A 57103-nucleotide genomic window follows, 5' to 3' on the forward strand; every position below is an offset into this window, starting at 1 on the left:
CGTCGGGGACGTTGTCGCCGGCGCGTTCGATTGACTGCTGCAGGTCCAGTCCGAACACGGTGGCTCCGGCGCCGGCGAGACGCTTGGCGGTGGCGGCACCGAGGCCCGAGGCCGCTCCGGTGACCAGTGCGGCGGTTCCCTGAATTTCCACAGTTCGCATCCTTCGTTTCCGGCGACCTCCGTTGGCCGACCCTGGTGACCTGCACCATAACGGTCGCTCGGCGTGACGGCAGCGCTGAGGGAAGCATTACAGGCGGGAGAGCGGGTAGTTTCTCTCGCGGGTGGAGCGACGACCGTAGGGGGACGGATGATCGAGGATCGGCTCGAAGTGGATCGGGACGCGTTGGTGCGGTGCATCGCCGCGTGCGACACGTTGGCGGCGGACATGCGGGACCTGCGGGGGCGGGCGCATCGCGAACTCGCGCCGGAGAACTTCGGTCTCGGTGAAACCCATCTGCGGTCGGCGGCGGAACTGGCCGCGCGGTTCCGGGCGACGGCGATCGGCGGCCCGGGCGTCGCCGAAGAGAATTCGGCGGTCGGGACGTTCGCCGCGCACGAGCGTTACGCCCTCGACCTGAAGGCGAAATTCGAAGCGGCGCTGGCCCGGTACGACGAGCAGGACGCGGCGACGGCGCACCGTTTCGCGCAACTCTGACCGTGCTCGGCGCACATCTCCAAGGGAAACGTCGAGGGTCAGTGGATGTACGCCTGCCAGTCCGGCGGAACGCGCGAGCCGGGACCGGGGACCGTCTGGTCGATCGGATGATGTTGCGGCGGAGCAAGTTCAGGTCCCTCGAAGGCCGTCTCGGTGGCGTAGTTCCAGAACCACGACTCGCCCGGTTCGAAGCTCCGCACGACGGGGTGGCCGGTGGCCGCGGCGTGCTTGGTGGCGTGTTGTTCCGGTGACGAGTCGCAGCAACCGATGTGCCCGCACTGCGCGCAGCGGCGCAGGTGCACCCACCACCCGCCGGCGCTGTCGCATTCGACGCAGCCGTCTCCGCTCGGCTGCACGCTCGGGTCGATTCCGTCCAGCTCACCCATCGGTAACTCCTTCTGCTGCTGCAACTTCGGGTTCGATCGGAATGCGGACCTGGAATCGGGTGTCGCCCGGTTCGGACTCCACGCGCAGGTCGCCGCGGTGCTTCTTCACGACGATGCGCCAGGAGATGTCGAGACCGAGCCCAGTTCCCTCGCCCACGGGTTTCGTGGTGAAGAACGGTTCGAAGATGCGGGACCGGATCTCTTCGGGCACACCCGGTCCGGTGTCGCCGATCTCGATGAGGGCCATGTCGCCGTCGCGCCGGGTGCGGACGGTGAGGGTGCCGTGGCCGTTCATGGCAGCGACGGCGTTGTCGATGAGGTTCGTCCACACCTGATTGAGTTCGGCGGCGTACGCGGGGATCAGCGGCAGCGCCGGGTCGTACTCCTTCACCACCGTCACCGAATCGCCGATCTTGCGGCCGAGCATCACCAGCGAGCTGTCGAGCAGTTCCCGCAGGTCGACGCGCTGGTAGGGGGCGCGGTCCATCTGCGAGTACTGCTTCGCGGCGTTCACCAGCGTGGACACCCGGGCCGTGGAGTCGGCGATCTCGTTCATCAGCAGTTCGGTCTCGATGGTGTAGTTGAGCCAGCGGATCGCGCTCTCGACCATCGATTCGTCGTCGACGCTCGCGACGATCCGCTCGAGCCACGGCACGTCGAGCCCGGCCTGCACGAATGTGGGCGCCAGGTCCCAGCCGCCGGAGACGCCGTGGTCGTCGAACCAGTCGCCGAGTTCGTCCTCGCGGTCGGACGCTTCGAGCGGGGTCAGCGTCGGCGCCTTCGCCACCAGTTCCGCGGCCTCTTCCTGCAACCGGATCAACGTGGCCAGCGCCTGCCTGTCGTACACACCCGAGGCGATCACGCCCAGCTTCTGCCGCATGTGCGACACCCGGTCGCGCAGCGACGCCGTCGCCCGGACCGCGGCGGCCGCCGGATTGTTCAGTTCGTGCGTCAACCCCGCCGACAGCGAACCCAGCGCGAGGAGACGTTCCCGCTGGTCGACGACCTGCTTCGCGTTCTGGTTGCCGAAGAACAGCCCCTCCAGCAGATGCACGGCCATCGGGAACCATTCACGCATCAGCTGCCCGAACCGGTCGGCGTCGAGGACGAAGAACTTCGACGGGGCGGTGACGCGCATCGACGCGGTGTACGTCTGGGGTGCGCGGTCGCCGAGATACGACTGCCACGCCCCGGCGTACACGCCGCGCTGGGTCGTCCGGTTGAACTCGATGTCTTCGCCGCCCGACAGTTTGCTCAGCACGAGTTCGCCTTCGATCAACACGTAGAAGCACGTCGCGACCTCACCCTCCTCGAACACCGGCCCGGGTTCGATCAGCTCGACGTGCCCCTTCTCGCAGAGCTGCTCGAGCTGGTGGTCGGTGAGCTTCTCGAAGAGGAACAGCGTCCTCAACACGGGGGGATCGCACGGAAGTCGGCTCATGGTCTGCCCCTGGTCACGGTTGGCCGATGTAGCGGTGGACGAGCATCACGGCCATGGCGCCTTCCCCGACCGCCGACGCCACCCGCTTCGCCGACTCGGAGCGCACGTCCCCGGCGGCGAAGATGCCGGGAACGCTCGTCTCGAGGTGGTGCGGGAGGCGGTCGAGGGGCCAGCCGCGCGGCGGCTTGCCGTCGACGACGAGGTCGGGACCGGACACGACGAACCCGTTCTCGTCCCGCGCGACGACGCCGTCGAGCCAGTCGGTCCGCGGGGCGGCGCCGATGAACAGGAACAGGAATCCGGCGTCGACGGTCTGCTCGTCGCCGGTCGCGTTGTTGCGCAGCCGGATCTTCTCGAGGTGCGCGTCGCCTTCGACGCCGATCACCTCGGTGCACGGCCGCACGCGGATGCGCGGGTTCCGTTCGATCTGCTGGACGAGGTAGTACGACATCGAATCCTCGAGCGACTGCGCCCGCACGACGATGGTGACCGTCCGGGCGCCGCGCGAGAGGTAGACGGCGGCCTGACCGGCGGAGTTGGCGCCACCGACGATGTACACGTCCTGGTCGGTGCAGCGGGCCGCCTCGGTGACGGCGGAACCGTAGTAGACGCCGCGGCCGGTGAGGTCGTCGACGCCGGGCGCGGGATGACGCCGGTAGGAGACGCCGGTCGCCAGGATGACCGTGTGCGCGTCGACGGTGTCGCCGTCCGCGAACCGGACCGTCCGCGCCGAGCCGTTGACCTCGAGCGCCACGACGTCGCGGGTGGTGATCAGTTCGGCCCCGAACCGGGTGGCCTGCCGGCGGGCCCGCTCGGCGAGTTGCGCGCCGGACACGCCGTCGGGGAACCCGAGGTAGTTCTCGATGCGCGAACTCTGACCCGCCTGCCCACCGGTCGCCGTCCGCTCGATCAGCGCGGTGCGCAGCCCCTCCGACGCGCCGTACACGGCGGCACCGAGACCGGCCGGGCCGCCGCCGACGACGACGAGGTCGTAGAAGTTCTCCGACGGGTCGGTCCGCAGTCCGAGATGACGGCCCAGTTCGGTGTCCGACGGTTCCACCAGGCATTCGCCGTCGGCGCAGATCACCACCGGCAGGCGACCGCCGTCCTCGCCGGCCGCGCTGAGCAACCGCCCGCCCTCCGGCTCGTCCGACATGTACCAGCGGTACGACAGCTGGTTGCGGGCCAGGAACTCGCGCACTTCGGAAGACCGCGGCGCCCAGCGATGCCCCACGACCTTCGTCTCCTCGGCGGGGTGGTGATTTGACGACGCCCACGCCTCGAGCAGCGCGTCGACCACCGGGTACAGCTTCTCTTCGGGCGGATCCCACGGTTTGAGCAGGTAGTGGTCGAGGTCGATGACGTTGATCGCCTCGATGGCCGCGTCCGTGTCGGCGTACGCGGTGAGCAGCACCCTGCGCGCGACCGGGTACAGATCCATGGCCTTCTCGAGGAACTCGATCCCGCTCATCGCCGGCATGCGATAGTCCGCGAGGATCGCCGCGACGGGATCGCCGCGCAGCTTCATCTGCTTCATCGCGTCGAGCGCGGACTCGCCGGATTCGGCGCGGATGATCCGGTACTTCTCACCGTATCGGCGCCGCAGGTCGCGGGCGACGGCGCGCGACACCCCGGGATCGTCGTCGACGGTGAGAATCGCGGGCTTGCCGCTCGCTACGGGATGGTTCACACACGCCCTCTCGTCCGTGAGAACTGCGAGGTACCTCGAGGCTTCCGAGTATTGCCCGAGGGGGCGTCTTTGTCGACCGGGTTCAGTCCTGGCGCTGCATCTGTTCCTGCTCGGCCACGGCCCCTCGGCGGCGCCGCGACCACACGGCGCGTCCGGCGGCACCGACCAGCGCCAGAACGACGACGGCGGCCCCGGCGATCGGACCGGCGATGTTGCCGGGGAACAGGCCCTCGAGCAGCAACCAGACGCCGAACGCGAAGAACAGCACGGCCGCGCCGATGCGGATGACGCTCTCGGGCAGATGCTTGCCCAGCACGGCGCCGACGACGATGGCCATGGCGTCGGCCGCCACCATGCCGACGGTCGAGCCGATCCACACGCCGATCGTGTCGTGGTCGGTGGCGAGGGTGATGGTGGCGAGCATGGTCTTGTCACCGAGTTCGGCGAGGAAGAACGCGGAGGTGACGGCCAGGAACGCGGAGCGGGTGGCGCGGCGGGCCTTGAGTTGCTCGTCTTCGCTGAGGTCGTCGCCGCGCAGCGTCCACGCGCCGAAGATCAGGAAGGCGACACCGCCGACGACGCTGATCGCCGCGGTCGGCAGCGCGACACCGAGGTAGTGGCCGACGGCCACCGACACCAGGTGGACCACGGTGGTCGCGACGGTGATGCCGGCGATGACGACCCACCAGCGGTAGCGCAGGGCGAACGTCATCGCCATCAGCTGGGATTTGTCGCCCAGTTCGGCGACGAAGATCACGCCGAAACTCAGCAGCGCGGCGGTCAGCACGACAAATCCTCCTCCAGTAGTGGGTCGGAGGATGGAATGGATTCCTCCGGCCTGGCAGACGCGGCGGTGCGTCTGTCGGCCGAAGGTCTCGCCCACCGGTGTCGGAACCGGTCCGCCAGGCCGGGCCCGGAACCTCGCAGTGCGAGATTGCCGCGCCAGTATGTCGACACAGGCGATTGGGGGCTACTCCCCTTCGTTGCGACCCACGTTAGCGAGGGTCGAACGAAAAGGCAAAAGCGACAAGAAGTTTGGGCTCCCGGGAGCTCAAACTTCGGGTACCCTCACGAGGCCAGCAGCATGGCCAAAACGGCGGTGTCGGGATCGCTGATCGGGTCGATGCCGACCCGGCTGACCATGGACGTCACGGTCCCGTCCGCCTCTGCCTCCACCCACGCCGCCCGGTGTTCGAGCCCGAGGTGGGGGAGACCCGGGAGCAGGACGCAGCCCGAGGCCGCGCCCGCGCACTCGGGAAGCGACGGGGTGGTCTCCGACGGCGGGTGCAGCATCATCAGCGCCGGCGGCAGATGATCCGCGAACCGGCCGGGAGCGAGCGCGAACTCCCCGAGGACGGTGCCCTCGGCCACCACGAGGCCGACCGTCTCGGGCTCGGGTTCCTCCGGCAGATCCTCGTGCGCGCCGAAGACCGTGGTGGTGTGGAGCAACCCCGGAACGCACGCCACGCGCACGGCGAGCGCCAGGAGCTGAGCCCATTCCTTGGTGGTATCGGGCCAGCGCCCGGAAATGACAAATCCCCGCAAAGTACCCGCGGCCTGGAAGGGCGAGATGCCGATGTAGCCGTCCCTGTTCATCTCTGCCTCCTCGGTGTGATGACACGCTGCGAACACGACTGGTTCTGCACACCTCGTTGGGTACTTGAAGGATGCGCCCGACAATGCCTGGCACACAAGAGCATGTGAGTGCTAATCGTCCCTTGGGAACGCAAATCCACTCACGGGTGAACGGCATCTGACGGTCCGGCGTGCAGAAAACTGCCAGCTTTACTGCAGGTTTACCGCGAGGCGTGGCGGTTGAGGTGGGAGAGCCCACCGACGAAAGACCGAAAAGTATGGGATCGTCCGCGTCCGAACCGGAAGCGTCCGGATACCTGAAGACCCAGAATCTGCGCTTCTACCGGGAGAAGATCGAGGGCCTGGAGTTCCGCCGCAAACTGCGAGTCCGGCTGTGCAACACCCGCAGGCCGATCGACCACGACGCCCTCGAGACCAAGGCCAACGAGCGGATGCCCTACGGGGTCACCGCTTCCACCCGCGACTGGACATGTCGGTGGTCCGGGTGTCGAAGTACTGCCCTCGCGAAAACGGGGACCCCGTCGTGAATTTCGCTTTCCAGGATCTCAAAGGAACGTTCTCGGCGTTCGACATCGTCGTCTCGCTCGCGTTGTCGTTCTAGTTGTCGCCGCGGGGTAGACATCTCAGCGGGGCAAGAATATCTCAGAGAATCCTCAGAGTCGTCACAATCTGCCGCTACGAAAGCCACCTATCCTCACCGGAATGACCTCTGAGCGCACACGGAATTCCGCGAATCACGCCAAAACCGAGTCGACGCGAAAGGTCCTCACACCGCGGCGGGTCGCCGCGGCCGCCATGGCCGGTCTGGTCCTGGCATCCGCAGGCGGGCTCGGATACGTGTTTCTCGGCGGCGGCGCGGTCGACAGCCGGACGGTGGCGATCGTCAACACCGACGCCGGTGCGACCGTGGACGGAAAACCGGTGCGGGCGAGCGACACCCTGATCGAGAAGCTCGAGGCGAACGAGGCGTTCGACTGGCAGGTGGTCGACGCGGGCGCGGCGGCGGGCGGCGACTGGTTCGCCACGGTGACCGTGCCCGAGGACTTCAGCGAGGCCGTCTCCTCGGTGTGGGGTGCGAAGCCGCGGCAGGCGACCCTCGACGTCGACGTCGCGGGTTCCGACTCTGCCGCGTCCGAGGAACTGTCCGGGGTGGTGTCCTCCCAGATCGGCGCGGACGGCATCACGGATCTGCTGGCGGACATGTCCTCGTCGCGGACGCGGTTCCAGCAGGCGGGAATGACGGCCGGGTTCCTCGCGGCCGGGACCGCCGCGGCAGACGATGCGGCGCAACAACTCACCGAGGGCGCCGACACCCTGCTCCCGTATCTCGAGACGGCCCGAGCCGGCTCGGTGCAACTGCTGGGTGTGGCGGATCAGGTGGCGGGCGTGGTCGGCGAGACGTCGGGGACGGCCAACAATCTCGCGGACCGGTTGAGCGCGCTGGGGCTGACCCTGGGCGAGGCGAACGACAGCGCCACCCAGATGCGCACCAGGATCGACGACGCGATCCGCGTCCTCGACGGCACTCCCGCTGCACCGGACGTGGTCCCGTCGCTCCGGCAGGTCGGTGCCGACCTCGACCTGCTCTCCTCACAACTCGGTTCGGTGCCCGGTCTGCTCGGCGGGCAGGTCGGCCCCGACACCGACCTCGGCGAACTCGTCCGCGTGGCGATGGGTCAACTCACCGACGCCAGCGATCAGCTGAGCAGCGGGGCGCGGCAACTGAACGACGGCATCGTCCCGATCGCCGATCAGGCGCCTGCGATGCTCGAGGGCGCCACCTCGCAGATCGTCGACGGGTTCGCGAAGCTGAAGACGCTGTCCGGGCAACTGTCCACGGACCTCAACAACGGGGTCGCGGCGATGCCGGTGCGGACGGCGGCCCAGCAGAATCAGTTGGCGACGGTGCTCGCCGAACCGGTCGCGGTGACGCGCACCCTGTCCGCACCGGCGCCGATTCTCACCGCCGAGCACCTCGCCGTCGGCTTCGTGATCACCACCGTGCTGCTCGCAGGCGCCGTGGTGTGGATGGGCGTGCGGCGCAGGGCCTGACCGTCAGCCGGCGTCCTGGATCCGACGCCACGGCGCGGCCTGCTCGAGTTCGAACGCCAACTCGAGCAGGGTCCGCTCGTCGCCGTGATCGGCGGAGAAGTGCGACGCCAGCGGAAGACCGCGGGACGTCTCGTGCATCGGCAGCGAGATGGCGGGCCCGCCCGACGCGTTGTTCAACGGCGTGAACGCCGTGTAGGCGATCAGCTTGTCGAACAGTTCCTCGAAACTCTGCGTCGGCGAGAGGTATCCGAGCTCCGGAGTGGTGTGCGCCAGGGTCGGGGACAGGATCACGTCGTACTTCTGGAAGATCTGCGCGTACTCGCGGTACGTGCGCCGCAACCGGTACAGCACCCGCGGCGTCTTCGCGATGTTCTTGCGGTACATCGCGGCGAGTCCACGCGTCAGGTTGTCGGTGGCGTCGCGGTCGAAGTCCGGTCCGAGCATCCGCTTGCCGTTGCTGGAGATGACGAACGACAGGAACCCCCAGTAGATGCAGAAGTCCTCGACGAACGACGTGCCCACCGGCATCGGGCACTCCTCGACGTGGTGGCCGAGATCCGCGAGCAGGTCGGCGGTCGCGTGGACCGATTTGCGGGTCTCGTCGTCCGTGCGGGACACGGTGACCGAATCGACCACCACCCCGACCTTCAGGCGGGTGCTGCTCGGCCCCTCCACCAACCGGATGGGCGGCAGCGAGGGATTGCGGTAGTAGCGTTCCGCGGCCGCCATCCACCGTGCGGTGTCGCGCACCGAGCGGGTGACGGCGCCCTGCGCGATGATCCGGATCGGCAGCGTCTTGTCCATGGCGTCGGGGACGGTCCGCCCGCGGGACGGCTTCAGGCCGACGAGCCCGCAGGCGGCGGCGGGGATGCGGATGGATCCGCCGCCGTCGTTGGCGTGTGCGATGGGTACCACACCCGAGGCGACGAGCGCCGCCGAACCACCCGAGGACGCACCCGGCGAGAACGCGGGATTCCACGGGTTGTGCACGGCCTCGGCGTCCATGAACTCGGTGGACGCACTGAACCCGAACTCGGGCAGCCTGCTCTTGCCCAGCGAGAGCACACCCGTGGACAGGTACTGCGTGACGAAGTCGCTGTCCACCAGCGCGGGTTTCGCGGCGAACGCGACGCTGCCGTGCTGGGTGGGCACTCCGGCGACGTCCACGTTGTCCTTGACGACGGTCGGCACTCCCGCGAAGACGCCCTCGTGCGGTCGGTCCGCCTCCGTCAGCGCACGGTCGAAATCGGCGAACGCCAGGGCGTTCAGGGCCGGCCCGACCGACTCGGCGCGCGCGATCGCCGCCTCCGTCACCTCACGGACCGACACTTCGCCGGCGGCGATCCGGGCCGCGAGACCGGTGGCGTCGAGGTCGCCGAGCGCGTCGTCGCGGAAGGCGTGGACGACGGCGTCGTCCCTGGCGGGGGTACTGAACTCGGTCACTTGTGAAGCCTATTGGACGCTCGGCCTGCTCGGACAGGTTTCGCACCCGAAACGAGCACGGGCGCCCGGAGCACCGAGACGGTGTTCCGGGCGCCCGTGGCCGCGAAAAGCGAGGACTAGACGATCAGACCCGCGGTCTGGGTGCGTGCCTTCTCGAAGCGAGCGGAGACGTCCGCCCAGTTCACGATGTTCCAGAATGCCTTGACGTAGTCGCCCTTGACGTTCTGGTAGTCGAGGTAGAAGGCGTGCTCCCACATGTCGAGGAGCAGCAGCGGCGTGAGGCCGATCGGGATGTTGCCCTGCTGGTCGTACAGCTGGACGATGAGCAGACGCTGGCCGATGGAATCCCAGGCCAGGATGGACCAGCCGGAGCCCTGGATGGCGTTGGCGTTGGCCGAGAAGTGGTTGCGGAACGCGTCGAAGCCGCCGAACTGGTCGTCGATCGCGGCCGCGAGCTCACCGGTCGGCTTGTCGCCGCCGTCCGGGGAGAGGTTGTTCCAGAAGACAGTGTGGTTCGTGTGGCCGCCCAGGTGGAAGGCGAGGTTCTTCTCGTGCAGGTTGACCACGGCGGGCAGGGTGTCGGACTCGCGGAGCTCGGCCAGCTTGTCGAGCGCCGTGTTGGCACCGGTCACGTACGCGGCGTGATGCTTGTCGTGGTGCAGTTCCATGATCTTGCCGGAGATGTGCGGCTCGAGAGCTGCATAGTCGTACGGGAGTTCCGGCAGCGTGTAAACAGACACGAGGGTCCCTTCATCAACGGGCTGTGAGCCCTGGTGTGTTCCGGGTGTCGACGACACGTGGACACGCGTCTGACACCCGCCTTTGGCGAATCGTTCTCGGGTATATACCCAATCTCATTGGTACACCCTGCGCAACAGTTGGGGTCACGGAGCGATTCCCGGAACAGAAAGTTCGGGCACCCGAAAAAAGGCTGGCGCGGCGACACTGAATGTCGTGAGAATTCGTCCGAGCGGTGAACGGAACCTTAAGCTGACGCGATGCCTTCGCTGATACCCGTTGCAGATTCGCAGGCGGCCGCGCCGCGTGTGGAGCTCACGGGCGCGAATCTGCTCCGCTTTTTCGCAGTACTGGCCGTGATTTACTCGCACATCTCGTTCTATCTGATCGACGACCTCGGAACCGGATGGTGGTTCATCGACGTCGTCTATCAGATCTTCATCGAGCGGGGCGGACTCAACCAGCATTTGTCGTTTCTCGGGGTCGCCGTCTTCATGATGCTGACCGGGTTGTTGATCACCCGTTCGGCCATTCGCCACGAACCCGGGCACTTTCTGTTCAATCGGCTCGGCCGCATCCTTCCCGCCTTCTGGGTGGCCGTCCTCGCTGCGATCGTGCTGGTCCGCCTCGGCATCAACGGCATGTTCAGCGGGCAGGACGGTGTGTCGAACATCGACGCCGCGCTGAGTTTCGTGCTCGGCGGGTTCTTCCTCAAACCGGAGGTCGCGGTGCTGGGGGTCACGTGGACCCTCGCCGTGCAGATCCTGTTCTACTTCGCCTGCGTCGCCGCGCGTCCCGTGCTGCGCACCCTGCCCATCGCGATGCCGATGGCCGGCGCCTCGATCTGCGCCCTGATCCTGCTCTACAACCTGTACGCGCCGCAGCCGTACACGGTCCCGATGCTGTCGAAGATCGCCGCGACGCTGCCCGCCGTGTTCCTCGGGCAGATCATCTACCTCGGCTGGGCGCGGCTCGCGGACTGCCGGTGGATCGTCGTCGCCGGGCTGGCGCAGGTCGAGGTGATCCGCCTCGCCACCGACTTCCGGGTGTACTGGGCGGGCGATCACTACCTCTGGACGTTCGCCGTCGTCACCGCGTGCGTCGTGCTGGTGGGCCGGTACGACGGGCCCGCCGCGCACTGGGCCGTCGTGCGGTGGACGGCGACGCGCAGTTACGCGATCTACCTCGTCCACACGCTGATCCTCTACCGCGTGTACGAGCACACGGTCGGCTCGTTCGGCGAGACCGGTGCCGTGGTCGCGTTTCTGGTGGTGACAGCGCTGGTGTCGGAGGCGCTCTACCGGTGGGTGGAGGTGCCCGCGACGGGCTGGGTCACCGCCCGCGCCGAGCGGATGCGCATGCAGTCGGCGCTCGCCCGGAAGACCACTCCGGCACCGCGCGTAGCATCGAACCATGTCTTGGTACGACGAGCTTCTGGGTCGAGCAGCCGCTAAGTCCGTGATGGTCACCGCCGAGGACGCACTCCCCGGACGAAGTCAGCCGATCCCGGTTCCGGCGACGCATTACGTCAACGGTCACCCCCTGAAACCCCCGTTCCCCGAGGGCATGCAGACCGCGGTGCTGGGCATGGGATGTTTCTGGGGCGCCGAGAAGGAGTTCTGGCAACTCGACGGCGTCTACACCACCGCGGTGGGGTACGCCGGCGGCTACACGCCGAACCCCACCTACGAGGAGACCTGCTCGGGACGCACCGGGCACACCGAGGTGGTGCTCGTGGTCTTCGATCCGAAGGTGATCTCGTACGCCGAGATCCTCAAGGAGTTCTGGGAGAACCACGATCCCACGCAGGGCATGCGGCAGGGCAACGACCAGGGAACGCAGTACCGTTCGGCCATCTACACCATCGACGAACAGCAGGTGGAGATCGCCGAGGCCACCGGTGAGGCCTTCGAGAAGCGGCTCGCCGAGGCCGGGTACGGCGCGATCACCACGGAGATCGCCCCGCTCACGCACTTCTACTACGCCGAGGACTACCACCAGCAGTACCTCGCGAAGAACCCCGGCGGATACTGCCCCGTGCACGCCACCGGCGTCAGCTGCCCCGTCGGCCTGCTGAAGCAGGACGAAGTCCCCGCGCAGACCGACATCCTGCCGCCCTCGTAAGTCCCGGACTATCGACCACGGGTCGCGGACCACGTGAGCACGGCGGACGCCGCGATGGCGCTGACGGTGCGCACGTGGTTCCACCCCGTCCAGCCGGACACGTAGTCGCGCCAGTAGTCCGCCGAGCCCGCCGCAGTGGGGTCGATCGCGTCCAGCGCGTTGTTGTGCGGCACGTGGTAGACGATGGTCAGGACGATGCCCACGAGATACAGCGCGCACGCGATCACCGCGTACACCGCCGAACCGTCGTGCCGCACCACACTGACGATCGCGAGCGCGATCGATGTCAGCGCGGTGCCGAACAGCGCCGTCATGAACCAGAAATTCGGCGCCTCGCGGTTGATCGCCTGCATCGCCGAGATGCCCTGCGCCGGGTCCAGGCGACCGAGCCCGGTCATGATGAACGTGGAGAACGCGAACATCACACCGCCCACCACACCGGCACCGACCGCCGTGACGATCGTCAGATAGCGCTCCATGATCAAACCCTCCAGACCCCGGCCGCTGCCGCGGCACGGACGTAGTCGGTGAAGTCGCGGGGCGCGCGCCCCAGTGCGCGTTCCACCCCGTCGGTGAGTGAGGCGTTACGTCCGTCCAGCACCTCGTCGAACAGGTAGGTGAGCAGGCCGATCGCGTCGGACGGTACCCCCTGTCCTGCCAAAGCCGTCGAATACTCCTTCGAAGTGACTGGCGTGTACCGGATTTCGCGGCCTGTTGCCTCCGCGATCTCGGCGACGGCATCGCCGAACGACAGCAACCGCGGCCCGGTCAGCTCGTAGAGTTCGCCGGCGAGCGGCGAGTCGAGCATGAAACTCTCGCCGAAATTCTGGCCGAACCAACTCGAGCGCAGGATCGTCCACTCGGCGCCCGCCTTACGGATCGCGAGTTCGCCACGCTCCGCCTCGGTTTCGCCGCGACCGGAAAGCAGGACGAGACGACGCGCCCCGTTCGCGACGGCCAGGCCGGCGAACTCCTCGACGACCTCCGCTGCTCCCGGCGCCGCGAGGTCCGGGTAGTAGGCGATGTAGACCGACGTGATGCCGTCCAGCGCCGGGCGCCAGGTGTCCCGGTTGTCCCAGTCGAACGGGGGAGTGCCGGATCGGGAGCCGCCGCGGGCGGGCACACCGGCGGCGGTGAGCCCGGCGAGGACGCGGCTGCCGACCTTGCCGGTGGCGGTGAGGACGAGGGTGTGCGGAGTGGTTGTCATGTGTTCAGTCAAGACGGGGGCAGCGAGACTTTCCATGGTTGAAAAGCGCTGTTCCATACGCGAGCGTCTACGCTGGAGGCGTGGATCCCCTCGCCGGTCTCATCAGTGGTCCCCGCGCCGCCGGAGCGTTCGTGCTCCGATCGATCATGGAACCGCCGTGGTCGCTGCAGATCGACGATCACGCGCCGCTCAGCCTCGTCGCGATGGGCCGCGGCGAAGCCTGGATCCTCCCGCACACCGGCGAACCGGTGCAGCTCACCGAAGGCGACGTCGCGATCATCCGCGGACCCGAGCGGTACGTCGTCGCCGACCACCCGGACACCCCGCCGCACGTGATCATCAACCCCGACCAGAGCTGCACGACGCTCCGCGGCGAACCGCTCGCCGAGGCCATGGACCTCGGCGTGCGCACCTGGGGCAACAGCGCGAACGGCCGCACCGTGATGCTGACGGGCACCTATCAGACCCCCGGCGAGATCAGCCGGCGGCTGCTGTCCGCGCTCCCCGAACTCGTCGTGCAGCGCCGCGCCGACTGGGACTCCCGGCTCGTCACCCTCATGCACGACGAAGTGGTGCGCGACGAACCCGGGCAGGAAGCAGTCCTCGACCGCCTGCTCGACCTGCTGCTGATCGCCGTGCTGCGCGCCTGGTTCGCGAGGCCGGCGGCCGAAGCGCCGTCCTGGGTGCGGGCGCAGGGCGACCCGGTGGTCGGCAAGGCGATGCGCATCCTGCAGAACAACCCCTCACACCAGTGGACGGTCGAGTCGCTCGCCGCGGAAACCGGACTGTCGCGGGCAGCCCTCGCGCGCCGGTTCACGGAACTCGTCGGCGAACCGCCCATGACCTTCCTCGCAAACTGGCGGCTGTCACTCGCCGCGGATCTGCTCCGCGAACCCGACGCGACAGTCGCATCGGTGGCGCAGCGGGTGGGGTACGGAAGTGCATTCGCGCTGAGTGCGGCGTTCAAACGCGTGCGCGGCATGAGCCCGAAGGAGCATCGTGAGATGGCGGGCAGCAGATGAGTGTATTACGGCACAGTGCCCAATAACACACCGGATCGACTTGATCTTGTTTGCCTTGCGTACGACTCTGGATGGTAGGGAATTGTCGGCGAGAGGACCGGATCCGGAATGTGGAACAACTCTCAAGCACGGGGGCTGCGTAAGCGGTCGGCCCGTCAGCGGCACAACCCGCTGATCCGGCGCTCGGACCGGATCGAGAACATGCTCACCCTCGCCGTCGTGGTGCTCGCCTTCGCGATGCTGCCCCTCGCCATCCTCGTGGGCGCCCGGACCATCGACAGTCAGCTGACGCTGGCGGAGAAGCAGGTCGCGGACTACCGCACCGTCACCGCCACCACGCTCGCCGACTCCACCGGCGTGTCCGTCACCTCCGACGTCGCACCGTCGGGCGTCGACACCGCCCCCGCCAAGTGGACCTGGGGTAACGAAACCCGGCACGCCGACATCACCGTCGACCCCGCCACGCCTTCGGGAACGAAGCACGACATCTGGGTCAACGCCGACGGAAACCTCACCACCGAACCGATGTCGTCGTCCGCCGCCCGCGTGGCCGGCGTGATCGCCGGATTGTTCACCTGGTTCGCGGTGATGATGATCGCGCTGTCCGGCTTCCTCATCTGCCGCGCCTCCCTGAACCGCTCCCGCGACGCGCAGTGGGACCGCGACCTCCGCCAGTTCCTGGATTCGACCACCCGGCACTGAGCCGGGATCAGGGCTCGACGACCCGGCACTGAGCGGGAGTCGATCAGCTGATCGAACCTCGGAATTCGACCGCGTGCTGCGCGGCCTGCGTGGTGACGGCGATGTCGGCGACCGGGTAGACGTGGAAGTCGAAGAAGGGCCCGAACTTCGTCGGACCGTCCAGGATGTCGTTCGGGTCGTCGGCCTCGACGAAGGCGAATCCCCCGGTGCCGTCCAGGCGGCCGAGGAACTGATGGAAATTGGCCCCTTCGGCCGGCGTCCATCTCGCGAACACTTCGAGGCTCCGCCGTGCGGCCTCCTCGTTCTCGGCGGCGGAACCGCCCTCACGCACCGTCCACGTAATCACGTACTTCATCGCACCTGTTCATCTCCTCGTGGAGTCGACGCACGGTCGTTCCGGACGTACCCCGAGCATTCCACCGCCGGAGAGGGAACGGAACGTTGCTGAGCCCGCCGAACGAACCTGCCGGTCTCGAACGGGCGGTTCCGCCTCCACCTAGTTCAGCTGCGGGACGACCTCACTGGCGACCAGTTCCAGGTGGTCGAGGTCGCCGAGGTCGAGGGTCTGCAGGTAGAGCCGCTGCGACCCGGCCTCCGCGTAACGGCCGATCTTGTCGACGAGTTCGGCGGGCGACCCGGCGAGTCCGTTCTCCCGCAGTTCGCTGACCTCGCGTCCGATGTTGAGGGCGCGCTTCGCGATCTCCTCCTCCGTCCGCCCGCAGCACAGGACGAGCGCGTTGGAGTACACCAACTCCTCGGGGTCCCGGTCGATCGTCTTGCACGCGAGCCGGACCCGTTCGAACACGTCCCGCGTCTCGTCGATCGACTGGAACGGGACGTTGAACTCGTTCGCGTACTTCGCGGCCAGCGCCGGGGTCTTCTTCTTACCGGTGCCGCCGATCAGGACGGGCGGACCCTGCGGCTGCCGCGGCTTCGGGAGTGCCGGCGAATTCTTGACCGTCAGGTGCGTCCCGTCGTAGGAGAACGTCTCCCCGAGCGGGGTGCGCCACAGTCCGGTGATTACGGCGAGGGACTCCTCGAGCCGCTCGAACCGCTCCTTCAGCGGCGGGAACGGGATGCCGTACGCCTGGTGCTCCTCCTCGTACCAGCCGGCGCCGATGCCGAGGTCGACGCGACCGCCGCTCATCTGATCCACCTGCGCCACCGAGATCGCCAGCGGCCCCGGGTACCGGAACGTCGCGGACGTGACCAGGGTGCCGAGACGGATCGTGGACGTCTCGCGGGCGATGCCCGCCAGCGTGATCCACGCATCCGTCGGCCCGGGCAGGCCCTCGGTGTTCATCGCGAGGTAGTGGTCCGAGCGGAAGAACGCGCCGTATCCGAATCGTTCGGCGGCCTGCGCCACCGCCAGAAGATCGTCGTAGGTGGCACCCTGCTGGGGTTCGGTAAAGATTCGCAACTCCATGTGAACCACTCTGCCCGATCCGTGATCGGTACGCTGATTTCATGGCGAAGATCCCACTGAACCTGCCGAAACCGCTGGCCGACAAGCTGCCCGACGCGTTCGGCGGCTCCGGCGCCGGGGTGGTCCCGGTGGTGCGGCTGCAGGGGATGATCGCGTCCGGCGGAGCGGGTTTCGGGCGCGTGCTGAGCGCGGAATCCGTCGAGGAACCGTTGCGGCGCGCGTTCACCGCACACGGCGCGAAGGCGGTGGCGCTGCTGATCAACAGTCCCGGCGGATCTCCGACACAGAGCGAATACATCGCCGCCCGCATCCGTCAGCTCGCCACCGAACACGAACTGCCGGTGCTCGCGTTCTGCGAGGACGTCGTCGCGTCCGGCGGCTACTGGCTTGCCTGCGCGGCCGACGAGATCTACGCGACCGCGACTTCGGTGGTCGGCTCCGTCGGTGTCATCTCGGCGGGCTTCGGGTTCTCCGAACTGATCGACCGCCTCGGCATCGAACGCCGGCTGCATTCGGCAGGCGAGGCGAAGGCCCGCCTCGACCCGTTCTTCGCGGAGAAATCCGAGGACGTGCAGTGGCTGAACACGATCCAGGAAGGCATCCACGACGAGTTCCGCGACTGGGTGGTCGGCCGCCGCGGGGACAAGCTGAAGGCGGCCGAGGCGGAACTGTTCGACGGCGACGTCTGGCTGGGGCGCCGAGCCGTCGAACTCGGCATCGTCGACGGGATCGGCACCCTGCGCGAGGTGGTGGAGAAGCGGTTCCCCGACGCCACGATCGAGATGACCGGGCCGCGCCGCTCCCTCTTCGCGAAACTCGGGCTGCCCGCCGCGAGCTGGGACGACGTGGCCGCCGCGGTCGTCGGTGCAGCGAACGCCCGCGTCGCCTGGTCGCGGTACGGGCGGTAACTACTTCGGCACGACCACCCCGACCGGGCCCACCCCGATGCACACGGACAGGTCCGGGGTCAGGGTGCTCACGCGCAGGCTCTGACCGCCGCCGGTGAGCCGCACGAACACCGAGTTCGGGCCGCGGTGCACCGGCACCCGCACCGGGCTGCCGTCCTCCATCGCCACGGCGATCTCACCGTCCGCCGTAGCCAGGTAGTTGAGCTGCGCCGTCCACTCCCAGCCGGTCAGCGGCCCGTCGAGGGGAATCGGTTCGAAACCGCGCCGGTCCACCAGGTGCCCGCAGTCCGGGACGGGACCCGGCTCGATCGCGCGCACCCATGTCACCTGGGCGTCGACCACCGCACCGGCGTCGTCGATCATCCGGAGGTCGGGGGTGCTGTCGGAGAACGCGGGGCGGTCGCGGAGCGGGGCGAAGACCCGGCTCACCAGGTTGTTCGGGTACGCCACCGGCAACAGCACCCAGATGGACGTGGGCTGCTGGAGGATCGGCGCGTCCTTACGGTCGGCGAGCGACGCACGCGCGGTCGCGAGGTAGTCGGTGGTCGGGTTCTCCTCCCAGCTGCGGGTGAACGTGTACGTCGACCACAGACTGCTCGCGACGAACGCGCCCACGGCACAGGCCGCCACCAGCGGTCGCACCCGGACCGGCTCGGCTCGGCGACGGGGTGCACGGGCGATCACGGCGACGGCGATCGCGAGGATCACCGCGGTGTCGGTGAAGTAGCGCAGCGTCTGCGCGAGTTCGTACGTGGTGTCCGCGCCCCACCGGGTGACGACCATCGCCGTCACCGACAGCAGGAAGTACGCGGCCGTGAGCACCCACACCCAGCCGATCCGGCGCTTCAGCCGGACCGTCGCGACGACCGCCACGACCAGGGCGACCCAGCCGACCACCTCCAGCGCCGCCGACGGGGACGCCCACGGGGGGCTCGGAATCCACCGCTCCCACGTCCACGGCCCACCCACGAACGTGGGCAGCAGCCCGAGCGACGTGCCGTGGTGGAGCAACTCCAACGCGCGCGACGCCCCCGCCCATTCCCACTGCGACGCGACGGTGGAGAAGTAGAACCCGGCCCACACCGCGAGCACCCCCGCCGACGGGATCCAGAGGGCCGCGCCCCGCCGCAACGTCGACCGCACCGGCCGCTCCATCTCGCCGACGTGCGCGAGCAGGGCGACGGTCGCGAACGCGGCGAACGGCACGACGACGGACTTCTCGAAGAACAGCAGCGACGCGATCAGCACGACCGTGCCCGACACGGCGTACCGCCGCCGTCCGGTGCGGCACAATTCGAGGGCGTCGCCTGCCACCCACGCCAGCGCGATCTGCAGAGGCAGCGCGTTGAGCGCCGCCGCCCACCACGCGAACGCCGGCACGGTCAGCGGAGAGAACAGATAGATCGCCAGCGGAACCAGCAGTACGGGCCGCGGCCCGAGGATCTTGCGAAGCAACCGGAAGACCGCGTACGACGCCACCGCCTGCAGCGCGACCATCGTCAGCATCGGCAGGATCCACTGATACGGCGCGATCCGCGTCGCGATACCCGCCACCAGGAATGCTCCCGGCATGAGGTGGCCGTCGTGGTCGTAGAGCAGGAGGTCGCCGGAGAACAGGGGCAGGCTGCCGCCGCGCCCGGCGAGGATCAGATCGTCCCAGTAGAAGTCGCTGTTGGCGGCCACCCACGTCCGCACGAGAAGTTGCGCCGCGATCAGGGCGGCGGCCACCCGGAGGACACGGGCGGGCCCGAGGTCCCACCGCGAACCGGCGTCTTCCGTCATCGGTTTCCGAGATTACAGATTGGGTGGAACCAAACCGCGCCGGGCTGCGTCAGATCAAGTGTCGGGACATTTTCGCCCGGCACAGGTGGGGGAGACGACGGCCGGTCCGGAGTTCTCGGGTCGCTTCGCGGGCGATCCGAACTGGAGGGGTAATTCCGGGCCGAGCCGTCGGTCACCCGATACCGATTGTTTACCGAGCCGCGATGTCAAGTTCATCCACCGCTGTGGACCGTTCACTCGAAGCTGTCAACAATCACGGATTCACATGCGCTCTGACCTGTGTATAAGCACTACCCACACTGTCCATAACTGTGTATGAACCTGTGGAAACTGTGGATAACTCGGCATTTCCGGTGGTGCAGCTCACACATTCTCCCCAAAAAGGACGATTCGGTCGTGGGCTGCCCGTATTCGCGGGCCGTGACAGAATCGGCAATGTGAAGTGGGTGCGGAGGGCATGAGCGTCGTCGTTCAGGTGTGCGCGCGGTGCGCGGCCCGGTGGCCGGTCCTCGGCGCCCCGGCGCAGTGGTGCCCGCGCTGCCACGGTGTGCTGCTCGCCCCCGTCCGGAGCGACCACAACCAGCCGCCCGCGAGCCGGGGATTCCGCTGGATCGCGCGACCTCCGCTGCAGCGCAGCGGTCTCGCCGACGAGCCGTCGACACCCAGCCCCACCCCGCACTACACCGAGATCCCCCGCTGGGGACTCCACGATCACGTCGACGCCCCCTCCACGCGCCGCGACTGGCCGGAACTGCTCGCCGACAAGGCCGCGCGCTTCCTCATAATCACCACGGGCCTGTACGCGTTCGGGGTGCTCGCCGAACTCGGCCGGTACGCCGTCCTCCTCCGCAACCGGACCCGGCTGATCGACCCCACCGTGCTCGCCGTGTCCGACATCGCTGTTTTCCTCGGCCAGGCAGGCGGGATGCTCTTCGCGCTGCTGTCGGGAATCGCCGGAGTGTGCTGGCTGCTGCGCATGCGTCGCCGCACGTTCGCCAGGGCGAAGAAGTCCGACCCCCGCACGCCCACCGACATAGTCGTCGGGTGTGCGGTCCCGGGCCTGAACCTGGTGATGCCGGGTGTGTTCCTGCTCGAGGTGATCCGCCGCGACCCCCGCGCGGTCCTGCTGGTCCGCGCCTGGTGGAGTCTGTGGGTCTTCGGCGCCGTGCTCGTCGTCTTCAACTGGTTCTGGCGGTCCAGGCCGGGGCTGCAGGCCATGGCGGACGGCGTCCTGCTGGCCGCGTTCACGGCGCTGGTCGCCTCCGTGACCGCCCTCCTCGCGCTGATGGTGCTCCGGCGGCTCGAGGGCCGGACGCTGAAGGGCGCGAAGGAACCCGTCACCCGCTGGGTGATCGCCACCGATCCGCTGCCGCCGACCGATGCGGACAAGCCCGCCGGGAAGTCGGCGGAGAAGACGTCCGGGAACGCCGACCGGGAAGCCGTCGCGTCGTGAGCCCCGACCGGCGCGGGCCCCTGGTGGTGGCCCACCGAGGCGCATCCGCGGCCATGCCGGAACACACGCTCGCCGCCTACGAACTGGCCTTGGAGGAAGGTGCGGACGGACTCGAATGCGACGTGCGGCTCACCCGGGACGGCCACCTCGTGTGCGTCCACGACCGCACCGTCGACCGGACGTCCACCGGCACCGGCGTCGTCAGCGAGATGTCCCTCGAGGAGCTGACGGAGTTCAACTACGGGACCGAGGAGGAGCCCGCCGAACTCCTCGAGTTGAGCGCGCTGATCGCGCTCACCCTCGACTGGACGGCGCGCCCGGTGAAACTCTTCATCGAAACCAAGCACCCCGTGCGGTTCGGCGGCCTGGTCGAAAGCAAGGTCCTCGCCGAACTGCAACGCTTCGGCATCGCCGCACCCCCGTCCGCCGACCACTCCCGTGCCGTCGTGATGTCGTTCTCCGCCGGAGCGGTGTGGCGGATCCGGCGGTCGGCGCCGATGCTCCCGACCGTGCTGCTCGGCGAATCCGCCCGGTACCTCGGCGGGGGAGCCGCGACCACCGTCGGCGCCACCGCGGTCGGCCCGTCGGTGAAAACGCTGCACGAACACCCGGACATCGTCGACAAGGCCGCCGCCGCGGGACGGGCCACGTACTGCTGGACCGTCGACAACCGCAGCGACGTCGAACTGTGCCGCGAACTCGGGGTCAGCTGGGTGGCCACCAACCACCCCGGGCGCACCAAGAAGTGGCTGGCCTCCTGACCTGACCGGCGTCGGCGTGTAGGTTTTGGCGTCGTGGCAAAGAAGAGCAAGAGAAACAGTGGTCCGAAGCCCGACAGTGCCCGCGCCGAGAAGCTCGCGCAGCGGCAGGCGGAACGGGAGAGCGCCGCGGCGGCCGTGACCCGGCCGTTCGAGGGCCTCGCCGCCGAATGCGATCTGGTGGCGCTGCGCGAGTTCGTCCCGTCGGCGACCGCCCCGCTTCCCGTGAAGGATTCGTCCCGTCCGGTGACGCTCGCGACTGTGCTGCCCGGAGCCGTCGCGGCGCTGGTCCGCGACGAGGGGGACAGTGCCACCGGATTCGTCGGTGTGCAGGTCCAGGCGCATTCCGCCGACCTCGGCGCCGACCTGGCCGCGTCCGTCGCCTGGGTCCGTGACGCCGCCGGCGGCGAATCGCTGGCCTCCGCCAACCCGGGATCCGAGACCCCGGCGCTGGCCGACGTGATCGACGCGGACGCACCGCTCGACATCACCGTGCACCAGGATTTCAACTGGTGGATCCCGGAAGGTGTGGAGCCGGCCCCCGAGGTCGCGGCCACCGTGCAGCACGCGAATGCGGCGATCATGCCGTCCGCGCGGGTCGAGGCCGAGGGTGTCGTCGCCGCGTGGTGGGTCGACGCGGGCGAGAAGGCGCACATCCGCTGGGTGCGCCCGGAGAACGAGGACGATCTGATGCTGGCCCTGGCGCGCGTGCACGCGACCGGCGGCCTGCACCTCGGTGAGGGTTCGCGCTACGCCGGGTCGTTCCGGACCCACGGACTGCTGGTCCCGGTGTTCGACCTGGACCGCGAGAAGCATGCGAACGAATGGGCCGCCGCCACCGTCGAACTCGGTCAGCGACTGGCCGAGGCCCTGGCCGTCGACGCGCCCCTCACCACCGAGGAACGACGCGCCCGCGACGGACTGCGGGGCCGGCAGGTCACCCTGCGGTAGGCGCTTCGCGCTCGTGCGCCTTTCTGGTAGCTACAGCAACCAGAAAGGCGCACGAGCGGCGGAGCCGCCTAGATGGAACCGCCCGCTGCGTGCGGTGCGCCGGACGTGTCTGCGACGCCGCTCATCTCACGTGCGACGAACTCCTCGAGGTCGAACAGGTTGCTGCCCGCGCGGTCGGCGATGGTCAGCAGCGTCGTCATGCTGGCGACCTCCTCGACCTGCTCCTTGAGGAACCACTGCATGAACTGCTCGCCGAGGTAGTCGCCTTCCTCGCGGGCGGTGCTCGCCAGCTGCACGATCTGCTCGGTGACCGTCTTCTCCTGGGTCAGAGCGAGTGCGATCGGCTCGCGTGCGTTCTCGAAATGGCCCTTCGCCGCGTCGACACCCGACAGTTCCACTGAAATGTCGCGGTCGAGGAAGTACTGGACGATCATCATGGCGTGATTGCGCTCTTCGACGGCCTGCTTGTAGAAGTGCTTGGCCAGCTGCGGCAGGTCGGAGTTGTCGAAATAAACGGCCGTCGCGATGTACTGATGTGACGCGTTGAATTCGTTGCGAATCTGGTCGTGAAGCAGAGCGTGGAATTTCGTCTTGTGCGCGTCGGTCGAAGTCATGAAATGGATAATATCGCTGGTCAGAGCACGTGTCATCCAAGTTCGACCTTATTTTGGCAAGCGTTCCCAAACTAAAGTCAACCTAATTTCGGGACCATTCTGATGTCGTTTTCCTAACGTGAACTGGCGACGAACGGTGGGATGGAACGGGGCAATCCGCGTCGCCGGGCACCGGCCCCTGTATAAGATTCACATCGTTCTGACGGCGCGGCCCGGAGGGGCAGGCAATTGTTGAGACGATCCAGTGCGTGGATAGCGTTGATTCTGGGTGCCCTATTTCTGGGCGCGACGATTCCGGTTCCCGCGCAGGCCGACCCGTTGTATCCCTGGCCGGACCCCGACCCCTTCTATTCGGCCCCCGCCGACCTCGGGGTCCTGAATCCCGGCGACGTCGTGCGGACGCGCCGGATCGACACCTGGATGTTTGCGAATTCAGACGGGTGGCAGATCGCGTTCCGGTCGACGAACTCTGCGGGACATCCGATCCTGGCCGTCACCACCGTGCTGCTTCCCCGTGGCGTCGCGAACCCTCCGCTCGTGTCGTATCAGGCGATCGTGAATTCGCTGGGCACCAAATGCGCCCCGTCGCACTCGTTGTTCAATCTGGAACTGCAGGAGTCACCGGGCCTGTATCTGGGTCTGCAGCGCGGCTGGGCCGTGTCGGTGCCCGATCATCTCGGCCCGACGGGCGCATACGGTGCAGCAAAGCTCGGCGGCATGATCACCCTCGACAGCGTGCGGGCGGTGCAGCGGGTGGCCGAACTGGGGCTGACGCACAGCCCGGTGGCGCTGGCCGGCTATTCCGGGGGCGGCATGGCCAGCGCGTGGGCGGCGGCGCTGGCCCCGGCCTACGCGCCGGAGCTGAAACTCGACGCGGTGGTGGCGGGCGGGATTCCCGCGGACCTCGAGCAGATGGCCCTGGGTCTGGGGTTCAATCCGCATCCGGGGTTCGGGCTCGCGTTCGCCGCCGCGATCGGTTTGGAACGCGAATACCCGGAGCAGCTGCCGATCTCGTCGCAGCTCAACGAGACCGGGCTGTGGCTGCGCGAGTGGATGTCGAACGAATGCCGCCGGTTCCTGCTGTTCCACGGTGCCTTCCGCAGCGCCGGACAGCTGGCCGCGTCCACCAGCCTCATGGCGAGTTCGGGTGCGCACCAGGTGTTGCGCGAGAACAGCCTGCGCTACTTCGAGGGTGTTCCGACCGCGCCCCTCTACCTGTGGCACGGGACCCTCGACGGGCTGACGCCGTTCGATTCGGTCGCGGAGACCGCGCACCGCTATTGCGCTGCCGGCGCCAGACTCACGTTCGTGCCGTACGAGATATCCGAGCACATGACGACGGCAGTGGTGGGCTTTCCGGACGCGTACGAATACGTGGCCGCACGATTCCGCGGCGAACCGGCGCCCACCCGCTGCTGACCTGTCAGGTCAGACGCCGCCGCCCGCTCTCTTCGGCGCACCCGGCCGGACGGGCGTGTTCCCGCTCATCTCGCGGGCGATGAAATCCTCGATGTCGAACAGGTTGTCGCCGGCACGCTCGACGATCGTCAGGAGCGTGTGCATGTCCGAGACCTCCTCGACCTGTTCCTCGAGGAACCACTGGATGAACCGCTCGCCGAGGTAGTCGCCGCTCTCGCGGGCCGTGCGGGCGAGCTTGGTGATCTGTTCCGTGACGGCGCGTTCGCGCTCCACCGCGAGTGCGACGGGGGCGCGCACCGAGTCGAAATCGGTGACCACGTCGTCGATGCCGGTGACTTTCACCTCGAGGTTGTTGTCGATCAGGTACTGGATCATCATCATCGCGTGGCCGCGCTCCTCGGCGGCCTGCGAATAGAAGCGGCGAGCCAGTTGCGGGAGAGCGTGCGAGTCGAAATAGACGGCCACCGCGATGTACTGCTGGGATGCGGTGAATTCGTTGCGGATCTGCTGCTGCAGGAGGGCATGGAACTCGCTGGGTGCTTTCGGCGCCGGTTGCGTCATGGATGTCAGTTTACGGCCGAGCGTCACGGACCGGTGGTGACAAGTTCGGCCGGGACCTGACGGTCGTTGGCCAGTGCGTCGAAGAACTGCGACGCCCGGTCGTGATCCCAGAGCAACACGTTCCCGGAGCCGTCGACGTCCTCGAAACCGCCGACGGGGACGGTGGTCGTGACCATGTCGCCCTTGACCGCCCAGGCGAGTGCGGCGAGATTCCAGATGTGGTCGCTCTCGTCGACACGCAACGATGCGGCGGTGTCGGTGACGAGCGGCCAGACACGGAACGGGTTGAGCCACGTCGCCGGGCTGGTGGCCTTCGACATCAACGCCGCCATGAACATCCGCTGATGGTTCATCCGGTCGATGTCGGCGAGCGCGGTCGCGCGGCTGCGTACGAAGCCGAGCGCCTCCGCTCCCGCCAGTTCCTGGCAACCGGGCGCGAGGTTGATCCCCGCGAGCGGGTCGTCGATGGCGGTGTCCAGGCACATGTCGACGCCGCCGATCGCGTCGACGATGCCGGCGAATCCACCGAACCCGATCTCCGCGTAGTGGTCGATGTGCAGACCGGACGCTTCCTCGACCGTCTGGGTCAGCAGTTGCGGACCACCGAATGCGAACGACGCGTTGATCTTGTCCTCCCCGTAGCCGGGGATCGACACGTACGAGTCGCGCGGAATGCTCACCATCGTCGCCGGGCCGCCGCCGCTGGGGACGTGCACCACCATGATGGTGTCGGTGCGGTCGGGGCCGCTGTTGCCGCCGGTCGACAGCTGCTGTTCCTGTTCGGGGGTCAGCCCGGTGCGGCTGTCCGAACCGACCAGCAGCCAGTTCGTGCCGGGGGTGTCGCCGATCCGGCCGGGGTAGTCGGCCAGCGCGTCGATCCGGTTCAGTGAACTGTCGAGGTAGTAGGTCATGCCCGCGAGCGCCAGGACCAGCACCAGGAACAGGATGCCGATGCGACGCCCCCAGTGCCGTGGCCGCCGGGGCCTGCGCTGCTGCGGCGGCTCCGGGGTCCGCGACGGTGCGGGCGGCGGGGGTGGTGGCGTGCGCGGGGGACGCCGGTCGGGCACCCGTTGCGGCGGTGGTGGTGGCGCGTCGCGGTACGGCTGCGGCGTCTGGGTGGGTGCGTAGCCGCGCGGACCCTGCGGCGGGGCCGAGCGGGACAGCTGCGGTTCCGGGGCCTGCGACCACGCCTGCTGGGGCTGCGGCGGGGCGCCACGGCCGTCGCGGCGGATCACCTGGGTGCCTTCCTGCGGCGGCGGAGGGCCCTGACGCGGCGCGGGGTGTCGCGGGCGGGGCGCAGGAGGCCCCTGTTGCGGCGGACCCTGCGGCGGCACTCGCCGCGTTAGCGGAGGGACTCGCTGGTCAGGAGGCGGAACTCGGCGGTTCTGGGGTGGCGGCACCTGCTGCCCGCCCGGCGTCCGCCGAGGCGGACGGGGCGGCAGCGGAGGATAAGGGGCGTCGCCGGTCACCCGCACGACTTTACTGGTCCGGCCGGATTACGGAATCCAGCCGACGTGCCCTCGCAGCGCGGCGTAGCCGACGAACGCGACCGAATCGATGGTGGCGTGCGCGATCACGAGAGGCCACAACCGTCCGGTCTTCTGCCAGTACCGGCCGAACACCAGACCCATCGCGACGTTGCCCAGCCCGCCCCCGAATCCCTGGTAGAGGTGGTACGTCCCCCGCAGCAGCGCCGACGCCAGCAGCGAGGAATTCTCACTCCACCCGAGTTGCCGCAGCCGGGTGATCAGATACGCGACGACGAGCACTTCCTCCGCGCCGGAGTTCGCGATCGCCCACAGGATCAGGGCGGGCAGGCGCCACCAGTGGTCCCCGATCGTGCTGGGGACGACGGTGAGGTTGGCGCCGATCGCGCGGGCCAGCAGGTAGAAGCCGAGCCCGGGCAGACCGATGAGCGCGGCGAGCCCGACACCCTGCGTCGCGTCGGGGCGCCAGCGGAATCGGCCGAGCCCGACGTCGCGTGGGCGGACACCGCTCCGCCACAGGAGATACAGCCCCAGGGCGGCCCATGAGAGGAGTTTCACGATGCCGAGCAGTTGCCGGGCGACGTCGATGATCTGGTTCTCGGCGCGGGCGACGTTGAGGGCGACGGCCTGGTCGGCGAGGTTGCCCGGTGTCAGCAGCGACTCGGTCAGCGACAGCAGTCCCGACAGCCCGCTCGTCCCGAACGTGACGAGCAGGACGATCGTGATCTCGATCCACAAGGCGCGGCGCTCGGTGCCGGTGGCCACCGGCGTGGCCGGTTCGGGTGAGGCCGGCTGTAGCCAGGAGGTGAGCGTTGCGCGCGAGATCACGCCGCACACGCTAGCGTGCGGCGACGAAGGCCGGGTCAGCCGCGCGCGCGGAGCCCGTTCACGAACGGGCATCCCACCAGCAGCCGGATCGCCCTGCTCAGGGCGACGGCGTCGTCGACCGGAGCGGAGAACGGCATCCAGATGTCGCGGTCGCCGTGGTCGTTCTCGACGCGCAGCCGCAGTCCGTACCGGTCTATGCCCAGGGGGCGGACGCGTCCGCGCCGCATGTGCGGCGGCAGTTTGCGGGCCAGCATGTCGATGAGGTCGCGGTGGTCTTCGTCGAGGTGCTGGAGCCACGCCGTCTCCATCTCCCAGAAGGGGTCGGGCCGGGCGGCGAGCAGATCGTCGAGGGCGACGGGTTCGGCGCCACTCGAATCGGCGACCACCGCCGATTCGAGGCGCAGTTGCAGCAGCGTCGCATCGTGCCCGATGTCGAGAAGTCCGGGGTGCGGGTATTCGGAGGCCACCTCGTCGGCGAGGGTGCGGGTGTGTGCCTCGCACAGCGCGTGCAGGGTGCCGCGCAGCCAGACGAGCGACCGCACGGGCTCACGCAGCGCGAGCGGTGAGTTGTCGGTCAGTTCGAGTACGGCCGGGATGCCGCCGCCGCCGGCGAGCCAGGACAGCGTGGCGGCCGCCGACTCGGTGGGTACCGCGACGACGACGTCGCCGCTGGACCGCAGGTGGTGGACCGACGTGACGGTCGGCGCGCTGCCTTCGACGGCGAGTACCGCGTCCTGGGTCCGTGCGCACGAGCTACGCACACGCTCGGCGGTGGACGGACCGGTGGTCGTGACGGGCATGGAGCCTCCTTCAGGGTTCCGCGATACTGAGGTAACCCTAACCTAATGTGATGGAGTCGGCGAGGCAAGACCCCGAAAACACGCCGGTCCACGAGGCGGGCATACGGTGGGACGGTGGCCATACCCCTTTCCCTCGGTGTCCCGCGCTCCCGCGGACCGCAGTCGCTGCTCGCGGATCTGCTCAGCGGGACCGGGGACACGAGCCCGGCCGCCGGCGGCGCATTCGGACCGCGGGTGGTCGCGGCGTCCGCGCTGCTCGACGCCGTCGGCACCGACGCCGGCCGCGTGATCGTGGGGCTCGACGTCGACCCGGCCGTTCTCCGCACCCGCGAGCAGGCCTCCTACGAAGCGGTCCGCTTCCACCTCGACTGCCCGGCGGCCCAGCTCGGCGACGCGGTCGCGCTGCGGCTGCCGTCCCCGCTCGCCGTGTTCGTCTCCGCGGACGGCAGCGACGACGCAGGCCTGGCCGAGACGGCGCAGCACCTCGCGGACGCCGGCCGCATCCCGGGACTCGCGAGCGGGCACTCCATCGGCGAGGTCGCCGACTTCCTCGCCGTCCTCGCGCACGCCGACGTCGGATACGTGGCGCGGGCCCGTGACACCGCCGAGGTGCTCGCGCTGTTGTCGGGGACGGTCGCGTCGCTCCGCGGCGACGACGTACGGGCGGCGCTCGCGACCCCGGATCCCACGAGGCTCACGTCGCTGATCCCCGAGGCCGCGGAGGCCGTCCGCGAGGTCCTGCTCGGGGTCGAGGTCGACGACCCGATGCTCGTCGCCCGTGAGCTGGCGGACGCGGGTCTGCGGTAAAACATTCACCGTCAATGCGCCGGACCGTCAACGCTCGGTGCGTAATCTCGTAGTCGTGCCAAAGATCGCGTATTTCGGACCGTCGGGAACCTTCACGGAGATGGCGCTCGCCCAGCTCGAGGCGGCGGGTGCCTTCGACGGGCCCGTCGAGCGGGTGGCCGCGACAAGCCCGCCCGCCACCCTGGCCATGGTGCGTGACGGCGTCGTCGACGGCGCCGTCGTCCCCATCGAGAGCTCCGTCGAGGGGGCCGTGGTGCCCACCCTCGACACGCTCGCGCTGGGCGACCGCCTGCAGATCGTGGCCGAGACCGAACTCGACGTGGCGTTCACCATCCTCGGCGGGGCGGGCGTCGAACGGCTCGACCAGGTGCGCACCGTGCGGGCCTACCCGGTGGCGGCCGGTCAGGTGCGAATTTGGCTCGAGGAGAACTGCCCCGGTGCCCAACTCCAGACGGCGTCCTCCAACTCCGGTGCCGCCGAGGATGTGGCGAACGGCCTCGCCGACGCCGCCGTGTCCACCACCCTCGCCGGCGAACGGCTCGGGCTGCGCAGCCTCGCCGACGGGGTCGCCGACGAGAAGAGCGCCCGCACCCGATTCGTTCTGGTGACCGCGCCCACCCGGGTGCCCGCACGCACGGGCGGCGACCGCACCTCCGCCGTCCTCGAACCCCACAACACCCCCGGCTCCCTCGTCGGTGTGCTCTCCGAGTTCGCGACGCGCGGAATCGATCTCATTCGCATCGAATCGCGCCCCGTCCGCACCACCCCCGGTCTGTACCGCTTCTTCGTCGACTGCATCGGGCACATCGACGACCCGCTCGTCGCCGAGGCGTTCCGTGCGCTGCACCGGAAGTCGCACGTGCGGTTCCTCGGGTCCTGGCCCGCCGCCAACCCGAGCGGTCCGCCCCCGCCGTCCGACGGAGACGCGGCGGACTGGATCGAACGAATCCGTCAGGGAGAGAGGGAATCGTGAGCGGCAAGCTGATCCTGGTCCGGCACGGGCAGACCGAGGCGAACGTCGAGCGCAGGCTCGACACGAGGCTGCCCGGCGCCCGGCTGACACCCGAAGGGCTCTCCCAGGCGGAGCGGCTCGGAAACGACCTCGCCGCACGCGCGACGACGGCCGCCCTCGTGTCCTCGCAGGCACTGCGGGCCCAGCAGACGGCGCGGTTCGTGGAACTCGCGTCGGGCATCGCCGTCCAGGTGCGGGAAGGACTGCACGAGGCGCAGGCCGGCGAACTCGAGGACCGCAGCGACGAGGAGTCGCACAAGCTGTTCATGAAGACGTTCCACCTGTGGCACACCGGCGAACTGGACGCCCGGGTTCCCGGCGGCGAATCCGCCAACGACATCCTCGACCGGTACGTCCCGGTCGTGGACTCCCTGCGCGAGCAGTACCTCGACGACCCTGCGGCCTCGGGCGACGTCGTGCTGGTCAGCCACGGCGCCGCCATCCGGCTCGTGGCAGCACAACTCGCCGGGGTGCCCGGGCTGTTCGCCGCCAACAACCACCTGGCCAACACCCAGACGGTGGAGTTGACCCCCCTCGCGGGCGGCGGCTGGGAGTGCGTGCGCTGGGGAACCGTGGAGCCGCCGTTCGAGCACCGGGTGATCCCCGGCGCCGACGACCCGATGGGGTGACAACAGCGACCTGATCGCCGCCGGTCGGCGTCGTTGCGCGTACCCCGGGGTTGCGCGACGATGGAGGAAACCGTCCTCGAGGAGTGACGGCGGTGGATTGGTTCGTTGGCGAAAACTATTCGCTCGGTCGGCTGCTCGTCACCGAGGGGCTCGCCGCGATCTACCTCGTCGCGTTCCTGGCCGCGAGAAACCAGTTCCGGCCGCTCGTCGGCAGCACCGGGATGCTGCCCATCCCGAAGTTTCTCCGTGCCGTCCCGTTCACGCGTTCGCCGAGCATCTTCCACCTGCACTACTCGGACCGGTTCTTCGAGGGCATCTGCTGGACCGGCGCCGGGCTGTCCCTCGCCGCACTGCTCGGTCTGACGCAGGTCGTCCCGCTCGCCGTGTGCATGCTCGTGTGGTTCGCCCTATGGGTGCTCTATCTGTCGATCGTCAACGTCTCCCAGCTCTGGTACAGCTTCGGCTGGGAGTCGCTGCTGCTCGAGGCGGGTTTCCTGGCGATCTTCCTCGGCAACGCGTCGGTCGGGCCGCCGATCCTGGTGCTGCTGATGCTGAGGTGGTTGCTGTTCCGCCTCGAATTCGGGGCCGGGCTGATCAAGATGCGCGGCGACCGATGCTGGAAGAACCTCACCTGCCTGTACTACCACCACGAAACCCAGCCCATGCCGGGACCGTTCAGCTGGTACTTCCACCGGCTGCCGAAGCCGCTGCACCGGGTCGAGGTGCTCGGCAACCACTTCGCTCAGCTGGTGGTGCCGTTCGGGCTGTTCGCGCCGCAACCGGTCGCCGCCGTCGCCGCGACGATCATGATCGTCACCCAGCTGTGGCTGGTGGCGAGCGGCAACTTCTCGTGGCTGAACTGGACGACCATCGTGCTGGGTCTGTCCGTCATCCCGGACAGCGTGTACGAGGCGGTGCTGCCCGTCGACGTCCCGGCGGTCAGCGACTCGGCGCCCCTCCCGTTCGCCGCGCTGGTGATCGCGGTGACCGTGCTCGTCGTCGTGTTGAGCTACTGGCCGATTCGCAACCTGATCTCCCACGGGCAGCGCATGAATGCGTCGTTCAACAAATGGCACTTCGTCAACACGTACGGAGCGTTCGGCAGCATCACCCGGGTGCGGTACGAGGTGATCGTGGAGGGCACGTCCGACGCCCATCTCGGCGTGCATTCCGAGTGGAAGGAGTACGGCTTCAAGGGGAAACCGGGTGACGTCAACCGGCGGCCGCGCCAGTTCGCGCCGTATCACCTGCGGCTCGACTGGCTGCTCTGGTTCACGGCGATCTCGCCCGGCTACGCCGAACCGTGGTTCCGGGGTTTCGTCGAGCGGCTGCTACGCAACGACCCCGACACCCTGAAGTTGTTGCAGTACAACCCGTTCCCGGATCACCCGCCGAAACACGTGCGTGCCCGCATGTACCGGTACGAGTTCACCACCTGGAAGGAGCGCCGCGAGACCGGTGCGTGGTGGAAGCGGCAACCGGTGTAGGTCAGCGGAGCCGGTCGGCCAGCGCCTCCAGCGCCTGCCGCAGACGTTGCGGGGTGCCGGGGCTGAGCGACGACCACGCCACCCCGTGCGCGGACACACTGGACGTGCCGACGATGCGCCCGGCCCCCGTGTCGAACACCGTGACCGGGCCGCCCACCGGATCGTATTGCCCGTCGCCGTAGACGATTCCGACGATCTCGGCGTACGTGGTGCAGCCGGTCATCGCGTTGCCCAGAGCGGTCGCGTCGACCGCGGGCACACCGAGCGCGGCGAGCGCGGCCGCGAGCGACTTGCCGTCCCCGCCCTGATCGAAGGCCTCGCCGAGTTGGACCGTGGGTGCGTTGACGACGCCGACGTTCAACGGTTCCACCGCCCCCAGCGCGCCGATCACCGGCGCGAAGATGTCGGCGCCCGCATCCTGGACGACGTACTGGTCGCCGGCCCGCAGGGCCAGCACCGACAGTGCCTCGCCCTGGGAGACACACAGTCTCGAGATGCTGCCGTCGACGTACCAGCGCAGGGCGATCTCCCACAACGGCCGGGCCAGAACCCGCAGGCGGTCGGCGAGTTCGGCGTGGACCCCACCGCCCGGGAGCAGATCCCGGGCGGCGAGGGTGCCGGCGGCGCCGCGGAACGCGGCGTCCCTGGCGTCGTACGTGTCGTACCGCGGGGTGGCGTCGAGCACCACCGGCAGCACGTCGAGCGCGAGCGCGTCGACGAGATAATCCATTTCGTCGAGGCTCAGGGTCACCGCCGGCAGGGTCGGTACGCCCGGCTGGGTGCCCAGGTCGATCACCGTCCGGACTCCCGGTGGTCGGGGTTCGCGCCGATGACCGAGGGGATGACCGTGCGTCCGTCCGAGAAGTGCTCGAAGTTCTTCAGGTAGTCGGGGGTCTCCCGCTCGTCGTCGTCCTGTGAACCGGCCGCGCCCGCTCCGCGACCGACCGACATCGGTCCGTTGCCGGTGCCGCCGCGCGCCGCCGCGGCCGGGTTCACGTCGGCGCGAACGTCTCCGATCACCCCGCCGGGAGCGGCCGCCGGTGCGCCGGGCCGTGCGCCCTGGCCGCCGTCGGCCCTGCCCCAGCCCTCGGGCAGCGTCGCCCCGCCTGCCGCGCCGGCCGCGATGCCACCGACGGAGGTACGGGCCGCCGCGGCGCTGGTCGACGCGGAACCGCCGCCGTACGAGCCGCCGGACAGCATCGGCGCGCCGCCCATCATCGGGGCGGCGCCGCCACCGGTGACCGCGGACAACGCCGCGCCACCGATGTTGCTCGCCGCCGACGTGGCGGTGGAGACGGTGGTGCCCGCGATGCTGCCGACCTGCGACGCGGCCGTGGTGACGGCCGGATTCTGGCCCACGGCCATCACAGCGGCCGCGGCAGCGCGCGTCGGATCGAATTCACCGTCGGACGGGATTTCGTCGAAACTCCCGACCTCCTTCGAATCGGCCTTGGTGACGATCCGAGGGGGCTGCCGGTAGGTGCGTTTCAGCGCCAGGATGTTCGACGCGGCCTCGTAACCCTCCATCACGAGCCCCGCGCGGATGTCCATCGCACGGTCGGCGGCCTCCGCGGCCGCGGCGGTGCCGTTGAGCGCGCCACCCGTCGTGTATGCGGTGGCCTTCGCGGTCTTCACGGCGACGATCTCGGGAATGCTCGGCATGATCAGCGCGGCGGTGGTGTACGCGCCCGCTTCGAGGCCCGCCTTCGCGGCCGTGTCGGCGGCGAGTTCCGCGCATTCGGCCGTCCACACCGTGAACGGCGTGATCTTCGCGAGTGCCGCGACCGCGGACACACCCTGCCAGCCGGCCGCGAGTTCGGCCATCACGCGGACCAGCGTGAGGTTGGCATCGACGAAGCTGGTGGACAGCGCCGTCCACGCTGCGCTCGCCACGCTCAGCGGCACCGGTCCCGCGCCCGCGATGAGAGTGGTCGAGTTGACGGTTGCCCCGCGGGGCAACCAGATGACACCTGTCAGTCCCATGGTCATGTCTGATCTCCTGGTGGTTTCGAGGCGCCGGCCGTCACATGCCCGCAGCGAGGGTCGCGCCGAGCGCGACGTCCTCGGCGACATACAACGCGGCCTGGGTGCGGAGCGTGTTCGCGGTCTCGCGCATCTCGAGGATGCCCTGCGCGACAGCGGGGGTGAACGTGCTTGCGACGGTGTTGAAGTAACCGGCCGCGTGCAGGGACACCTCTTCGCTCCCGGAGGGGAGCACGCGGATGGCGGCGGAGCTGAGAGCGACCGCTGTCTCGAGACGCGCCGCGAGCGCGTCGAGTTCCACGGCGGCGGCGACGAGCGCTTCAGGTGCGACGTGCAGATCTGGCATGTGCGTCGAACTCCTTCTGACCTAGGCAGGCGGAAGGCAGTTGCCCCCCGGCAAACGAACTGCATGTGCAGCTGTCCCTACACACTTGGACGCCGCACCGCGCTCTTCGGTTCCCCCCGATCCCGAGAAATTTCTTCTCGGGAAAACCGTTCATCCCCAGCCGAGCTCGTGCAAGCGATCTTCTTCTATCCCGAAGTAGTGCGCAACCTCGTGTATGACGGTTACGGCTACCTCGTGGACGACTTCCTCCTCCGAACTGCAGATTTCGAGGATGGCGTCGCGATAGACGGTAATCGTATCGGGCAGCGATCCGCCGTAATGACTGTCCCGTTCCGTCAGGGCGATCCCGTGGTAGAGGCCCAGAAGATACGGGTCCTCGTCGTTGCGGTCGTCGACCAGGACGACGACGTTGTCGATCGCGGCCGCGAGCCGGGGTGGGATCAGATCGAGTGCGTCGCCCACCAATTCCTCGAATCGGTCGGGCGTCATGCTCACCGCCACATCAGTTCCCGGGGGGCGGGGCCGCGCCGGGGAGCGGCGTCGGCATGGACCTGCCCTCCGGGACCGGCGGCGGAGGCACGGGTGCGGCGCCGTTGATGAGGATCTCGCCCTTCGCCGAACCGGTGATGGTCGAGAAGCCGCCCGCGTCGGTCTCCTTGCCGACCGAGCAGTTCACCCGTCTGCTGCCCGCGAGCCAGCTGTCGAGTTCCAGGTTGTCCCAGAACAGCGTGAGCGTCTTGTTCCGCAGCGCGTCGGCGGAACCGAGGTATTCGTTGGCGGCCTGCGTGCACACACCCTCGAGATACTTGTCCTGATCCTCGACGGACGGCATCGACGACGGGAACTGGGTGGCCAGGTCGACGACGGAGATCACTTCGAAGGCATGGGGTTGCGCGCAGTCGACGGGATCGGTCGGCACGTTCTGATTGATCCCGATGCACGTGCCCGGGTCCCAGATGTTGGATTGGTCCTGCTCGGCCACCTTCCCGGTGAACGGCAGCAACGTTCCTGCCGTGCTGGAGAATTGGAGGCCGCACCGCAGGGTGCGTTCGCCCGCCGCCCAACCGGATTCGCTGGGGAACATCAGGCCCACACTGAACTTGCCGTACGGATCGAACTTCGCGCCGAGATAGGAGTCGACGGCGGGCACGCAGTGCTCGTCCCGCAGCGCGGCGAACCGCAGCGCACCCGGGTAACGCGAACCCGGACCGAACTCGGCCCCCGGATACACGCTGAGATCCAGCGGTGCTGCCACCTCGAACCGGTGCTCGTCCGCGCAGTCGACCTTCGCGACGTCCTTCCGGTCTTCCTGGGGGTCGGTCGACGGCGTCCAGTCGAGGCAGTCGCCCGCCGTCGCCGAAGAGAACGCGTCGCCCTCCGCCGAACCCGTCACCTGAGGTCCGGCACCCGGCGAATGCGCGGGGAGGTTCTCGCTGCGGTTGAAACCGCCGGCGATCGCGACCGTGGCGATCGCCGCCACCACGGCACCTGCCGCGACGGCCGCGAGCGCGCGACGCGTCGTGGTCGCGGACATGCTGCGGGGCGCCTTCTCCGGTTGCCCGGCATTCTGCGGCTGGGGGTCGGCGCCGTTCGACTGATCTGAGGACATCGATTTCCATAATGCCTGTTCCGATCGAGGAAGCAGAACAACTCCCGCAATCGGCTCGAACCCGGCGTAACTTCGATCACCATGAGTGACGACTCTCAACGCTCCGCCGAGCCGGTGGATCCAGAACTGCAGGAGCTCGCCGGGCGCGTGTTCGACACGGCACGATCCGGCGACGCCGTGTCCCTCGCCACGTACCTCGACGCGGGTGTCCCGGTGAACCTGGCCAATCAGAACGGCGACACGCTGGTGATGCTGGCCGCCTACCACGGTCACGCCGAGGCCGTTCAGGTCCTGATCGACCGCGGGGCCGACGTCGACCGGCTCAACGACAAGGGGCAGTCGCCGCTGGCAGGGGCGCTGTTCAAGGGCGAGGACGCCGTGGTGCGGGCCCTCGTCGCCGGTGGCGCCGACGCCACGGCAGGCCACCCGACCGCCGTCGACGCCGCCCGGATGTTCGGCCGCGAGGACCTCCTGACCCTGCTGGAACCGAAACCGGAGTGAGCCGCTCAGCGGCGCCCGGTAGGGTTTGAAGCCGTGATTGACCTGAAGTTCCTCCGCGAGAACCCCGACGCCGTCCGCGAATCGCAGCGCACCCGTGGCGAAGATCCCGCCCTGGTCGACGCGCTGCTCGAGGCCGACGCGTCCCGTCGCGCCGCCGTTCTCGCCGGCGACAACCTGCGTGCCGAGCAGAAGGCGTTCGGCAAGAAGGTCGGGCAGGCGTCCCCGGAGGAGCGTCCGGCGCTGCTCGAGGGATCCAAGGAACTCGCGGCCAAGGTGAAGCAGGCGGAGGCCGAGCAGCACGAGGCGCAGGCCGCGCTCGACGCCGCGCACCGGGCGATCTCCAACGTCGTGCAGGACGGCGCCCCCGCGGGCGGTGAGGACGACTTCGTCACCCTCGAGACAGTCGGGGAGATCCCCGCGTTCGACTTCGAACCCAAGGACCACGTCGAGCTGGGTGAGTCGCTGGGGTTGTTCGACATGGAGCGCGGCGCGAAGGTCTCCGGTGCCCGCTTCTACTTCCTCACCGGTTTCGGCGCCATGCTGCAGCTGGGAATGCTGCAGCTGGCCGCGCAGAAGGCGATGGCCAACGGCTTCCAGATGATGATCCCGCCGGTGCTGGTGCGACCGGAGATCATGGCGGGAACCGGGTTCCTCGGCGCCCACGCGGACGAGATCTACCACCTCGCCGACGACGACCTCTACCTCGTCGGCACGTCCGAGGTCCCGCTGGCCGGGTACCACTCGGGGGAGATCCTCGACCTCGCCGACGGCCCCAAGCGGTACGCCGGCTGGTCGACGTGTTTCCGCCGCGAGGCAGGCAGCTACGGCAAGGACACCCGCGGCATCATCCGGGTGCACCAGTTCGACAAGGTGGAGATGTTCACCTACTGCAAGCCCGAGGACGCCGACGCCGAGCACCAGCGCCTGCTCGCGTGGGAGCGCGACATGCTCGCCGCCATCGACGTGCCGTACCGCGTGATCGACGTGGCAGGCGGCGACCTGGGGTCGTCGGCGGCCCGCAAGTTCGACTGCGAGGCCTGGGTGCCGACGCAGCAGGCGTACCGCGAGCTCACGTCGACCTCCAACTGCACGACGTTCCAGGCGCGTCGTCTCGGGGTGCGGTACCGCGACGAGAACGGGAAGCCGCAGACGGCCGCGACCCTCAACGGCACCCTCGCCACCACTCGGTGGATCGTGGCCATCCTGGAGAACCACCAGCAGTCCGACGGCACGGTGCGGGTTCCTGAGGCGCTCGTGCCGTTCGTCGGGACGGATGTTCTGAAACCGTGATGCGCTTTCCTGAGATTTTGGGAAGGCTACCCTTGCGCGAACGGCAGAATGATGTAACCCTTACCTAATCTCGTTGGTAAGGAGCTCCACATGTTCGTGTGCATCTGCAAGGCCGTGACGGAAGACGAAGTGCATGAGCACTGTGCCGCCGGGGCCGACAGCGCGGATGCGATCGGCGAGCGTTGCGGCGCCGGCTGGGGATGTGGAACGTGCGTCGATCGGTTGAAGGAGATTCTGGGCGAGCGGACGGTCGTCGGCAGCACGGCCGCGTGACGTAGCTGCCTCACAACTGAATCCCGCGATTCGGCTCACAGGCGTAACGCCAGTGGTACGTTCGCCTCAACCGGGGCGAACGGAGAAGTCATGCGTGGCGACGACGAGATCATTGCTCTTCTCAACGAACAGTTGACCAGTGAGCTGACCGCGATCAACCAATACTTCCTGCACTCGAAGATGCAAGCCAATTGGGGCTTCACGAAACTCGCGGACAAGACGCGCGCGGAGTCCATCGAAGAGATGACGCACGCCGAGATCCTCACCGACCGGATCCTGTTCCTCGAAGCGCTTCCGAACTATCAGAAGCTGCTGCCGCTGCGCATCGGACAGGACCTGCGCGAGCAGTTCCACTCCGACCTCTCCATCGAAGTCGAGGTCGTCGAACGCCTGCGTCCGGGCATCCAGATGTGCCGCGAGAAGGGCGATGCCACGTCCGCGAAGCTGCTCGAGGGGATTCTCAAGGAAGAAGAGGATCACATCGATTACCTGGAGACACAGATCGAGCTGATGGACAAGATGGGCGACCAGCTCTACATGGCCCAGCTCGTCGACCAGCCACCGACCGTCGGATAGCCCGGGTGACACCCGCCGCAGGGTGAACGTACCTTTCGACGCCTCGGGTGCGCCGAAGGGTACGTTCGTCCGGCGCGGTCAGAGCTTGGCGGACCGCAGTTCGTGCCCCTTGGACGTCTTGCAGCGCCCCGACTCGAGGTCCCACTGCCAGCCGTGCAGGTTGCAGGTGAGGCTGGTGCCGTCGACGACGCCGAACTTCGACAGGTCCGCCTTCAGGTGCGGGCAGCGCCGCTGGATCTCGTAACCACCGAGTTCGATCGACGCCGAGTCGTCGTGGGCCTCGGCGAACCAGCCGTCGGCGTACGCGATGCGCTCGTCGGTGAGGCACTTGAAGAACGTGTACAGGAACTCGTTGTACCCGCCGACACGCCACGCCTCGAAGCGGGTGGACAGGAAGATGGTGTTCACCCAGTCGGGCTCGTCGTCGCGCAGCACCGTGCGGACCAGTTCGGGGGCGATGCGGAAGCCGTACCGGTACTTGCCGTCCTTCTCGCCGCGCGGGCGGACTGTGCGCGCCGGGAAGTCGAGGACGACGGTCTCGTCGCCCATCACCAGGCCGACGGGGTAGCCGATGCCGTCGCAGATCAGGTCGGATTGCTTCATGATCGGCTCGAACTTCGCCTTCAGCGCCTCGAGCAGCGGTTCCCCCTCGGCGGGCGCCCAGGTGGCCTTCTCGGCGGCGAGGACCGGCGCCATCCGCTGCGCCATGCTTTCGATGTACGCGGCCTTGTCGGAGAAGATCTTATCGACCTCGGCGTCCGGGATCGGGTGCGTGAGCGTCAGCTCGCCGCCCTTCAGGTCCGCGGTGGACCCCGGGATCATGAGGATGCCGCCGTCGTTGCCGTGGATCCGCATCTGTTCGAGGAACGTGATCTGGTCGGGGAAGATGTTGCCCTCGTCGCCCCGGTCGTCGTTGAGGTAGCGCAATGCGTCGTCGAGGAACACCGGCGGTCCGGCGGACGGCACCACCCACGTGGCCGCGACCTGCTCGATATAACTGCGGCAGCGGTCCATGCCGCGCTGACGCTTCTGCTTGCCGAAGTTGGCCTTCGTCTTGGTCGGAATGTCGTAGACCATCGGGTACCAGATGGCCCCGGAGTACTGCAGCAGGTGGATGTCGATCTGGCCGAACTCGTCGTGGAGGACGTCCATGTCGACGGGCCGGGCGTCGTTCATGTTGAAACAGGTGGTTTCGCCGTCGGACACCACGAGACCCGAGTCGCCGATCGGACCGTCGGCGGGCGCACGCAGCGCGATGATCATGATGTCCAGGTCACCCTTGGGGCCGGTGACCTTGTGTTTGACGGAGTCCTCGGTCTCGAAGAACTTGTGGAAGCCCAGCGCTTCGAGCTCGCGCCTGAGGTCCGGTACCGGATAGTCGGGGAGCAGCACGGTCGCGTCCTTGTCGACGTGCTTGGCCAGGTTCTCCGGGTCGAAGTGGTCCTTGTGCAGGTGCGACACGTACAGGTAGTCGCAGTTGCCGAGGGTGTCCCAGTCGAGCTGCGTGTTGTCCGGGAACGGGAACCAGGACCCGAAGTACGCGGGGTTGACCCAGGGGTCGCACAGGATCGAGCCTGCCTCGGTCTGGATGTGGAATCCGGCGTGTCCGACGCTGGTGACCTGCACTGGTATGCCTCCTGGGAGCTGAGCGACTGTTCCAGGGTAGGCGTTCCCCCCAGGTGAGTGACAATGCGCGCTCCAGCACACCGTGCCACTCACGTGGGGTCAGGTCACTTCGCCCAGGCAATAACCGTCGGGTCCGATGGACAGCGTGATCTGCTTGGTGACGGTCACACCGGACACGTCCGTGACCGGAACGGACACGTCCAGGTAGTCGCCGCGGACGGGGGTGGCGGTCATCGCGTCGGCGGCGAACGCCGTGGTCCCGGCCAGGACGTCCGGGTCGAGCCGGAGCGGCGGCAGGCCACCCGCGCCCGTGCCTGCCGGGTCCCACGGGCTCAGGCCGGGGCAGATCAGCGGGTAGGCGGTCTCGGTGTCCGCCCGGTTCACCGGCGCCCCGGACTCCCGCGACAGGAACCGGGTGACGGCGTATTCGGCGTCGGCGGGGGTGTAGAAGTCGACGGTCCCGGCAGGGTGGACGTGCGGGCAGGCGTAGCCGGACGCGATCTCGCTGCGTTTGACGGACACCGTCGTGCCGCCCCCCGTCCACGACACCGCGAACTGCCCGTCGAGGCCGGGTTGCGCGAGCGCCCCGAGGATCGCGGCCGTGTCGGCGTACTGTTCGGCGGCCTGGGCGGCCGGCAGCGTCCAGCATTTCGCGGGGACGGCGGCGGGCCGGGTGACCAGGTCGGTGGCCCAGGCTCGGACGGCGTCCACCGCTGCGGGGTTGCCGGGCACCTCGCCGACGACCACCTGCGGAACAGGGGCGGGCGGTGCGGTGGTCGTGGGCTCGGCTTCCGAGGTGGCGGAGGTGGGCGCGGACATCGTGTCGGCCGGGGGCTCCTCCGTCGGGATGCCGGACTGCGAATCGCACGCCACTCCCACCCCGAGGATCACCGCGACGACCGGCGCGATGAGCGCCCTCCTGCCCCTGACACCCATCTCCAGCGCGCCCTTTCTCTCGACTCCCCACCCAATGTCCGTCCCCGACGGCGGGCCAGATCGCGGATACCCGGCTACGCTAGCCGATTGTGGAACCCGTCTACCGAACCGTCATCGGCATCGCCCGCACCGTATTCACCCTCGAGGGGCTGAAGTTCACGGTCAAGGGTGATCAGCACATTCCGGCGACGGGTGGGGCGGTGATCGCGATCAATCACACCGGCTACATGGACTTCACCTACGCCGGACTTCCGGTCCGCAGCGTGAAGCGCTACGTCCGCTTCATGGCGAAGAAGGAAGTATTCGACAACAAGATCTCGGGCCCGATCATGCGCGCGCTCAAGCACATTCCCGTCGACCGGTCGGCGGGTTCGGATTCGTACAAGGCTGCCGTCGACTTCCTGCGTCGCGGCGAACTGGTGGGCGTCTATCCGGAGGCCACCATCAGCCGGAGCTTCGAGATCAAGGAATTCAAGTCGGGTGCTGCACGCATGGCGATCGAGGCGGACGTGCCGATCGTCCCGATGGTCATCTGGGGTGCGCAGCGGGTGTGGACCAAGGGGTTCCCGAAGCGGCTGGGCCGCACGAACACTCCCATCTCGATCGCCGTCGGTGAGCCGATCCAGCCGTTCGAGCCCGCATCCGAGCTGACCGAGAAGCTGCACGCCACGATGACGGCGATGCTCGCCGACCTCCAGCAGGGGTACGAGCACCCGGCCGGCGAGTACTGGGTGCCCGCGCGCCTCGGCGGCAGCGCGCCGACGCTCGAGGAAGCGAACAAGATGGACGCCGCCGACGCCGAGGCGAAGGCGCAGTCCCGTCGGGCCAAGGAGACCGGTACCGGTAGCTAGAAGGTGGCGGTGGAGCCTGTCTATACGGCCGTCGAGTCGACGGCCAAGGCGTTGTCCCTGTTCCAGGGGCTGCGGATGACCCGGGTCGGCCTGGACAACATCCCTGCCGAGGGCGGTGCGGTGCTCGCGGTCAATCACACCGGGTACCTGGACTTCGTCCAGTTGGCCCTGGCCGTCGGTGCGGTGGACCGCAAACTGCGGCTCATGGCCAAGGCCGAACTCGCGAACAACAGGGTGATGGCGTTCCTGATGCGCGGATGCGGCGTCATCCCGGTCGACCGGACCGCGGGCGCGGGCGCCTACCTCGCCGCGGTGGAGCGACTGCGCGAGGGCGAACTGGTGGGCGTGTACCCGGAGGCGACCATCAGCCGGAGCTTCGAGATCAAGGAACTGAAGTCGGGTGCGGCGCGCATGGCCCTCGACGCCGGGGTGCCGATCGTGCCCGTCATCGTGTGGGGCGCCCAGCGGATCGCCACGAAGGGCAGGCCGAAAAATCTTGGGCGGCATCGGTTCCCGGTAACCGTCGAGGTGGGACGGCCGATCGAGCCACGGGAACCGGCGGACGCCCTCACCGCGACCCTGCACACCGAGATGGACGCGATCCTGCGCCGGGTGCAGGACGGATTCGACCACCCGGCGGGCGCCGACTGGGTGCCCCGGCGCCTCGGCGGCAGTGCGCCCACCATCGAGGAGGCCGCCGAGATGGACCGCCGCGAGGCGGAGGAACGCCGGTCCCGGTAACGGCCGCCCGGCGGCGCCGCGGGCCCGGCAGGCAGAATGGCTGGGTGAGCCCAGACCGACCGAGCCTTGTAGCGTCCGATGTCGACGGCACCCTGATCGGGGAGGACGAGCGCATCAGCGCCCGCACCCGGGACGCCGTCGCGTCGGTCGTCGCGTCGGGGACACCCTTCGTGCTGGCCACCGGCAGGCCCCCGCGCTGGATCCATCCCGTGGTCGAGGGCCTCGGCTACGCGCCGCTCGCCGTCTGCGCCAACGGCGCCGTCATCTACGACAGCGACAGCGACCGCGTGCTCAGTGCCGCGACCCTCGACGTGGACACCCTCACCTGGCTGTCGGCGATCGCGCTCGACGTGCTGCCCGGCGCCGGTCTCGCGGCCGAGCGGGTCGGGGTCAGCGCCCACGACGCCGCGACACCGCAGTTCGTCAGTTCCCCCGGCTACCAGCACGCCTGGCTCAACCCCGACAACACCGAGATGTCCGAGAACGAGGTCGTCGCGGCCCCCGCGGTGAAGTTGCTGATTCGGGTGCCGGAAATGTCCAGTCAGGCGATGGTCGATGCGCTGGCGCCGCACATCGGGCGCCGCGCCGACGTCACGTTCTCCACCGACAACGGGCTGATCGAACTGTCGGCGGCGGGCATCACGAAGGCGTCGGGTCTCGCGCTGGTCGCGGAACGGCTCGGCGTGACGGCGTCGCAGATCGTGGCGTTCGGTGACATGCCCAACGACATTCCGATGCTGAACCTCGCGGGCCGCGGTGTCGCCGTCGAGAACGCGCACCCCGACGCCAAGGCCGCCGCCGACGAGGTGACGGCCACCAACTGGGACGACGGGGTCGCGAAAGTACTCGAGCGCTGGTGGTCCTGAGACCACCAGCGCCCGAGTGGGAGTAACCCGGTCAGCCGGCCGGAACCGGTGCCGGCTCGACGGGAGCAGGCGCGGGAGCCGGTTCGGGCGCAGGCGCCGGTGCCGGAGCGGGCTCGGCGGGAGCAGGCGGAACCTGTGCCGGGTCCGCGGGCGGTGCGACGGGAGCCGCGGCATCGACCCGGGCGCCGTTCTTGTAGGCCTCCGCGTAGGTGTCGTTGTACGTCTTCAACACCTTGGTGACGATGCCGGTGAGCTCGTTGAAGATCAGCGAGCCGTTCTCGAAGTCGGTGCGCAGACCGCCCGGGATCGTGTACTCGTCACTCGTCGGCAGGCCCAGTTCGCCGTTGTCGGCCCCGAGGTTCTGCCACGTCTTGAAGATCTGGCCGAGGACCGCCCACACACCGCCGTTGGGCGAGGTGAAGATGGCGCCGTTGGCGAACTCCGCGCCCGAGTTCCCGGCCTTGGCCTGCAGTAGCCCGGTGATGGCCTGGCCGAGCCTGCCGGTGTCGCCGCCTTCCGCGACCCACTTCTGGGCGACCGGCGACGGATCGGTGAGCCGCAGCAGTTCGGTGACCAGCGCGGGGATCCCGGCGCCGAGAGTGCCGCTGGCGTCCGTGCCCGGACCGCCGGACGGCGCCGGAGCCTGGCCCGAGGGTGCGTCCGAGGCCAGTGAGGCGTTGCCGCCGCTGAGGTTGGCAGCCGCGATCTGCCGGATCTCGTCCATGTGCGAGTACGCCGCGTCGCCCGGGCAGGACGTGTTGCCGACGTCGCGGTGCGCGAAGATCACCGGCAGGTCCACGGCCTCACCCTCCGCGTACGGGGTGAATTCGGTGCCCTCGGAGTACATCGTCGTTTCACCGAGCGGGTCGAGTCCGGCCTTGCCGAGCTTCCAGCCGAGGAACTTGCCGACGGCGTCGAGGGTGGCCTGCGGCGGATCCTCGGACGAGAAGTCGCCCATCATCGCGACACCGGTGGTGTTCTCGTTGAACCCGCCCGCGTGTGCGCCCTGGACGGGACGGTCGAGACCGCCTGCGCGGCCCTCGAAGATCTGGCCGTATTTGTCGACCAGCGCGTTGTAGCCGATGTCGCACCAGCCGAGCGTCTGCGCGTGGTACGCGTAGATGGCGCGGACGATCTCGGCTGATTCGGCCTTCGAGTAGTCGTTGGCGCCCGCGGTGTGGTGAACGGTGGCACCGCCGATGAAGTCGTCGTAGTCGGGGTCCTGGCAGCGGATGGACTCGTCCGCGCCCCACTGCTGGCGGCTGATGACCTTGGGACCGCCGCTGTCGAGCGGGCTCGCGATGTCGCTCAGGGTGGAGTCGCCGGGGCTGCTGCCCGGTTCGATGAGCACGGCGGTGACGTCGTCGGCGCCCGCCCGGGCAGGCTGCTGTCGCAGCGGCGTGTTGACGGCGGCGGGGATGTACCCGAGCGGCGCCGCCCCGTCAGCGGCGGGCGCCGGGGCGGGAGCGGGGGCTTCGGGTGCCGGTGCGGGAACCGCGCCCGGCGCGGGTGCGCCCGCCTGCGCGGGTGCGGAGGTGGGGGTCAGGATCTGGATCGCCTTCGTCAGCCCGACGTAGACGGGTTCGGTGGCGACCTTGCCGTCCGACGCCGTCTTGTCGGTGCGGCGGGTGTCGATCATGTCGGGGGAGACCCACTGTCCCCACGTTCCGTCGGCCTGCAGCGCACGGACCTTCGACTCCGCGGACGCGAGAGTTTCGGACGTGAGCGCCACCATGCTGAACGGGGTGTCGCGGGACAGTTCCTTGACGATCGCGCCGGGCTGCTGGTCGGCCGGGGGCAGGATCGCGGGGTCGGACACGTCGCCCGGGGCGGGGATTTTCAGCGGGATCTGCAGGCTGGGGATCTGGATTCCGCCGGGGAGTTGCACGTTGCTGGGGATGTGGAGGTACGGCGGGATCTTCAGGTTCCGGAGGTCGCCGATGTTGACGTCCGGCAGGTTCAGCCCGGTCAGTTCCTTCAGCGGAATCACGATGTCCGGGATCTGCGACAGCACTACCTGCGCGATCTCGGTGGACACGGCGGAGTTGGAGGTTTCGTTCGTGGATCGGACGTCCGAGGGTGCGCTACTGATGCCGTAGACCGCAACGGGACTTGCGACAGCCAGCGCGGCGACAGCCCCGAGGACGATCGAGGGCTTCGGTCGACGGTGCGGCAAGGGGGACTCTCCTCAGTTGTAGTTTCCTGCGAGCGACCTCGCGTGTCTGCAACTCGTGATGCTTGTGTGACAGGAGAGACTGTTGTTGCTAACTCCAATCACTCTTGCCACACTAGTCACACAGGTCCATAACGCTCAACCTTACATTGAGACTTTATCCCGAATTTCTCGGACCCGCTGAGACGAGGTGCACGCTCCGTCTCAGCGCTCGTTGTTCAGCGATGAGGAGTGCAGTGATGGCGAAGACCGAATTCGGGGTTCGTGCAGGTAGACCTGCCTGGACTCGCAGGAGGCGGTACATCGCGGGACCTCCCGCCCCGCGCGGGTTCAGGGCCAAGCTTCTGCGCGCGTCGGCACTCGGCATCGCACCCGTCCTCGTCGTCGGCGCCGTCACCGGCGTGGTCCTGCAGGTGCGCTCCTCCGGGCAGGACGTCCGGGAAACCGTCGCCTCCGACACGCCCTTCACGCTGTCCGGGCACGGCAACGGCCACGGTCGCGGGATGGGCCAGTGGGGCGCCTACGGATACGCGAAGGATCAGGGGTGGGCGGCCGAGCGCATCCTCGGCCACTACTACGGCGGCACCACGCTCGGCACCCTCGCCGACGCGCAGATCAGCGTCCGGCTGCAGGCGCGCGACGACCAGCCGCTCGACGTCTACTCCGACGCCGGCGCGGTCGTCGCAGGCAAGCCCGTCGGACCGGGCGAGGCCGTCCACCTGACCCCGACCGCGGACGGCGGCGCCAACGTCGTCGTCACCCGCGGATGTGCCGGCGACGTCCTGTGGCAGGACGCCACCGACCACCCGTGGGTCGACCCGATCGACCTCGCCCCCGACCGTCCCGCGAACGAACACCTCAAGCTGTGCGCCGGTGACACCCCCTACCGCGGCGCCCTCGGGGTCGCGCTCGACGGCGCCGCCGTGCGCACCGTCAACGTCGTCGACATGGACGACTACCTGCTGGGTGTGGTGCCCGCCGAGGCGAAGGCCGGCTGGGCCGACACCGGTGGGGCCGAGGCGCTTCGGGCGCAGGCCGTCGCGGCCCGCTCCTACGCCGCCGCCGAGAACCGGGAAGAGTACGCGAAGACCTGCGACACCCAGAGCTGCCAGGTCTACGGCGGTTCCGCGAAGGAGGACCCGCGGACCACGGACGCCGTCCGCTCCACCAAGGGCATGATCCTGACCAAGGACAACCAGCCCGTCGCTGCCGAATTCTCCTCGTCCACAGGCGGATACACCGCGGGTGGCGAGTTCCCGGCCGTCGAGGACCAGGGCGACACGGTGTCACCGAACCACGACTGGGTGGTGACCCTCACCGCGGGCGACATCGCGTCCGCGTTCAACGTCGGCGAACTCGAATCGTTCGAGGTGGTCACGCGCAACAACTTCGGGGTCGACGGCGGACGCGTCACCGGTGTGAAGGTGGTCGGAACGTCGGGGACCGCCGAGGCGACCGGCGCCGAGGCGAGGGCGAAGCTGAAGCTCAAGTCCGACTGGTTCACGCTCGGTGACGGACTCGCGGTGCCGGCGCCGCCTGCCGTCCCCGGCGAACCCGATCCGTCCATCCTCGCCTCCGCGGGCGAGGACACCGTCGGCACCACCGAGGGTTCGCCGATCGCCGAGAAGTACAAGGAACTCGGCGGCGTCAACAGCACACTCGGCGCGCCGATCGGTCCCGAGATGATGCTGCCGTCGGAGGCGGGCAAGTTCCGGATGTTCACCAACGGAACCATCATCTGGACGAAGAAACTGGGAGCGCAGGTGATCGACGCCAGCGTGCTCCGCGAGTGGCTCCCGACCGGCGGCAGCTAGGCCGAACACGCTAGACCGAAGACAGAGGAGCGGACCCCTCGAGCACGGCGAGCATCCCGTCGACGGACTCGGCCCAGCCGAAGTCCTCGGCCCGCCGCCGGGCCGACGCCCGGCGGGTGCGCGAGGGAATCTCGAGGATGCCGCTCACGGCTTCGGCGAACGCCGGGCCCCGGTCCCGGGCCAGGGCGCCGCAGCCGGGTGTGATGATCTCGGCGAGAGCCGACGACTGTGACGCGACCACCGGGGTGCCCGCCGCCAGCGACTCGAGCGCCGACAGGCAGAACGTCTCGTGCGGTCCGGGCGCCAGCGACACGTCCGCCGACGCGAACAGCGACGCTAGGCGGCCCTTGTCGCTGATGAACCCGGTGAAGTGCACGGGGAGCCCCCGGGCCCGGTACTGCAGCGCGTCGCGCCGGGGGCCGTCGCCTGCGATGACGAGCCGGGCGTCGTGCCCCTGCCGCCGCAACAGCCGGACGGCGTCGATGCTCCGCTCCACCTGCTTCTCCACCGACAACCGGCCGCAGTGCAGAAGGAAACGCTGCGCCGGATCGGCGAAGGAGTCGCGCATCACCTGGTCGTGTTTGCCGGGGTGGAACATCGCGAGGTCGACACCGAGCGGGACCCGGTGCAGGTTGGGGGCCCCGATCCGGGTGAACTCCTCGCTCGCGAAGTCCGTCGTGCAGACGACGGCGTCGTAGTTGCGCGCCATCCGGCGGTTCGCGACGTCGGCCCAGCCGCGGGCCACGCGCCGCGGAGCGAACTGGCCGAGCAACCGGTCGAGGCGCTCGTGTGACACGACGACACTGCGTACTCCGCGGGCCCGGGCCCAGGCCCCGAAACCGCGCAGCGTCAGCCGGTCGGACACCTCCAGGACGTCCGGTCCGAGACCGGTGACGACGTCGGCCACCCGGTGCGGATCGACGACGCGATAACCGCCGGTCCACGGGATGGTCGGGGCGGACCGGGTGATCCGCAGGACCCCGCTCGGCAGCAGCTCCTCACAGTCCCGCTGACCTGGGACGACGAGGATCACCTCGTGTCCGCGTTCGACGTACCCCTGACCCCAGTTGTGGAGGGCGGTGCGGAGTCCACCCGACCGCGGTCCGTAGAAGTTCGCCAGCTGGACGATGCGCACCCGCTCATGAAGCGCGATCGCCGCGTCGGCGGGAACAACGAGGTCTGCAGAACCGGTGAATACAGGGAGAACTCCTCGTGCGTGCCGAAGGGGTCCCTGCACCCCTTGGCCGCGCACAGGTCGCGGAGTCGCTTACCCTGGTTCATCGTGACCGCTGCAACCCCAGAGACAACCGCCCCTGGCCGGTACGACCTCATTGTCGTCGGCTCCGGATTTTTCGGACTGACCGTCGCCGAGCGTGCAGCAACACAGCTGGGTAAGCGTGTGCTGGTGCTCGACCGCCGTCATCACCTGGGCGGAAACGCCTATTCGGAGGCCGAGCCCGAGACCGGCATCGAGATCCACAAGTACGGAGCGCACCTGTTCCACACCTCGAACAAGAGGGTGTGGGACTACGTCACCCAGTTCACCGAATTCACGAACTACCAGCACCGGGTGTTCGCGCTGCACAAGGGGCAGGCGTACCAGTTCCCGATGGGGCTGGGTCTGGTGTCGCAGTTCTTCGGGCGCTACTTCACCCCGGACGAGGCGCGGAAGCTGATCGCCGAACAGTCCTCCGAGATCGACTCCAAGGAGGCGTCGAACCTGGAGGAGAAGGCGATCTCCCTGATCGGCCGCCCGCTGTACGAGGCGTTCGTGCGCGACTACACCGCCAAGCAGTGGCAGACGGACCCGAAGAATCTGCCCGCGGGCAACATCACCCGCCTGCCGGTGCGGTACACGTTCGACAACCGCTACTTCAACGACACGTACGAGGGCCTGCCCGTCGACGGCTACACCGCGTGGCTCGAGAACATGGCGAAGGACCCGAAGATCGAGGTCCGGCTCGAGACCGACTGGTTCGACGTCCGCGACGACCTGCGCGCCGAGAGCCCGGACGCCCCCGTCGTCTACACGGGCCCCCTCGACCGCTACTTCGACTACTCCGAGGGCGAGCTGGGCTGGCGCACCCTCGACTTCGAGACCGAGGTGCTCGAGACCGGTGACTTCCAGGGAACGCCGGTCATGAACTACAACGACGCCGACGTGCCCTTCACCCGGATCCACGAGTTCCGCCACTTCCACCCGGAGCGGGACTACCCGAAGGACAAGACGGTCATCATGCGGGAGTTCTCCCGGTTCGCGGAGAGCAAGGACGAGCCGTACTACCCGATCAACACCCCGGACGACCGCGCGATGCTCGCCGCCTACCGCGACCGCGCGAAGGAGGAGATGTCCGCGAACAGGGTCCTGTTCGGCGGCCGTCTCGGCACCTACCAGTACCTGGACATGCACATGGCGATCGCCAGCGCGCTGTCGATGTTCGACAACTCCCTGCGTCCGCACTTCGAATCCGGTGCGGACCTCGTGGGGGAGGCCGAATGAGCGCCCGGCATCTGCTCGAATCGGAGAAGGTCACCGAGGACGCGCCGCTTCTCGGCAAGTCGCTGCTGCAGCGGGTGATCCTGCCGCGCGCCGGTGAGCCGCTGGACGTGCGCACCCTCTACCTGGAGGAGGCGAAGACCAACAGCCGCCGCGCGCATTCGCTGTCGCGGACGTCGCTGTCGGTCGGTGCCGAGTCCGAGGCGTCGTTCTGTACCTACTTCAACGCGTTCCCGGCCAGCTACTGGCGCCGGTGGAGCACGCTGAACTCCGTGGTGCTGCGGCTCGAGCTGTCGGGGCACTGCCGCATCGACGTGTACCGGTCGAAGGCCGACTCGTCGCGCATCCACGTCGAGGGGCGCGAGTTCCAGGATGGCGACGCCTCCCTCGAGTTCGAGATCGAGTTGGCGCCGTTCGAGGACGGCGGCTGGATCTGGTTCGACATCACCAGCGACACCGAGGTCGTGCTGGAGAGCGCCGGCTGGTACGCGCCGGTCGACGCCCCCGGTGAGGCCACCGTCGCCGTCGGCATCCCCACGTTCAACCGGCCCACCGACTGCGTCAAGGCGCTGACGGCGCTGGCGTCCGACGAGCTCGTCATGGACGTCGTCAAGGCCGTCATCATCCCGGACCAGGGCACTCGCAAGGTCAAGGACGAGCCGGGCTTCACGGAGGCCGCGGAGGCGCTCGGCGACCGGCTGGCGATGCACGACCAGGCGAACCTCGGCGGGTCCGGCGGCTACAGCCGCATCATGTACGAGGCGCTGAAGACCACCGACTGCCAGCACATCCTGTTCATGGACGACGACATCGAGATCGAGCCCGACTCGATCCTCCGCGCGCTCGCCATGTCCCGGTTCGCGAAGTCGCCGATGCTCGTCGGCGGGCAGATGCTGAACCTCCAGGAGCGCAGCCACCTGCACTCGATGGGCGAGGTCGTCGACCGCAGCATCTTCATGTGGACGGCCGCCCCGAACGTCGAGTACGACCACGACTTCTCCCGCTACCCGCTGAGCGACCGCGAGAACTCCCGCCTGCTGCACCGCCGCATCGATGTCGACTACAACGGCTGGTGGATGTGCATGATCCCGCGGCAGGCCGCGGAGGAACTGGGTCAGCCGCTGCCGCTGTTCATCAAATGGGACGACGCGGAGTACGGCCTGCGCGCCCGCGCCGCCGGCTACCCGACCGTCACCATGCCCGGTGCCGCGATCTGGCACATGGCGTGGAGCGACAAGGACGACGCCATCGACTGGCAGGCGTACTTCCACTTGCGGAACCGTCTCGTCGTCGCGTCGCTGCACATGCCCGGCAACGGCCGCGGCCTCGTGATCAATACGGTCAAGGCCACGATCAAGCACCTGCTGTGCCTCGAATACTCGACGGTCGCGATTCAGAACCAGGCCATCGCCGACTTCCTGCAGGGCCCCGAGCACATCTTCGAACTGCTTCCCACCGCGCTCGGCAACGTCCACGCGATGCGCAAGGAGTACCCGGACGCCGTGGTCGTGCCGTCGTCGACGGACTTGCCGCTGCCCTCGGGTGCCGAGGTCGGCGCCGTCGGTGAGCCCCGCAACCCGCTCGCGAAGATCGTGCGACTCGGCAAGGGCCTCGTCCACAACGTCAAGCCGGCCCACGAGGAACACCACGAGCGTCCCCAGCTCAACGTGCCCACCCTCGACGCGCGGTGGTTCCTGCTGTCCCAGGTGGACGGTGTCACCGTCACCACCGCGGACGGCCGTGGAGTCGTCTACCGCAAGCGCAACCCCAAGCTTGCGCTCGCGCTGCTGAAGGAAGCGATCCGGCTGCGCCGCGAACTGGCCCAGCGATTCCCCGAACTCAAGCGCGAGTACCAGGACGCCGTTCCTGCCCTGACCAGTAAGGAGAGGTGGGAACGTGTCTTCGGCATCCAGTGAGATCCAGATCCTGCAGACCGTCCAGTCGACGATCGCGAGCCGTCCCGGCGTCGTCTCGACCGCACGGGGAATGTCGCACTTCGGTGAGCACGCCCTCGGGTGGGTGGCCGTCGCCGGCATCGGCGCGGCGCTCGACAAGCCCCGTCGCCGGCAGTGGGCGGGCGTCGCAGTGGGTGCTGTCGGCGCCCACGCCGCCTCGATCGTGATCAAACGCATCGTCCGCCGCCCGCGGCCGACCGACCCGTCGATCCAGGTCAACGTGTCGACGCCCAGCAAATTGAGCTTCCCGTCTTCGCATGCGACATCCACCACAGCGGCTGCCGTGCTGCTCGGCCGACTCACCGGGCTACCCTTGCCTGCGTTGTTGGTACCGCCGATGCTGCTTTCCCGGCTCGTTCTGGGAGTGCACTACCCGACCGATGTGCTCGCCGGATCTGCCCTGGGGGCCGCCTCCGCGGTCGCGGTGCTGAAGGCCGAGCAGAAGTTTGGAGAAAAATGAGCGAGGAACCGGCTGTCGTCACCGGACCCCCGACATCCCTGGCGGCTGGCATCGTCAAGGCCGTCCGCCCGCGTCAGTGGGTCAAGAACGTCCTGGTCCTCGCAGCTCCCGTCGCCGCGGGCACGGCGACGGAATCCGCCGTCCTGCTTCCCGTCGCGCTCGCCTTCGTGGTGTTCTGCATGGCAGCGTCCGGCATCTACCTCGTCAACGACGCGATGGACGTCGAAGCGGACCGCGCGCACCCCACCAAGCGATTCCGCCCCATCGCGGCCGGTGTGCTGCCCGTCAACCTGGCGTTCGCGATGGCCGTCGTGCTGCTGGGCGGTTCGATCGCCCTGTCGTTCCTCGCGAACTGGCAGCTCGCGGTCGTGATGGCCGTCTACATCGGCATTCAGCTGGCGTACTGCTTCGGCCTCAAACACCAGGCCGTCCTCGACATCTGCATCGTCTCGTCCGGGTTCCTGCTGCGCGCCATCGCCGGCGGTGTGGCCGCTGAGATCGCGCTGTCGCAGTGGTTCCTGCTCGTCATGGCATTCGGTTCGCTGTTCATGGCGGCCGGTAAGCGGTACGCCGAACTGCAGCTCGCCGAGCGCACCGGCGCGAAGATCCGCAAGTCCCTCGAGAACTACACCACCACGTACCTGCGGTTCGTCTGGACGCTGAGCGCCACCGCGGTCGTGCTCTGCTACGGACTGTGGGCGTTCCAGCAGGACGACCTGAAGGGCACCAACTGGTACGCCATCTCCATGGTGCCGTTCACGATCGCGATCCTGCGTTATGCCGTGGACGTCGACGGCGGCGAGGCGGGGGAGCCCGAGGAGATCGCGCTGGGCGACCGCGTGCTCCAACTTCTCGCGATTGCCTGGATCGGAGTGGTGGGTGTCGCTGTCTACCTCGTCTGACTTGGTAGGCGACGCCGAGGAATCGGGCGCCGCCGCGGAGCGGACCACCGAACGCCACCGGAAGGCCATCCTCTCGAGGGTGGTCTTCCTCGGGGGTGTGGCCATCTCGGCTCTCCTGATGTTCTGGGGTGCCTGGGAACGGCGATGGATTGCCGACGACGGTCTGATCGTGCTGCGCACGGTCCGGAACCTGCTCGCGGGCAACGGTCCGGTCTTCAACTCGGGCGAGCGGGTCGAGGCCAACACCAGTACCGCGTGGACGTACATCGTCTACGCGTTCAGCTGGCTGTCCCAGGCCCGGCTCGAATACGTGGTTCTGACGATCGCGCTGATTCTGTCCACGGCGGCGATCGTGCTCGCCATGTTCGGCACCGCGCGGCTGTACCGCGGTGGATCCTTCGCCGGCGGCGGCACGCTGTTCCTGATGCCCGCCGGTGTGCTCGTCTACATCGCGGTGCCCCCGGCCCGCGACTTCGCGACGTCGGGCCTCGAAAGCTGCCTCGTCATCTTCTGGATCGCGTTGCTCTGGCTGCTGCTGGTCCGGTGGAGCCAGGCGGCCACCCCGTCCACCACCTCGGTGCTGACGCTTGCGTTCATCGCAGGCATGGGCCCGCTCGTGCGCCCCGAACTGGCGATCCTGGGTGTGCTGTCGCTGGCCATGATTTTCCTGGCGCCCGGCCTCACATGGGTGGTGCGGGTGGCGATGGTGTTCGTCGCCGGCATCGTCCCGGTGGGCTACCAGATCTGGCGGATGGGCTACTACGCCCTCCCGTACCCCAACACCGCGGTGTCGAAGGACGCGGGCGGCGCGAAGTGGTCGCAGGGTTTCGCCTACCTGTGGAACCTGCTCGGCCCGTACCTGCTGTGGCTGCCGCTGGTCTTCCTGTTCGCCGGCGCCGTGATCGCCTGGCGCGGCCGGGACAAGGACATCGAGCATGGTGTTCGTCACACCGAGGGGAATCGGCTGACGCGCCTGCGCGGATGGCTGCGCACGCAGAATGCCGTCGTCGTCTTCGTCCTCGCGAGCGGCCTGATCCTCGGTCTGTACTCGTTGCGCGTCGGTGGCGACTTCATGCACGGCCGCGTCCTTCTGCCCGTTCTGTTCTGTTTCATCGTGCCCGTCGCGGTAATTCCGGTGCGAATTCCGGACCGCGCATCATGGGGCCGTAACAGGGAATCGTCGATTTTCCTGGCAATGGCTTTCCTGTGGGTCGGCACGGTCGTGTGGGCGTTTTTCGCCTCGAACACGACGGGAATGCCGGAAGGTGTCGTAATCGGACGTTCCGGAATTGTCGACGAACGCGCGTTCTACGTTCTCAACACCGGTCATGCGCACCCGATTCGCGCGGACGACTACCTGGACTACCCGCGGATGCGCGCCATGGTCCAGACCATCGCGGACACCCCCGACGGCGGCTTGCTGATCCCGTCCGCCGACTACACGTACTGGTTCGTCGTCCCACCGCCCCTTCCGATCCCGGAGGACGGCGCAGGCCACACCGTGTACTTCCTGAACCTCGGCATGACGAGCATGAACGTCGGCCTCGACGTGCGGGTGCTGGACCAGATGGGTCTGGCGTACCCGCTTGCGGCGCACACCGAGCGGCTGGACGACGGCCGTATCGGGCACGACAAAGCCCTCTACCCCGACTGGGTCGTGGTGGACACCGGAATGATCGACAAGCACCCCTGGATGCCCGGATTCCTCGACGAGGAATGGGTGACGGAGGCGCGGGTCGCGCTCACCTGTCCGGAGACGCAGGACCTGCTGACGTCGTACCGCTCGGAACTGACGTGGCCGCGTTTCAAACAGAATTTCAAGGATGCGCTGCATTTCGCGAGTTATCGAATCGAGCGCGTTCCCGCATATGAAATTCAGCGGTGCAATCTCGAGCCGCCGTTCCCGGAACCGGCCAAATAGGGCGTACCGGGCGGGGCCTGTGTCACCGGGGCGTCCCGGGCAGATCTCGATGTCGGAACATCAGATCTCGTTTGTGTAACGCTGGAACTGTCGGCGACGATGTACGTCGATGATGAGTCATCGTGACGGTGGTCTGGAAGTTCCCCGAAAAGCGCTCCGCGAGCGTTTGTCAGGGAAGTTCGTGTGACATACAGTCCACCAAGCGCAGTGTGACTTGGAAGAGGTCCGCTGCCGACCCGGCCTCGCGCCGGGGCCGGCAGGTCGCCTGTTCCCCGACGGAATCCGCCGGAGCCGCCCAGTTGGCGGAGTCCGCAGACGAAGAGAGTGAGCAGTATTCATGCGTTTTGCCAGACCGAGGTTGTCTCAGCGCCTCAAGCAGCGTGCGATGGCCATCGGTGCCGTCGCACTGGTACTGCCTGTAGGCGCAGGAATCGCTGGTGGAGCCGTTGCTGCAGCAGCACCGACGCACGCGGGGCCCGCCAAGACCGCGCCGGCCGGTGGCTACGAGGAACTGTGGGTTCCCTCTTCCATGGGACCGATCAAGGTCCAGGTCCAGTGGGCGGCCCGCGGCGGTAGCTCCGCGCTGTACCTGCTCGACGGACTGCGGGCCCGCAACGACCGCAACGCATGGAGTTTCGAGACCAACGCGTTCGACCAGTACCGCAACGACAACGTGACGCTCGTCATGCCCGTCGGCGGCGAGTCCAGCTTCTACTCGGACTGGTACTCGGCGAGCAACTTCAACGGTCAGCCCGTCACCTACAAGTGGGAGACGTTCCTGACCCAGGAACTGCCCGACTTCCTGGCCAATTACGGTGTCTCGCGCACCAACAACGCCGTCCTCGGCCTGTCGATGGGTGGCAGCGCCGCTCTGACGCTCGCCGCGTACCACCGCGACCAGTTCAAGTTCGCCGGTTCGCTGTCCGGCTACCTGAACATCTCGGCTCCCGGCATGCGTGAGGCGATCCGCGTCGCGATGCTCGACGCCGGCCGCTTCAACGTCGACTCGATGTGGGGCCCGCCGTGGAACCCGGCGTGGCTGCGCAACGACCCGTTCGTGTTCGCCCCGCGCCTGAACGGCCTGTCGATGTTCATCTCGGCTGCCAGCGGTCTGCCCGGTGAATTCGACCACCCGCGTGCGCCGATCGACTACTACAACACCGCGAACGGCATGGGCCTCGAGGCCCTCGCCCTGGCCAACACCCGCGCCTTCCAGGTGCGTCTGGCCACCCTCGGTGTGCCGGCCACCTTCGACTTCCCCGCCAACGGCACGCACTCGTGGCCGTACTGGGGTTCGGAGCTGTGGAAGGCTCGCGGCCAGATCCTGGACACGCTCGGCGCCTGGTGATCTAGACGCCACCACGTTCGTGGCGAATGCCGCCCCGCCTCACCGGCGGGGCGGCGCTCGTGCGTTCTGAAAGTGCTGCGTCCGGGATCGGAGGGTGAGAGGAAAACCTCGAAATCCGTTCCCCCCGGGAGTGCACAACGGGTCCCTTTGTCAGTAAGGTGATCCCGTCGAGACGCCACCCGCGCAGCGAGCGCTGCGCGGGTGGCGTCTGTACGTGAGATTTCACGAGAGTTGTCAAGAGGTTGCCGCGGCCGCGGCGCGAGACGCATCAAGCGGAGGGAAGACGAGTTCATGCGAGTTGGGGGTTCGACGAGAACAAGCGGATGGGCCAGGCGTACCGCCGCCGCAATTGCTCTGGCGGTCGCACTGCCACTGGGCGTGACCATGGTGGGCGGCGGCGCAACCGCATCCGCAGCCTTCGACCCCGCAGCGCAGGACTTCTGGGTCGACTCCTCCA

The 57103-nt window shown here is 68.4% G+C and carries 58 protein-coding genes (1 of these 58 cut by a window edge); 31 read left to right on the plus strand and 27 right to left on the minus strand.

Annotated features, from left to right (window positions below):
• On the minus strand, positions 1-151 hold a 151-nt coding region (locus tag CA951_RS34560; RefSeq protein ID WP_143543147.1), incomplete at its 3' end, for an SDR family NAD(P)-dependent oxidoreductase.
• Positions 152-307: 156 nt separating this feature from the next.
• Between CA951_RS34560 and CA951_RS34565 the strand changes: the two genes are divergently transcribed.
• A complete protein-coding gene (locus tag CA951_RS34565; protein ID WP_087561163.1) occupies positions 308-655 on the plus strand; it encodes a hypothetical protein in 348 nt (115 codons plus the stop codon).
• A 38-nt stretch (positions 656-693) separates the two neighbouring features.
• Here CA951_RS34565 and CA951_RS34570 read toward each other — a convergent pair whose 3' ends face one another.
• From CA951_RS34570 to CA951_RS34590, 5 genes are all read right to left on the minus strand, one after another.
• Entirely contained in the window at positions 694-1041 is a 348-nt protein-coding gene (locus tag CA951_RS34570; protein ID WP_087561164.1) for a UBP-type zinc finger domain-containing protein, read from the minus strand.
• Positions 1034-2482 (minus strand): ATP-binding protein, encoded by a 1449-nt coding sequence (locus CA951_RS34575; protein WP_087561165.1) that lies wholly within the window; start codon positions 2480-2482, stop codon positions 1034-1036. The genes CA951_RS34570 and CA951_RS34575 overlap by 8 nt, the downstream gene beginning before the upstream one ends.
• A gap of 13 nt (positions 2483-2495) precedes the next feature.
• Positions 2496-4172 (minus strand): FAD-dependent oxidoreductase, encoded by a 1677-nt coding sequence (locus CA951_RS34580; RefSeq protein ID WP_087561166.1) that lies wholly within the window; start codon positions 4170-4172, stop codon positions 2496-2498.
• Between the two features lie 82 nt (positions 4173-4254).
• A complete protein-coding gene (locus CA951_RS34585; protein WP_087561167.1) occupies positions 4255-4959 on the minus strand; it encodes a TMEM165/GDT1 family protein in 705 nt (234 codons plus the stop codon).
• A 281-nt stretch (positions 4960-5240) separates the two neighbouring features.
• On the minus strand, positions 5241-5768 hold the full coding sequence (locus CA951_RS34590; protein WP_087561244.1) for a peptidase: 528 nt from the start codon (positions 5766-5768) through the stop codon (positions 5241-5243).
• 257 nt (positions 5769-6025) lie between these two features.
• Here CA951_RS34590 and CA951_RS34595 point away from each other — a divergent pair, with 257 nt between their 5' ends.
• On the plus strand, positions 6026-6295 hold the full coding sequence (locus CA951_RS34595) for a hypothetical protein (RefSeq protein WP_256974211.1): 270 nt from the start codon (positions 6026-6028) through the stop codon (positions 6293-6295).
• A 175-nt stretch (positions 6296-6470) separates the two neighbouring features.
• Positions 6471-7820, plus strand: coding sequence for a hypothetical protein (locus tag CA951_RS34600; RefSeq protein ID WP_087561168.1), 1350 nt, complete (start codon positions 6471-6473; stop codon positions 7818-7820).
• Between the two features lie 3 nt (positions 7821-7823).
• On the opposite strand, the gene CA951_RS34605 is transcribed toward CA951_RS34600, so the two are convergent.
• Both CA951_RS34605 and CA951_RS34610 read right to left on the minus strand, forming a co-directional pair.
• On the minus strand, positions 7824-9263 hold the full coding sequence (locus CA951_RS34605) for an amidase (RefSeq protein ID WP_087561169.1): 1440 nt from the start codon (positions 9261-9263) through the stop codon (positions 7824-7826).
• Between the two features lie 116 nt (positions 9264-9379).
• On the minus strand, positions 9380-10003 hold the full coding sequence (locus CA951_RS34610) for a superoxide dismutase (RefSeq protein WP_087561170.1): 624 nt from the start codon (positions 10001-10003) through the stop codon (positions 9380-9382).
• Between the two features lie 258 nt (positions 10004-10261).
• On the opposite strand from CA951_RS34610, the gene CA951_RS34620 reads away from it, so the two are divergent.
• Positions 10262-11455 carry an acyltransferase gene (locus tag CA951_RS34620; RefSeq protein ID WP_087561172.1) on the plus strand — a complete coding sequence of 398 codons (1194 nt, stop codon included), beginning with the start codon at positions 10262-10264 and terminating at the stop codon, positions 11453-11455.
• A complete protein-coding gene (gene msrA, locus CA951_RS34625; protein ID WP_087561173.1) occupies positions 11415-12125 on the plus strand; it encodes a peptide-methionine (S)-S-oxide reductase MsrA in 711 nt (236 codons plus the stop codon). Before CA951_RS34620 ends, msrA begins: the two co-directional genes overlap by 41 nt.
• Positions 12126-12133: 8 nt before the next feature.
• Here the strand turns inward: msrA and CA951_RS34630 are convergent, their stop codons facing one another.
• A complete protein-coding gene (locus CA951_RS34630; RefSeq protein ID WP_087561174.1) occupies positions 12134-12604 on the minus strand; it encodes a DUF1772 domain-containing protein in 471 nt (156 codons plus the stop codon).
• Between the two features lie 2 nt (positions 12605-12606).
• Positions 12607-13332, minus strand: a complete 726-nt coding sequence (locus tag CA951_RS34635; RefSeq protein ID WP_087561175.1) for an NmrA family transcriptional regulator — start codon at positions 13330-13332, stop codon at positions 12607-12609.
• 80 nt (positions 13333-13412) lie between these two features.
• Here CA951_RS34635 and CA951_RS34640 point away from each other — a divergent pair, with 80 nt between their 5' ends.
• Positions 13413-14354, plus strand: a complete 942-nt coding sequence (locus tag CA951_RS34640; protein WP_087561176.1) for an AraC family transcriptional regulator — start codon at positions 13413-13415, stop codon at positions 14352-14354.
• Positions 14355-14462: 108 nt separating this feature from the next.
• Positions 14463-15056 (plus strand): hypothetical protein, encoded by a 594-nt coding sequence (locus tag CA951_RS34645; RefSeq protein ID WP_087561177.1) that lies wholly within the window; start codon positions 14463-14465, stop codon positions 15054-15056.
• Positions 15057-15099: 43 nt separating this feature from the next.
• Here CA951_RS34645 and CA951_RS34650 read toward each other — a convergent pair whose 3' ends face one another.
• Together CA951_RS34650 and CA951_RS34655 are read right to left on the minus strand one after the other, a co-directional pair.
• On the minus strand, positions 15100-15411 hold the full coding sequence (locus tag CA951_RS34650; RefSeq protein WP_087561178.1) for a DUF3303 domain-containing protein: 312 nt from the start codon (positions 15409-15411) through the stop codon (positions 15100-15102).
• A gap of 141 nt (positions 15412-15552) precedes the next feature.
• Positions 15553-16482, minus strand: a complete 930-nt coding sequence (locus tag CA951_RS34655; RefSeq protein WP_087561179.1) for an LLM class F420-dependent oxidoreductase — start codon at positions 16480-16482, stop codon at positions 15553-15555.
• A gap of 41 nt (positions 16483-16523) precedes the next feature.
• On the opposite strand from CA951_RS34655, the gene CA951_RS34660 reads away from it, so the two are divergent.
• A complete protein-coding gene (locus CA951_RS34660; RefSeq protein ID WP_087561180.1) occupies positions 16524-17390 on the plus strand; it encodes a S49 family peptidase in 867 nt (288 codons plus the stop codon).
• On the opposite strand, the gene CA951_RS34665 is transcribed toward CA951_RS34660, so the two are convergent.
• Positions 17391-19172 carry a hypothetical protein gene (locus CA951_RS34665; protein ID WP_087561181.1) on the minus strand — a complete coding sequence of 594 codons (1782 nt, stop codon included), beginning with the start codon at positions 19170-19172 and terminating at the stop codon, positions 17391-17393.
• A 457-nt stretch (positions 19173-19629) separates the two neighbouring features.
• Here CA951_RS34665 and CA951_RS34675 point away from each other — a divergent pair, with 457 nt between their 5' ends.
• Genes CA951_RS34675 through CA951_RS34685 form a run of 3 tightly spaced genes read left to right on the plus strand, consistent with a single transcriptional unit; the run spans position 19630 to position 22334 of the window.
• The gene (locus CA951_RS34675; protein WP_087561182.1) at positions 19630-20625 is read left to right on the plus strand and encodes a DUF4328 domain-containing protein; all 996 of its coding nucleotides are present in this window, start codon (positions 19630-19632) and stop codon (positions 20623-20625) included.
• Positions 20622-21386: a glycerophosphodiester phosphodiesterase family protein gene (locus tag CA951_RS34680; protein WP_087561183.1), complete on the plus strand. Its 765-nt coding sequence runs from the start codon at positions 20622-20624 to the stop codon at positions 21384-21386. Before CA951_RS34675 ends, CA951_RS34680 begins: the two co-directional genes overlap by 4 nt.
• A gap of 33 nt (positions 21387-21419) precedes the next feature.
• Positions 21420-22334 carry a DUF5926 family protein gene (locus CA951_RS34685; protein WP_087561184.1) on the plus strand — a complete coding sequence of 305 codons (915 nt, stop codon included), beginning with the start codon at positions 21420-21422 and terminating at the stop codon, positions 22332-22334.
• Between the two features lie 68 nt (positions 22335-22402).
• On the opposite strand, the gene CA951_RS34690 is transcribed toward CA951_RS34685, so the two are convergent.
• A complete protein-coding gene (locus tag CA951_RS34690; protein ID WP_087561185.1) occupies positions 22403-22948 on the minus strand; it encodes a ferritin in 546 nt (181 codons plus the stop codon).
• 228 nt (positions 22949-23176) lie between these two features.
• Between CA951_RS34690 and CA951_RS34695 the strand changes: the two genes are divergently transcribed.
• Entirely contained in the window at positions 23177-24367 is a 1191-nt protein-coding gene (locus tag CA951_RS34695) for a lipase family protein (protein ID WP_087561186.1), read from the plus strand.
• A 9-nt stretch (positions 24368-24376) separates the two neighbouring features.
• On the opposite strand, the gene CA951_RS34700 is transcribed toward CA951_RS34695, so the two are convergent.
• From CA951_RS34700 to CA951_RS34715, 4 genes are all read right to left on the minus strand, one after another.
• Positions 24377-24928 carry a ferritin gene (locus tag CA951_RS34700; protein ID WP_143543148.1) on the minus strand — a complete coding sequence of 184 codons (552 nt, stop codon included), beginning with the start codon at positions 24926-24928 and terminating at the stop codon, positions 24377-24379.
• A 23-nt stretch (positions 24929-24951) separates the two neighbouring features.
• On the minus strand, positions 24952-26163 hold the full coding sequence (locus tag CA951_RS34705) for an LCP family protein (RefSeq protein ID WP_256974212.1): 1212 nt from the start codon (positions 26161-26163) through the stop codon (positions 24952-24954).
• 261 nt (positions 26164-26424) lie between these two features.
• Entirely contained in the window at positions 26425-27243 is an 819-nt protein-coding gene (locus CA951_RS34710; protein WP_087561246.1) for a CPBP family intramembrane glutamic endopeptidase, read from the minus strand.
• Between the two features lie 35 nt (positions 27244-27278).
• Positions 27279-28043, minus strand: a complete 765-nt coding sequence (locus tag CA951_RS34715) for a DUF2470 domain-containing protein (RefSeq protein ID WP_087561188.1) — start codon at positions 28041-28043, stop codon at positions 27279-27281.
• 114 nt (positions 28044-28157) lie between these two features.
• Here CA951_RS34715 and CA951_RS34720 point away from each other — a divergent pair, with 114 nt between their 5' ends.
• The 4 genes from CA951_RS34720 to CA951_RS34735 all read left to right on the plus strand — a co-directional run bounded on the left by CA951_RS34720 (position 28158) and on the right by CA951_RS34735 (position 31978).
• Entirely contained in the window at positions 28158-28850 is a 693-nt protein-coding gene (locus tag CA951_RS34720) for a hypothetical protein (protein ID WP_087561189.1), read from the plus strand.
• A gap of 55 nt (positions 28851-28905) precedes the next feature.
• The gene (gene pheA / locus CA951_RS34725; protein WP_087561190.1) at positions 28906-29823 is read left to right on the plus strand and encodes a prephenate dehydratase; all 918 of its coding nucleotides are present in this window, start codon (positions 28906-28908) and stop codon (positions 29821-29823) included.
• Positions 29820-30491 carry a histidine phosphatase family protein gene (locus CA951_RS34730; RefSeq protein ID WP_087561191.1) on the plus strand — a complete coding sequence of 224 codons (672 nt, stop codon included), beginning with the start codon at positions 29820-29822 and terminating at the stop codon, positions 30489-30491. The genes pheA and CA951_RS34730 overlap by 4 nt, the downstream gene beginning before the upstream one ends.
• 83 nt (positions 30492-30574) lie before the next feature.
• The gene (locus CA951_RS34735) at positions 30575-31978 is read left to right on the plus strand and encodes a lipase maturation factor family protein (RefSeq protein ID WP_087561192.1); all 1404 of its coding nucleotides are present in this window, start codon (positions 30575-30577) and stop codon (positions 31976-31978) included.
• Position 31979: 1 nt separating this feature from the next.
• On the opposite strand, the gene CA951_RS34740 is transcribed toward CA951_RS34735, so the two are convergent.
• The 5 genes from CA951_RS34740 to CA951_RS34760 all read right to left on the minus strand — a co-directional run bounded on the left by CA951_RS34740 (position 31980) and on the right by CA951_RS34760 (position 35916).
• On the minus strand, positions 31980-32774 hold the full coding sequence (locus CA951_RS34740) for an ESX secretion-associated protein EspG (RefSeq protein ID WP_087561193.1): 795 nt from the start codon (positions 32772-32774) through the stop codon (positions 31980-31982).
• On the minus strand, positions 32771-33967 hold the full coding sequence (locus CA951_RS34745) for a PPE family protein (protein WP_087561194.1): 1197 nt from the start codon (positions 33965-33967) through the stop codon (positions 32771-32773). Before CA951_RS34745 ends, CA951_RS34740 begins: the two co-directional genes overlap by 4 nt.
• A gap of 34 nt (positions 33968-34001) precedes the next feature.
• Positions 34002-34307, minus strand: coding sequence for a PE family protein (locus CA951_RS34750; RefSeq protein WP_087561195.1), 306 nt, complete (start codon positions 34305-34307; stop codon positions 34002-34004).
• Positions 34308-34457: 150 nt separating this feature from the next.
• Positions 34458-34808, minus strand: coding sequence for a metallopeptidase family protein (locus CA951_RS34755; protein WP_087561196.1), 351 nt, complete (start codon positions 34806-34808; stop codon positions 34458-34460).
• Between the two features lies 1 nt (position 34809).
• On the minus strand, positions 34810-35916 hold the full coding sequence (locus CA951_RS34760; RefSeq protein ID WP_087561197.1) for a septum formation family protein: 1107 nt from the start codon (positions 35914-35916) through the stop codon (positions 34810-34812).
• 81 nt (positions 35917-35997) lie between these two features.
• On the opposite strand from CA951_RS34760, the gene CA951_RS34765 reads away from it, so the two are divergent.
• From CA951_RS34765 to bfr, 4 genes are all read left to right on the plus strand, one after another.
• On the plus strand, positions 35998-36417 hold the full coding sequence (locus CA951_RS34765) for an ankyrin repeat domain-containing protein (protein WP_072938635.1): 420 nt from the start codon (positions 35998-36000) through the stop codon (positions 36415-36417).
• Positions 36418-36450: 33 nt separating this feature from the next.
• A complete protein-coding gene (serS, locus tag CA951_RS34770) occupies positions 36451-37707 on the plus strand; it encodes a serine--tRNA ligase (RefSeq protein WP_087561198.1) in 1257 nt (418 codons plus the stop codon).
• Between the two features lie 90 nt (positions 37708-37797).
• Positions 37798-37980, plus strand: a complete 183-nt coding sequence (locus tag CA951_RS34775) for a bacterioferritin-associated ferredoxin (RefSeq protein ID WP_012691106.1) — start codon at positions 37798-37800, stop codon at positions 37978-37980.
• 90 nt (positions 37981-38070) lie between these two features.
• Complete coding sequence (gene bfr, locus CA951_RS34780) at positions 38071-38556, plus strand: bacterioferritin (RefSeq protein ID WP_072938629.1); 486 nt, start codon at positions 38071-38073, stop codon at positions 38554-38556.
• Between the two features lie 78 nt (positions 38557-38634).
• On the opposite strand, the gene CA951_RS34785 is transcribed toward bfr, so the two are convergent.
• Together CA951_RS34785 and CA951_RS34790 are read right to left on the minus strand one after the other, a co-directional pair.
• Entirely contained in the window at positions 38635-40182 is a 1548-nt protein-coding gene (locus CA951_RS34785) for an MBL fold metallo-hydrolase (RefSeq protein WP_087561199.1), read from the minus strand.
• A gap of 99 nt (positions 40183-40281) precedes the next feature.
• The gene (locus CA951_RS34790; protein WP_087561200.1) at positions 40282-41118 is read right to left on the minus strand and encodes a hypothetical protein; all 837 of its coding nucleotides are present in this window, start codon (positions 41116-41118) and stop codon (positions 40282-40284) included.
• Between the two features lie 89 nt (positions 41119-41207).
• On the opposite strand from CA951_RS34790, the gene CA951_RS34795 reads away from it, so the two are divergent.
• From CA951_RS34795 to CA951_RS34805, 3 genes are read left to right on the plus strand one after another with little or no spacing between them, the layout of a single operon-like run.
• The gene (locus CA951_RS34795; RefSeq protein ID WP_087561201.1) at positions 41208-41969 is read left to right on the plus strand and encodes a 1-acyl-sn-glycerol-3-phosphate acyltransferase; all 762 of its coding nucleotides are present in this window, start codon (positions 41208-41210) and stop codon (positions 41967-41969) included.
• Between the two features lie 9 nt (positions 41970-41978).
• On the plus strand, positions 41979-42710 hold the full coding sequence (locus CA951_RS34800) for a 1-acyl-sn-glycerol-3-phosphate acyltransferase (protein ID WP_087561202.1): 732 nt from the start codon (positions 41979-41981) through the stop codon (positions 42708-42710).
• Positions 42711-42754: 44 nt separating this feature from the next.
• Positions 42755-43576, plus strand: coding sequence for a Cof-type HAD-IIB family hydrolase (locus CA951_RS34805; protein ID WP_072938619.1), 822 nt, complete (start codon positions 42755-42757; stop codon positions 43574-43576).
• Between the two features lie 31 nt (positions 43577-43607).
• Here CA951_RS34805 and CA951_RS34810 read toward each other — a convergent pair whose 3' ends face one another.
• Positions 43608-45752, minus strand: coding sequence for an N-acetylmuramoyl-L-alanine amidase (locus tag CA951_RS34810; protein WP_087561203.1), 2145 nt, complete (start codon positions 45750-45752; stop codon positions 43608-43610).
• Positions 45753-45988: 236 nt separating this feature from the next.
• Here CA951_RS34810 and CA951_RS34815 point away from each other — a divergent pair, with 236 nt between their 5' ends.
• Positions 45989-47563, plus strand: coding sequence for a SpoIID/LytB domain-containing protein (locus CA951_RS34815; protein WP_087561204.1), 1575 nt, complete (start codon positions 45989-45991; stop codon positions 47561-47563).
• 10 nt (positions 47564-47573) lie between these two features.
• On the opposite strand, the gene CA951_RS34820 is transcribed toward CA951_RS34815, so the two are convergent.
• Entirely contained in the window at positions 47574-48698 is a 1125-nt protein-coding gene (locus CA951_RS34820) for a glycosyltransferase (protein WP_087561205.1), read from the minus strand.
• A 147-nt stretch (positions 48699-48845) separates the two neighbouring features.
• Here CA951_RS34820 and glf point away from each other — a divergent pair, with 147 nt between their 5' ends.
• From glf to CA951_RS34855, 7 genes are all read left to right on the plus strand, one after another.
• Positions 48846-50063: a UDP-galactopyranose mutase gene (gene glf, locus CA951_RS34825; RefSeq protein WP_087561247.1), complete on the plus strand. Its 1218-nt coding sequence runs from the start codon at positions 48846-48848 to the stop codon at positions 50061-50063.
• Positions 50060-51976, plus strand: coding sequence for a glycosyltransferase (locus CA951_RS34830; RefSeq protein ID WP_087561206.1), 1917 nt, complete (start codon positions 50060-50062; stop codon positions 51974-51976). The genes glf and CA951_RS34830 overlap by 4 nt, the downstream gene beginning before the upstream one ends.
• Positions 51957-52475 carry a phosphatase PAP2 family protein gene (locus CA951_RS34835; RefSeq protein WP_087561207.1) on the plus strand — a complete coding sequence of 173 codons (519 nt, stop codon included), beginning with the start codon at positions 51957-51959 and terminating at the stop codon, positions 52473-52475. Before CA951_RS34830 ends, CA951_RS34835 begins: the two co-directional genes overlap by 20 nt.
• Entirely contained in the window at positions 52472-53377 is a 906-nt protein-coding gene (locus tag CA951_RS34840) for a decaprenyl-phosphate phosphoribosyltransferase (protein ID WP_072938605.1), read from the plus strand. Before CA951_RS34835 ends, CA951_RS34840 begins: the two co-directional genes overlap by 4 nt.
• Position 53378: 1 nt before the next feature.
• A complete protein-coding gene (zomB, locus tag CA951_RS34845; protein WP_087561208.1) occupies positions 53379-55298 on the plus strand; it encodes a flagellar motor control protein ZomB in 1920 nt (639 codons plus the stop codon).
• A gap of 337 nt (positions 55299-55635) precedes the next feature.
• Entirely contained in the window at positions 55636-56646 is a 1011-nt protein-coding gene (locus tag CA951_RS34850) for an alpha/beta hydrolase family protein (protein WP_087561209.1), read from the plus strand.
• 291 nt (positions 56647-56937) lie between these two features.
• Positions 56938-57103 carry the beginning of an alpha/beta hydrolase family protein gene (locus CA951_RS34855; RefSeq protein ID WP_087561210.1) on the plus strand. It continues 830 nt past the right edge of the window, so the window shows 166 of its 996 coding nt (coding positions 1-166); its start codon is at positions 56938-56940; its stop codon lies off the right edge, out of view.

The sequence above is a fragment of the Rhodococcus sp. NCIMB 12038 genome (genome assembly GCF_002165735.1).
GTDB lineage: Bacteria > Actinomycetota > Actinomycetes > Mycobacteriales > Mycobacteriaceae > Rhodococcus_F.

Excerpts from the sequence above, each read along its gene's own strand:
- CA951_RS34815 (WP_087561204.1), top strand. The coding sequence starts at position 45,989 with ATGGCGAAGACCGAATTCGGGGTTCGTGCAGGTAGACCTGCCTGGACT.
- CA951_RS34630 (WP_087561174.1), bottom strand. The coding sequence starts at position 12,604 with ATGGAGCGCTATCTGACGATCGTCACGGCGGTCGGTGCCGGTGTGGTG.
- CA951_RS34565 (WP_087561163.1), top strand. The coding sequence starts at position 308 with ATGATCGAGGATCGGCTCGAAGTGGATCGGGACGCGTTGGTGCGGTGC.
- CA951_RS34600 (WP_087561168.1), top strand. The coding sequence starts at position 6,471 with ATGACCTCTGAGCGCACACGGAATTCCGCGAATCACGCCAAAACCGAG.
- CA951_RS34590 (WP_087561244.1), bottom strand. The coding sequence starts at position 5,768 with ATGAACAGGGACGGCTACATCGGCATCTCGCCCTTCCAGGCCGCGGGT.
- CA951_RS34790 (WP_087561200.1), bottom strand. The coding sequence starts at position 41,118 with ATGGGTGTCAGGGGCAGGAGGGCGCTCATCGCGCCGGTCGTCGCGGTG.
- CA951_RS34760 (WP_087561197.1), bottom strand. The coding sequence starts at position 35,916 with ATGTCCTCAGATCAGTCGAACGGCGCCGACCCCCAGCCGCAGAATGCC.
- CA951_RS34595 (WP_256974211.1), top strand. The coding sequence starts at position 6,026 with ATGGGATCGTCCGCGTCCGAACCGGAAGCGTCCGGATACCTGAAGACC.
- CA951_RS34635 (WP_087561175.1), bottom strand. The coding sequence starts at position 13,332 with ATGACAACCACTCCGCACACCCTCGTCCTCACCGCCACCGGCAAGGTC.
- CA951_RS34575 (WP_087561165.1), bottom strand. The coding sequence starts at position 2,482 with ATGAGCCGACTTCCGTGCGATCCCCCCGTGTTGAGGACGCTGTTCCTC.
- CA951_RS34650 (WP_087561178.1), bottom strand. The coding sequence starts at position 15,411 with ATGAAGTACGTGATTACGTGGACGGTGCGTGAGGGCGGTTCCGCCGCC.
- CA951_RS34745 (WP_087561194.1), bottom strand. The coding sequence starts at position 33,967 with ATGACCATGGGACTGACAGGTGTCATCTGGTTGCCCCGCGGGGCAACC.
- CA951_RS34750 (WP_087561195.1), bottom strand. The coding sequence starts at position 34,307 with ATGCCAGATCTGCACGTCGCACCTGAAGCGCTCGTCGCCGCCGCCGTG.
- bfr (WP_072938629.1), top strand. The coding sequence starts at position 38,071 with ATGCGTGGCGACGACGAGATCATTGCTCTTCTCAACGAACAGTTGACC.
- CA951_RS34840 (WP_072938605.1), top strand. The coding sequence starts at position 52,472 with ATGAGCGAGGAACCGGCTGTCGTCACCGGACCCCCGACATCCCTGGCG.
- CA951_RS34660 (WP_087561180.1), top strand. The coding sequence starts at position 16,524 with ATGGCGAAGATCCCACTGAACCTGCCGAAACCGCTGGCCGACAAGCTG.
- CA951_RS34665 (WP_087561181.1), bottom strand. The coding sequence starts at position 19,172 with ATGACGGAAGACGCCGGTTCGCGGTGGGACCTCGGGCCCGCCCGTGTC.
- CA951_RS34765 (WP_072938635.1), top strand. The coding sequence starts at position 35,998 with ATGAGTGACGACTCTCAACGCTCCGCCGAGCCGGTGGATCCAGAACTG.
- CA951_RS34655 (WP_087561179.1), bottom strand. The coding sequence starts at position 16,482 with ATGGAGTTGCGAATCTTTACCGAACCCCAGCAGGGTGCCACCTACGAC.
- CA951_RS34775 (WP_012691106.1), top strand. The coding sequence starts at position 37,798 with ATGTTCGTGTGCATCTGCAAGGCCGTGACGGAAGACGAAGTGCATGAG.
- CA951_RS34690 (WP_087561185.1), bottom strand. The coding sequence starts at position 22,948 with ATGACTTCGACCGACGCGCACAAGACGAAATTCCACGCTCTGCTTCAC.
- CA951_RS34715 (WP_087561188.1), bottom strand. The coding sequence starts at position 28,043 with ATGCCCGTCACGACCACCGGTCCGTCCACCGCCGAGCGTGTGCGTAGC.
- CA951_RS34700 (WP_143543148.1), bottom strand. The coding sequence starts at position 24,928 with ATGACGCAACCGGCGCCGAAAGCACCCAGCGAGTTCCATGCCCTCCTG.
- CA951_RS34645 (WP_087561177.1), top strand. The coding sequence starts at position 14,463 with ATGTGGAACAACTCTCAAGCACGGGGGCTGCGTAAGCGGTCGGCCCGT.
- CA951_RS34620 (WP_087561172.1), top strand. The coding sequence starts at position 10,262 with ATGCCTTCGCTGATACCCGTTGCAGATTCGCAGGCGGCCGCGCCGCGT.
- CA951_RS34850 (WP_087561209.1), top strand. The coding sequence starts at position 55,636 with ATGCGTTTTGCCAGACCGAGGTTGTCTCAGCGCCTCAAGCAGCGTGCG.
- CA951_RS34830 (WP_087561206.1), top strand. The coding sequence starts at position 50,060 with ATGAGCGCCCGGCATCTGCTCGAATCGGAGAAGGTCACCGAGGACGCG.
- CA951_RS34675 (WP_087561182.1), top strand. The coding sequence starts at position 19,630 with ATGAGCGTCGTCGTTCAGGTGTGCGCGCGGTGCGCGGCCCGGTGGCCG.
- CA951_RS34570 (WP_087561164.1), bottom strand. The coding sequence starts at position 1,041 with ATGGGTGAGCTGGACGGAATCGACCCGAGCGTGCAGCCGAGCGGAGAC.
- msrA (WP_087561173.1), top strand. The coding sequence starts at position 11,415 with ATGTCTTGGTACGACGAGCTTCTGGGTCGAGCAGCCGCTAAGTCCGTG.